This is a genomic window from Streptomyces wedmorensis (genome assembly GCF_000716445.1).
GTDB lineage: Bacteria > Actinomycetota > Actinomycetes > Streptomycetales > Streptomycetaceae > Streptomyces > Streptomyces wedmorensis.
Map to the genome: position 1 here is coordinate 1 of NZ_JNWK01000063.1, position 42,531 is coordinate 42,531.

Consider the following 42,531-nt stretch of genomic DNA (forward strand, 5'->3'; position numbering starts at 1 on the left):
CGTACAGTGCTGTCGCGAGGGTTTCGAGGTCTGTCGTCACAAACGGACCAACGAGACCCTCGCTTCATGCGCCCGAAGACTTCGGACTTACTCGTCTAGTTCCGGCTCAGCGGCGGCTCCGCCGGCGTCCCGTGGACCGGGCCGAACAGCACCGCCCGCGCCACCGACGGGGCGAAGAGGGCCGTGAGCGGGGCGGTCAGGGTGAGCGCCGCGCGGAACGGCGCACCCACGACCGGGTCACCCGCGGCCCGCTCCTGCACCCGGCGCAGGTACCAGCCGACCGCCTTGTCGGCGGGGCCGGGGCGCGCCGCGTCGCCCGTGGCGCCGGGCATCTTCTTGTCCGCGCCCGCCGAGATGTCCCAGGCCTGCTTCGAGGCGTCGAGCAGCGCGCGCTGCACCTGCCGGGTCGTCGGGGTGCGCTTCGGGTCGGTGAGCGCCCGGCGCAGCGCCACCGCGGTGAGCGCGGCGACGGCCATGCCCTGGCCGTAGATCGGGTTGAAGGCGCACAGCGCGTCACCGGTGGCCAGGAAGCCGGCCGGCCGGCGGCCCGGACGGTCGTACCGGCGCCGGATGTTGGAGGTCTTGCGGAAGCCGTACACCGGGGAGTCCGGCTCGGCCCGCGCCAGCCAGTCGCTGACCACCGGGTGCGGCAGCCGCTTCGCGTACTCCTCGAACGCGCCCTCGTCGGTGGGCGGTTCGTCGCCCCGCAGTCCGGACAGGGTGACCAGGTGCCGGCCGTCGCCGAGCGGCAGCACGACACCGCCGTACACCTGGTCGGGGCTGGGCACGACGTAGTAGCCGACCGCGTCCGTGCCCGGGACGTCGGCGGGCGAGCGGTAGACCCGGGTGGCGTAGGCGAGTCCGGTGTCGAGGGTCTCCTCGTGCGGCGCCTCCGCGCCGATCCCGGCCAGCCAGTCGGCGGCCTTCGTGGACCGCCCCGACGCGTCCACGACCAGATCGGCCTCCAGGGTACGGGTCTCCTTGTCCGCGCCCGCCCCGCGCTCGCGCAGCCGCACGCCCCGGACGCGCGAGGAGTCTCCGGTCAGGCCCACCGTCTCGGTGCCCTCGACCAGCTCGATCCGCGGGTCGGCCAGCACCCGCTGCCGCACCAGCCACTCCAGCTGGGGCCGCGGACCGGTGTAGAAGTGCGCGGTCGCCGGCGTCCGGCGGAACCACTGGCCGTTCTGCCACTGCACCATGTCCTCGGGGACGCCCACCTTCGGCGCCCCGAGCTCGCCGAGCTCCGCCATGAACCCCGGAAGCAGCTCGTCCAGCGCCTGCTGTCCCCCCGCGATCAGGACGTGCAGGTGCCGCCCCTGCGGAACCCCCGGCCGCGCCTCCTGCCCCTCCGGAAACCGGTCACGCTCGACGACCGTCACCCGCTCCGCGTGCTCGGCCAGCACCCGCGCCGCGAGCAGCCCCGCGAGACTTCCCCCGATCACCACCGCATGACGCGCCACACGGCCCCCCAACTCGTCGGCCATACCCGCCCTTTCCTCTCCATGAACCAGAACTCCCCAGTATCCACGCCCTTACGGACGCCGTCGCCCCGCCTCGCCCGACAGGACACCCTTAGGGTGGGGCCCATGGCATCCGAACGCGCGACGGGCCCCACCGGCTTCAGGTAGCCCGCCAGGAGATCCCTGGCGGTCGTCACCCACGGAGTCGTATGGCACGCACCGCACATCACATCCCGCGCTCCCGCCGCCCGTGGCCCGACGGACGGCTCAAGGGCGAACCCTGGTGTTCCGTCGTCGTCCGGGACCTCAGGTACAGCGCCGACCGCCTCGACGAGGCGGCGCGCGAGCGGACCAGACCCCGGCCCCAGGCGGTCCGCCGGACCGTCGAGTTGCGCACCTGGCCCCGCTTCCAGCGGGACAAGTCCGTCGCGCGCTGGTCCGCGCAGGACGAGCGCAGGGCCCGGCAGCTGCTGCGCGTCCGCATGCGGACGCTGACGCGTCTGGTGAACGGCACCGGCGGGACGATCGCCCGCACGGCCCCGTACACCGTGGACGTGCCGCCGTACCGCCATCGGCGCCTCGCGCTCTGGCTCGCGTAGGACAGGGGCCGCCGATGACGACGGGGGGTCCGGCCGGACGGCGGCCGGGCCCCCCGTCCGTCGTGTCACTCCCCGCCGAGCTCCGCCAGCGCGTGGGTGAGCCATTCGACCCAGAAACGCTCCAGGTCGATGCCGCCGCGGAGGACGAGGTGGCGGAGGCGGTCGGGTTCGGGGCGCGGCTGGGTGGCGGGGAAGTCGCGGGCCTCGATGACGAGGTACTCGTCCAACTGGGCCTGGTGGAGGGCGAGGTGGCGTTCCAGTTCGGCGCGGAGGCCGGTGGAGCCGACCATGGCGGCGGCGCGCATGCGGAGGAGGAGGGAGGAGCGGAGGGGCTTGGGGTCTTCGGAGCGGGCGACCCAGGTGGTGAGTTCGACGAGGCCGGCGGGGAGTACCTCGTACTCCTTCTTCTGTCCCCGGGCGGGGACCGGAGCGGGCAGGGCACGGATGTGCCCCGCCTGCTCCAGCTTGCCCAGTTCGCGGTAGATCTGCTGGTGCGTGGCCGACCAGAAGTAGCCGATCGACTTGTCGAAGCGGCGCGTGAGTTCGAGGCCGGAGGACGGCTTCTCGAGCAGGGCGGTCAGGATCGCGTGCGGGAGGGACATGCTCGCATCCTAGGTTCGGCCGGCCACGGTGATCACAGGGTGGCGGCGAGCCGGGTGCCCTGGTCGATGGCGCGCTTGGCGTCCAGCTCGGCGGCCACGTCGGCGCCGCCGATGAGGTGCGCCGCGCGGCCCGCCGCGACCAGCTCCTCGTACAGGTCCCGCTTCGGCTCCTGGCCGGAGCAGAGGACGACCGTGTCCACCGGCAGCAGCTGCGGCTCCCCGTCGACGGTCAGGTGCAGGCCCTCGTCGTCGATCCGCTCGTAGGACACGCCCGCGACCATGGTGACGCCCCGGTGCTTGAGCTCGGTCCGGTGGATCCAGCCCGTCGTCTTGCCGAGGCCGGCGCCGACCTTGGAGCTCTTGCGCTGGAGCAGGTGCACCTGGCGCGGCGGCGCGTTCCGCTCGGGCGTGCGGAGCCCGCCCCGGTTCTCGTACGAGGTGTCGACGCCCCACTGGCGGAAGTACGTCTCGGGGTCTCGGCTCGCGCCCTCGCCGCCGTCCGTGAGGAACTCCGCGACGTCGAAGCCGATGCCGCCCGCGCCGATGATCGCGACCCGGTCGCCGACGGGTGCGCCGTCGCGCAGCACGTCGAGGTAGCTCACGACGCTCGGGTGGTCGACGCCCGCGATGCCGGGGGTGCGGGGGGAGACGCCGGTGGCGACGACGACCTCGTCGTAGCCGTCCAGGTCGCCGGCCGCGACGGTGGTGTTCAGGCGGACCTCGACCCCGCGCTCGGCGAGCTGGACGCGGAAGTAGCGCAGCGTCTCGTCGAACTCCTCCTTGCCGGGGACCCGCTTGGCGACGTTCAGCTGGCCGCCGATCTCGGCGGCGGCGTCGAAGAGGGTGACGGCGTGGCCGCGCTCGGCAGCCGACACGGCGCAGGCCAGACCGGCCGGGCCCGCGCCGACGACCGCGACGCGCTTGGCGAGGCGGGTGGGGGAGAGGACCAGTTCGGTCTCGTGGCACGCGCGCGGGTTGACCAGGCAGGACGTGATCTTCAGGTTGAAGGTGTGGTCGAGGCAGGCCTGGTTGCAGCCGATGCAGGTGTTGATGGTGTCGGCGCGGTCGGCCGCGGCCTTGGCGACGAAGGCGGGGTCGGCGAGGAACGGCCGGGCCAGCGAGACGAGGTCGGCGCGGCCGTCGGCGAGGATCTCCTCGGCGACCTCGGGCGTGTTGATGCGGTTGCTGGTGACGAGCGGCACGGAGACCGCGCCCATGAGCTTCTTCGTCACCCAGGTGTACGCGCCGCGCGGCACGGAGGTGGCGATGGTCGGGATGCGCGCCTCGTGCCAGCCGATGCCGGTGTTGATGATGGTCGCGCCGGCGGCCTCGATCTCCTTGGCGAGCTGGACGACCTCCTCCAGGGTGGAGCCGCCGGGGACGAGGTCCAGCATGGACAGGCGGTAGACGAGGATGAAGTCCTCGCCGACCCGCTCGCGGATCCGGCGGACGATCTCCAGCGGGAACCGCACGCGGTTCTCGTACGAGCCGCCCCACCGGTCGGTCCGCTGGTTGGTGGCGGCCGCGATGAACTCGTTGATCAGGTAGCCCTCGGACCCCATCACCTCGACGCCGTCGTACCCGGCCTCCCTGGCCAGCTCGGCGCAGCGGGCGTAGTCCTCGACGGTCTGCTCGACCTCGGCGTCGGTCAGCTCGTTCGGTACGAAGGGGCTGATCGGCGCCTTGATCGCGCTGGGGCCGACCAGGCCGGGGTGGTACGCGTACCGGCCGAAGTGCAGGATCTGCATCGCGATCCTGCCGCCTTCGGCGTGCACGGCGTCGGTGATCAGCCGGTGCTCGGCGACCTCGTCGGCGGTGGTCAGCTTGGCCCCGCCGTCCCAGGGGCGCCCGGCCTCGTTCGGGGAGATGCCGCCGGTGACGATCAGCGCGGCGCCGCCCCGTGCCCGCTCCGCGTAGAAGGCGGCCATGCGCTCGAAGCCGTGCTCGGTCTCTTCGAGGCCGACGTGCATCGACCCCATGATCACCCGGTTGGGGAGGGTCGTGAACCCCAGGTCGAGCGGGCTCAGCAGGTGCGGGTACGGGGTCATGGGGGCGCCTCCTCGCGCAGGGTCGTCGCCCTCAGTTCTAGGGGACCCCCGGCCCTTCTGCAACTAGTTGCAGAAGATTGGAGACGTGACATGTACTACTCGGTAACGAAGGCTCCCGTGAAGGCGTCCAGCTCCTCCGGCGTCCGGGGCTCCGCGGCGCCCGCGCCGAGCAGGCCGTGGGCCCGCAGGAGACGGGCCACGGCAGTGCCCCAGGGACGGCGGAGCCGGGCGGCCGCGAGCAGGCCGTCGTCCGCGAGGAGGTCGGCGACCGGACCGGTGTGGAGGCCGGAGGGAGCCAGGACGGCCGCCTCGTCGGCCCAGCGCAGCGCCAGGTCGACGTCGTGTGTCGCCATCACCACGGTCGTGCCGCCCTCCCGGAGCCGCCGAAGGGCGTCGAGGAGCCGCTCCTGACCGTGCGGGTCGAGGCCGGCCGTCGGCTCGTCCATGATCAGGACACGGGGCCGCATCGCCACGGCCCCGGCGATCGCGGCCCGCTTGCGCTGCCCGTACGAGAGCAGGTGCGTCGGCCGGTCCGCGAGCGCCACGATGTCCAGCGCCTCCAGCGCCTCGCTCACCCGCAGCCGTACCTCCTCCTCCGGAAGTCCCAGGTTCATCGGCCCGAACGACACGTCCTGGGCGACCGAGGCGGCGAACAGCTGGTCGTCCGGATCCTGCACCACCAGCTGCACGGTGGTCCGCAGCCGCGTCAGCCCCCGGCGGTCGTACGCCACCTCCGCACCGTCCAGGCGTAGCGACCCGCTCCCGCACCGCAGCCCCCCGCTCAGCAGCCGGAGCAGCGTCGTCTTGCCACTGCCGTTGCGGCCGAGGAGCGCGATCGCCCGCCCCTCCGCCACCGCGAAGTCCACGCCCGACAGGACGGCGGGACCGTCCTCGTAGGCGAAGCCCGCCCCCACCAGCTCCACGACGGGCGTCGAGCCCCGGGCCGTCGTCGGGTCCTGAGACGTCACGGAAGGAACCTTTCCAGTACGAGAGTGAGGGCGACGATCCCGCCGAGCAGCACGCCCGTCGCCACGAGGAAGCGACGCGAGATCCCGCACGCGGGCACCAGCACCCGCAGCGTCCCGTCGTAACCACGCCCCGCGAGACCCGACTGCAGCCGCTGCGCCCGGTCGAAGGCGCGCACGAACGTGGTCGCGCCGAGCCCGGCGAGCGAACGCCAGGTCGCGGCCCGGGAGGTGTGCCCCAGGCGGGCCGCCTGGGCCTGCCGGATCTTGGACAGCGAGTCCAGCAGCAGGAAGATGATCCGGTACATCACGAGCGCCACGTCCACGACCGGCGCCGGCACCCCCGCCCGGACCAGCCGGGGCAGCACGTCCGACACCGGCGTCGTGAACGCGAACAGCAGCACCCCGAGCGAGGCCGCCGCCGTCCGCGACAGCAGCTCGCCCGCGTGCGCCGGGCCGGCGGGCGCGAGCGCCACGAGTCCGCGCGCCCCGCCCACCTCGAACAGCAACGGCACCGCACCGGTGACGCAGAAACCGAGCGGGACCCGGAACGCCCGCCACAACTGACGGCCCGGCACACCGGCCGGCCCCAGCAGCACCACGAGCGTCACCGCCGCCACCAGCACCGCGCCCGGCCACGGCGGCAGACACACCGCGCACAACGTCAGACCGAAGCCGAGCAGCGCCTTCTCGGCGGGATGGCGGGAGCGCCAGCGACTGCTGTGCGCCGCCGCGTCGATGGGCAGCATCGGCGGCTACGCGTCCCGGTCCCGGACGTCACCGGCCGGCCCGCCCGGACCGGCGGCCGACAGGCCGGAGCCCTGGGCGTCGGACCGAGTCGCGCCGGATCCCGGGGCCTCGGGGCTGCCCGGCGAACCGGAGTCCGTACCGCCGGCACGGTCCGTGCGCCCGGCACCATCCGTGAGTCCGGCACCGCCCTCGTCGGCCGCCGCCAGTGCCGCGCCCTGCCGACGGCCGCGTCGCAGACCGAAGTAGTACGCCAGGACGCCCGCGCCCAGGGCCGCCTGGAGGGCGAAGAGCGCGGACTCGATCTCGCCGGACGGCGGCTCGTACAGCGGGCTGAACCAGGGCTCGTAGTCCGGCTGGAGCTCGGTGATGGCGGTCTCCGCCTCCGCGTCCGCCCCGGTGAACGGCTCCTCCTTGTGGTCGCCCAGCCCCAGGACGAGAGGCAGCACCGCGAGCGCGACGACGACGAGCAGCAGCAGGCCGTTGATCTTCGTGTTCCGGCTGATCCTGGTGCTCATCGCGCGACCGCCTCCTCGTGCAGGTCCTTCCCGGCCCGGGGGAGGACGCCCAGCCTGGTCAGATCGCCCTTGCTCGACTGGGTGAGCAGCCGCATCACGAGCACGGTGAGCAGACCCTCGCTCACCGCCAGCGGAATCTGCGTCACCGCGAAGATCCCGCCGAACTTGGCCAGCGCGCCCGGCACACCGCTGCCCGGGTCGGGGAACGCGAGCGCCAACTGCACGCTGGTGACGCAGTACGTGGAAAGGTCGGCGACGAACGCGCCGAAGAAGACGGCGACCATCAGCGGCGTACCGAACCGGCGCAGCAGGCGGTACGTCCCGTACCCCGCCCAGGGCCCGACGATCGCCATCGAGAAGGCGTTCGCGCCGAGCGTGGTCAGTCCGCCGTGGGCGAGCAGCAGGGCCTGGAAGAGCAGGGTGATCGTGCCCAGGACCGCCATGATCGGCGGCCGGAACAGGATCGCGCCCAGACCCGTACCCGTCGGATGGGAACAACTTCCCGTCACCGAAGGCAGCTTGAGCGCCGACAGGACGAACGTGAAGGCGCCGGAGGCGCCGAGCAGCAGGGTGGACTCGGGGTTGGACCGGACCTCGCGGGTGAGCGCGCGGACCCCGTGGACGACGAACGGGGCGGCCGCGACACCCCAGGCGACGGCGTGCGCAGGGGGCAGATACCCCTCGGCTATATGCATGGTCGGGAGACCTCTCCAGCACCTCGTGGATGGACAACGCACCCTGGCCGGTCTCCTGGCTGACGGTCATGCCGTCCGACTCCGCCTTCCCACACCGCGACGGTCTCCCGTCGCGGTCCAGTGGCTTCCCCGAGGGCGTTTCCCGCGGGGATGGAGCCGGACCTCCCGATCACAGTGGCGAGGGCCGCACCGGTATCCCACCGGTTTCCCGTACACCAAGGCCCTGCGACATTAGTGCGTTGACCAGGTACATCACAACACGGTCGCCACCCGGCGCGGCCCCTCCGTCACTCCGCGCACGCGCCCCGAAGGGTCATTCCTTGCGGTAGGCGTACGCCTCCGAGGCCGCCGCCGCCACCGCGTCGAGGTCCCCGCCCGCGCTCGCCGTCACCAGCGCGGCGACCGCGCCCTCGACGAACGGCGCGTCCACCAGTCGGGAGCCCCCCGGTAGTTCGTCACCTTCGGCCAGCAGCGCCTTCACGGTGAGCACGGCACTCCCGAGGTCGACGAGGAGCGCCACCCCGGCGCCCCGGTCCGCCTCCTTCGCCGCCTCGGCGATCAGCTCGGAACTCGTTCCCAGCCCCCCGTCCGGAGTCCCGCCCGCCGGTACGACCGGAGCAAGCTCCCCGCCCCCCGCGAGCCCTCGTGCCAGCTCGGCCACCGCCACCGCCACCGCCGCACTGTGCGACACGAGCACGATGCCGACGAACGCCGCACCACCGGAGGCCGTGTCGGCGTCCACCGCACCACCGGAGGCCGTGTCGGCGTCCACCGCACCGCCGGTGGGCCCGGGCACGTCCACCGCACCGCCGGTGGGCCCGGGCACGTCCACCGCACCGCCGGTGGGCCCGGGCACGTCCACCGCACCGCCGGCCGCCCCGCTCACGACACCCCCTCCGCGCCCGCCGTCTCGGCGAGCGTCGAGAACAGCAGGGCCGACGACGTCGCCCCCGGGTCCTGGTGCCCGACCGACCGTTCACCCAGATAGCTCGCCCTGCCCTTGCGGGCCCGCAAGGGTACGGTCCCGACGGCGCCCTCGTCGGCGGCCGCGCGCGCCGCGCCGAACGACGTCCGCAGGCCCTCCACACCAGGGACCAGCGAGTCCAGCATCGTCTTGTCGCCCACCTGCGCACCGCCGAGCTGGGCCACGGCGGCGACGCCCGCCTCCAGGGCCTCGGCCAGCCGCACCCGGCCGATCGTCTCCTCCTCGCCCAGGGCCTTGCCGGCGCGGCGAAGCAGCGTGCCGTACAACGGTCCCGACGCGCCGCCGACCGTGGAGATGAGGTGACGTCCGGCGGTCGTGAGCACGGCGCCGGGCGTCACCGGCGGCTCCTTCGCCAGCGTCTCCGTCACGGCGGCGAAGCCGCGCTTCAGATTGGCGCCGTGGTCGGCGTCGCCGATCGCGGAGTCCAGCTCGGTCAACCGGTCCGCCTCCCGGTCGACGGTCTCGGCGACCGCTGCCAGCCAGCGCACGAGGAACTCCGCCCCGAACGTCTCCGTCATGCCGCCTCCCTCATCCCCTCGCGTCCCCATCCCCGCCTCACCGGCCCCAGCGCAGGGCGGGCGTCTGCACCGGCGCGTCCCACAGCCGCAGCAGCTCCTCGTCCACCTCGCACAGGGTCACCGAGCAGCCGGCCATGTCGAGCGAGGTCACGTAGTTCCCGACCAGTGTCCGCGCCACCGGCACGCCCCGCTCGCCGAGCACCCGCTGCACCTCCGCGTTGAACCCGTACAACTCCAGGAGAGGTGTGCCGCCCATGCCGTTGACCAGCGCGATCACCGGCCCCGTAGGGTCCAGGTCCTCGACGACCGCGTTCACGGCGTAGTCCGCGATCTCCCGCGAGGTCATCATCGCCCGCCGTTCGCGGCCCGGCTCCCCGTGGATGCCGACGCCCAACTCCAGTTCCCCCGGCGGGAGGTCGAACGTCGGACTGCCCTTGGCGGGCGTCGTGCACGCGCTCAGCGCCACCCCGAACGACCGTGACCGTTCGTTCACCCGCCGGGCGATCGCCTCCACCCGCTCCAGCGGAGCCCCCTCCTCCGCGGCGGCGCCCGCGATCTTCTCCACGAACAGCGTCCCCCCGGTCCCGCGTCGCCCGGCCGTGTACAGGCTGTCCGTCACCGCCACGTCGTCGTCGACCAGCACCTTCGCGACCTGGATGCCCTCGTCCTCCGCCAGCTCCGCCGCCATCTCGAAGTTCAGCACGTCACCGGTGTAGTTCTTCACCACGAACAGCACCCCGGCCCCACTGTCCACGGCCGCCGCCGCCCGCACCATCTGATCCGGCACCGGCGACGTGAACACCTCCCCGGGGCACGCCGCCGTCAGCATCCCCGGCCCCACGAACCCCCCGTGCAACGGCTCGTGCCCCGAACCGCCCCCGGACACCAACGCCACCTTCCCCGCCACGGGCGCGTCCCGTCTCACCACCACCCGCCGCTCCACATCCACCGTCAACTCGGGATGCGCCGCCGCCATCCCCCGCAGCGCATCCGCGACGACGGTCTCCGGAACGTTGATCAGCATCCTCACGGGTACCTCCTGGTGAGACTAGCAAGCATGTGACTGAACAGGATTTTTGCAGGTCAGACTGGGTGAGGCGGGTTATTGATCTCGGCGATTCATGGCGCCTGGCGGCGGTTTCGTGCGGTACTGATGCTGACCAGTTGCTGACTTCCCTGACTGCCCGTCAGGTTCGGTTGGCGCTGCGCGCTCTTTGCACTTGTGCATGATGGAGCAATTATCGGCGCGGGGGGCGCGCTCGCGCACCGGTGCGTCGCGGGTGGAAGCGGCTGATTCCGTGCCGACAGGCTTCGTGCTATGCCTCGATGCATGTTCGTCACGCAGGCCACAAGTGAGCGGCAGGCCATACTGTTTGTAGCTGTGGGCTCCTGGTGAGGAGTCCGTTGCGGCGTCCTGGGGAAGTGATGCGCGATGGGGCTGTCGGGCGGGGCGGCGGATAAAGCGGGTAACCGGTACGAGAACTGGTGGACCGCGCTGAAAGTGGCGGACCTCCTGCGCGGAGCGGCCTCACGGATTCGTCTCGAGCCTCCGGGGCAGGCAGGCGAGGGCATCGAATTCCAGCTCGTGGCCAAAGGGGAGACCTGGTGCGATCAAGTGAAGGACGTGGCTTCGAGAGGGCCCTGGACGCTGAAGGCTGCGTCAGCTCTTCTCGCATCCGTCTCCGGCCACCTGGTGGCCGGTAGGAACGTGCGGTTCGTTCTCTCGACCGGAGCGCCTAGACTGCACGACCTCACCGTCCGTGCGAGGGCCACTGTCACCCTCGCCGAGTTCGAAGAGATTCTTACCGTCGCCCAAGGGGGCGACTTCACGGTCCTATGTGATGCTTGGACCGACGTTGGCCGCCCCGTATCCCAGGAGACCGCCTGGCGCTACCTCCGGTCCGTGTATGTGGAGCACCACCCGCCGGAGAACCTACGCCAGTTGGTCCACCTCACTTACGAGCAACTGTTCGTAGGGAATCCTGAGGAGATCGTCAGGCAGCTGAGCGGATACCTGGACGACAACCTGCACAAGTGGCTCACCGGATCGGAGATCCGTAACCACTTGCTCTCTCTTGACGGAGTTCGTCCCCGGCTGTTGGCCGGGGACAGCAATACGCTCAATGCCCTGGCGGAGACCAAGGACGGGTTCCTGCGGCGCGTGCGTGGTACGGCGCCCGTCCTCGGGCTGGCCGCCCGTCCTCACGTCGACGAGCTGTACGGCCGGTTGGTGGCGGAGGAGGGTCCGCAGATCGTGCTGTGCGAGGGACGGGCGGGCTCGGGTAAGTCGACGGTTGCTGTGGAGGTAATGGAACGGCTCGCAGGCCACGGGTGGCCGATCGCCGCTGTCCGTATGGATCAAGCCGATCTGTCGGTGCGAACGGCAAGAGACCTCGGCGCCATGATGAATCTGCCGGATTCGCCCGGGATCCTCCTTCCCGGAGTTGCCGATGGAAGGCCAGGGCTCTTCGTCATCGACCAACTGGACGCTGTGAGTCTGTACAGCGGTCGCATGGCGGATGTTTTCGAGGCTGTCGAAGGTGTTCTCGCTCAACTCTCGGTTGCGCCGAACATCAAGGTGCTCTTGGTGGCCCGCACCGTCGACATCGAACAGGACGGCAGGCTCAGCAGACTGTTCACGACGGATGCACGAGTGGTGAGATTCCCGGTGGGGGAGCTGACCGAAGAGTCGGTGCGCGCGGTACTCACCGCGAGTGGGAACGATCCCGACAGCCTGAGCCCGGTGACCCTGGAGCTGCTGCGCACCCCTCTGCACCTGGCGGTCTTCAGCACGCTCCCCCCTGCCTCCCGCGCAGTGTCCTACCGAACCTTGCAGCAGCTCTACGGCAGTTACACCAAGGAGGTGCGCAGATGTGTCGGAGTCCGTAGGGAACGCTTCGACTGGCAGGGCATCACCGGCGCTCTGTGTGCCTTCATGAGCGAACGGGAGATTCTGCAGGCGCCTCTCGCTCTCCTCGACAGCTATGCGCTGGAGGACGTCGAGGCCTTGAAGTCGCAGGGGGTCCTGGTGGGCGACGAGGAACACATCGGCTTCTTCCACGAGACCTACTTCGACTACCTCTTCGCCCGGTCTTTCCTCACCACAGGAAGGGACGTCCACGACTTCCTGGCCGGCTCCGGACAGCATCTCTTCAGACGGGCGCAGACCCGCCAGGTCCTTGAGCACCTCGCCGGCACGGACCGCGACCGGTTCCGTGAGACCACGGCACGGCTGCTCGGCTCCACCCGGATCCGTTCTCACCTGCACGATGTGATCACCACTGTCCTCGGACAGCGTGACGCGACCTCGCCGGACTGGCTGGCCATCGAGCCGTTCGCCTGGGCCGCGGGCCCGGCGGCGCGTAAGGTGCGCCGGTTGCTTGCTCTGCCGGCCTGGTTCGATGCCGCTGATCACGATGGAAGGTGGGAACGCTGGCTGGGCGCCGCCGAGACAGTCGATGCCGCGTTCGCCGAACTGCTCATCGCGGCGCGGCACAGGCCGGAGCGGGCGACGGAGCTGGTGCGCCCCCATATCGGCACCACACCTGAGTGGCGACAACGTCTCCTCGCGCTCATGGAATGGTCCCTCACCCCAGGCCTTGTCAACTTGGCCGTCGACCTGATCCAGAGCGGGCAGGCTGACGAGGCACGCGGTCCCCTCGCGAACAACAGCGACTTCTGGTCCCTGCTCTACAGCCTCTCCGAGACCGCCCCCGTTCGGGCAGCCAGGCTCGTCGGCGCCTACCTCGATCGGGCATGGACCCAGGAGCTTCCGGCCGGCCCCAACAAGCTATTCGGGGGTGAGTACCTTTCTGCCCACTCGCAGACCGCCTCCGCCGTCCTGTCCCGGATCGCCGAGGCCGCGCCCAAGCCCTATGTGGACAACATCCTGTCCTTTGTGCTCCGCACCGCCGAATCCGACGAAGCCTCCGATGAGGGGTCAGGCAATCGGTGGTTGTATCAACAATGGGGCGGCAGCAGTGTCAGTGCCGAGCTGCTCTCGGCCCTCGACACCGCCTTGCGTGCCCTGCCCGCTGCCGACCCGGCCGCCGCGGGCGACGCCCTGACGAGACTGAGCGGATCGACAACGGAGATCGCACGCTTCCTGGCCTGCCGCCTGTACACCGTCCTGGGGGCGGCTGACGAGGCGCTCGACTGGCTCTGCAGCGACCAGCGAAACCTCCATCTGGGCTGGGTGGACAGTTCCCGCTGGGCGTCCCGTGAACTCATCGCGGCCGCCACGGTCGACTGCGCCGCCGACACCCTTGTCCGCCTGGCTGACGTGCTCTTCGGGTACTACCCGTCGACGGAGCAGCGCCGAAGAGTGAAGGGCGGCCCCAGTCGTTGCGGCTGGGGCCAGTACGAACTGCTGTCGGCGATCGACCCTGCTCGTCGCAGCGACAGGGTTCGACGGAGGCTCGACGAGCTGGAACGGAGGTTCCCCGAAGTCACCCCCTCCCCGCCCTCGGGGGTCGTCACCGCGTGGGTCACTTCTCCGATCAGCGACCGTGCAGCGGCTCACATGACCGACGCACAATGGCGCCGGGCTCTGGAGAAGTACGCCAAGCCCCAGGCCGAGCGGTCGTGGCCGCCTCAGGGCGGCGCGCGCGAACTCGCCGACACGCTGCGCACCCGAGCAGGACAGGAGCCCTCGCGCTTCGCCGCCTTCGCCCTGACCCTCGGACCTGACATGCCCGGGGCGTATCTGTGCGCGATCGTCGAAGCAGCCGCACCCCATCTGGACACCGAGACATGGGAAGAGCTGGTCCTCCACACCCACCGGACTCTCGGTGAAGAGGCAGCCTTCACGGTGTGCCGTGCGCTCCAGGCCACGCCCGGACACTTCACCTCCATCCAGCTCCCCATCCTCGCAAGCTACGCGGCGGCCTCCAGCCCGGAGCGGGACACCCGAGGCCTGGACGAAGAAGGCACCCGCACCGATCTGCTGACCGCAGGTCTGAACGCCACCCGGGGCCAGGCAGCCATCACGTGCGCGACCCTCCTCTTCCACGACGCCCGCCACCTGTCCGGACTCAGACCCCTCACCTTCCGACTCGCCGCCGACCCCGTACTCGCCGTCCGCGTGTGCGCCGCCGAAGCCGTCCGCGCCTTGATGAACCACGATTCACAAACCGCACTCGACGCGGCGGACCAGCTGATGACGCACCAGGACCTCAACATCCACAACGCGCACACGACCCAGCGCCTACTCACCGGAGCTCTGGCCCGGGACCCCTCGCGATTCGCCCCCCACCTTGAAGCGGCCCTCCATGGTCCACGGCAGACGATGGAGCTCGCCGGACAGACCTGGGCCGTGGTGACGCTCCAAGGAAATGCCACACCGGACTTGCCCACCACGGTGCTGCAGCTGGGCACCATGGCCCGCCGTGGCGCAGCCACGATCTTCGCCAGCAACCCTGACCACTACACACGTCTCCTGCCTCTGCTCGATGATGAGGACGAAGAGGTTCGCAACAATGCATCGGCCGTGATGAGGCACGCCTTCGATCTGCTTCCCTCCCAGGCCGACGAGCTTGTCCAGACGTTCATCGCCAGCAAGGCTTCCGCCGGCAACCTGGGGGAACTCGCCTTCGCACTCCACGACCCGGCAGGCCCCCTCCCGCCAGCGGCTTTGGACGCCTGCGAGCACATCGTGGGCCGGGCGGCCGCCGATCTGGCCGACATCCGAACCCGCCATGCGGCTGACGGGCGCTACGTGGTGACGGCGGTCTTGCGGCTGTACCGCCAAAGCCCGCCCTCCATGCGCAGCCGCTGCCTGGACATCATCGACGCCCTCTCCCGGGCCGACGTCCCAGGTCTTCACGCGGCGCTGGAAGGCGAACGCTGACCTCACGGCCACGTGCTTGATTGTCTGATGCCCGGAAGGGGCGATGGCCACCGAGGCCGGGCTCGAAACCACGACCGACCACCGCTCGCTTATTCTGTCCCGCTGCCGCCGAGCAGCTCGGGGACCTTGCACCCTCCACAGACTTCCCTCTTCGGCATAGGCTGCGCACTCTGTTCAAGTCCAAGATCTGACTATTCGGCGTTGCCGCAGGTCAGGGGCATCATGTGCCCTCCTCAGGTCAGCAAACGGTCAGCATGCGCCCCAGATGTGTCCCCGCTTGCTGACCTGCGACCGACAGTGCGGCGCCTGAGCAGGTTCTTGGGCTGGAACGGATGTTGCGTACATGGCCCGACAGCTTGCCCGCGGCATGGGTTCCTTCTTCAAGGACTGCGGCTGTGCCAAGCCCACCCGCTGCCCTCACCCGTACTCGATCCGGTTCCGTGATGCGTTGGGCAAGCAGCGCGAGGAGTCCGGTTACGGCACGCAGGACTGGCACGTCGACAGCTCGATCAACGTGCACATCGTCCCGCGCCTGGGATCGCGGAAACTGAACTCGGTCACACCGATCGTGGTCGAGCGGTTCCTGGACGAGACGGAGAGCGACGGGGTCGGCCGCGGGAACCAGGTGAACATCTTCCGGGTCCTCAAGACCATCCTGCGCGACGCCTATGACAAGGGCGCCATGGCGGACGACCCGGTGAAGGGCGTCCAGGAACCGGAATACGTTCGAGGAATGGTCGTCATACCCTCCCTCGACTACGTGACGAAAGCGCTGGCCGTTGCCGATGAGGACCTCGCACTGGAGATCGTCATGATGGCGGGATGCGGCCTGCGAAGCGGCGAGGCGCGGGCGGTGAACGTCAACAACGTCGTAGCGCAGGACGTCTACCTGCTGCGCGGTCCGGGCGGCTACTTCACCGAAGGTATGGAGCGACGGCGGGTGAAGAAGCTCTTCGCGGACCTCCCGCCGGAAGAAGGGGTCGGGATGTACGGCTTCCGGCACTACTTCGCCTCGAACGTCCTCGGCAGCGGCATCCCCATCACCGACGTGGCGGAATGGATGGGACACAAGTCCATCGAGGAGACGTACCGCACGTACCGGCACCTGATGCCGGGCAGCATCACCAAGGCCGCCCGGATCCTGGACGCCGGCCTCTGGGAAGCGGCCTGATTCGTCCCGGCGCGTATCGGATCCTCAGTATCGGACGAAGGCGACCTCTCAGGCCTGGAGTCAGGCACACGGGTCCGCTTCGGTAGGGCGCGTGGGAGGTGATCACGCCGCCCCGGCGGCCGATTCCGTGCCGTGGAGCGATGGCCCCTCGCGCCGACTGCGAGGCTGTCCGGGACGTCACGGTCAGCCCATCTCGCCGTAGTCCTTCAGGGCTTTTCGGAGCGCACGCAGTGCGTAGTACGTACGGGATTTCACAGTTCCCGGCGGTATTTCAAGGACATCGGCAGCCTCTTGCACCGACAGCCCCCGGAAGTAGACCTCGATCAGCACGGCGCGGTGTTCGCGGCTGAGCTCTTTCAGGGCGTCACGGACGTCGAGGACTTCGATCGAGGGTTCGATCGGGTCTTCCACGTGTATGGCCGAGCTCTCCAACACGACGTCCGTCACCTCCTTGGCCCGGGAAAGTCGCGCCCGGCGCGCGTCGATGGCCAGCCGACGAGCCACGGTGAACAGCCAAGGACGCATGGACGCGTGGTCGGTGTCCATGGCCTCGGGATGGCGCCACGCACGGATCATCGTTTCCTGCATCAGGTCCTCGGCGCGCTGCCTGTCGCCGTAGGTCAGGCCCAGAAGAAACCCGAAGAGGGCACGGCCGTGCTCCTCATGGAGTTGCGCCAGGGCTTCCTCGCTGGCGCGTGCTGCGCGAGTGGTGGCCTGTCCGGGTGCGACTGTGGTCACGGGCTGACGCTCCTTCACTGAGGTGCCGGGAGTGCTCGTACGCCTGCTGTGTGTGACCAGGTTGGCGCCGGTGCGCGCAGGTGGACATCCGCCATGTGGCGGAGTTGGCGCAGGCCGTCGACCAGCGGTTCAGCGGCGTTCGGGGACCGTTCGGCGCAAAGTCGAGGAATCCTGTGACGGCCATGAACCAGAGCGCCCGGCCGCACGTGCTCACAGGAGGCCGTCCCGCCCCTGACGCGATGGAACCGCGCACGCGATGGAGAGCCGACCGGTCAGGGGTATGGGTGCCGGCTCTCACGCACGCCACAGGGTGCGGGTCCTGTTCCCCCTGAACACGGCTGAGCGGCTGTTCCGTTCGCCCTAGGGAAAATCCCCCGTAGGGCGAACGGAACAGCCGCTCAGCCGTGTTCGCAGGACGCTCGGGACACACTGCGCCGTCGAGGCCGGCACCGCAGCGTCATCCGCCGGCACGGCCTGCTCCGAGAGTGGTTCATCGGTCCGCAGAAGAAGACGAAGGTCTTCCCCGCCCGAGCGCAGGCGCTCGAAGCCGCGCTCGACCACTTGTCGGAGGGGCGTCGACGGCAGGAGTGGGCGGGTGGGTGGCGGCGATCGCGGGCACGTAGTGAACGCGATCTACGCGCCGCTCCCGCCGCTCGACGGTTCCCCAGGTGATGCCACGAAGTACTGTTGGCGGACCGGGACCCTCAGGTGCTCAGGGCCTTGACCCGCAGTTCTTCCAGGACGGCGAGCCGGTTCTCGTCGTGAATCCTTCGGGTGGTGACACGTTCTGGGTAGCACCGCATGAACATGTTCGTGAAGTGCGTTCCGTAGTGGAGGTGCTCGTCGCGGTCCGATTCCCCCAGCGGCCGGGCGACGGCCTGGAAGTTCGGCTCGTGGAAGTACGCCACGGCGAACCGCTCACGTTGCGCCAGCCGTACTTTGTGGGGCGTCGCCAGCAGGCCTCCACCGGTCATGAACTGCATGATGTCGCCGGGGAAGACGGTCAGGACGTTCGGGACCGGCTCGACGTACCTCCACGCCTCGTCCGTCTCGTTCACGCCCGCGGCGCTCTCCTCCCGCAGCCAGTTGCGGTTGCGCTGCTCGCCGACCACCGGCGGGCGGATGTAGAGACCACCGACATCGTCCTGGGTGGCGATGACCAGCAGCCCGTAGTCGGTGTGCGCGCCGATGCCCCGCGCCGCGTTGCTCGCGGTCTCGGCCGGAAAGCGCAGGACCCGCATGTGGTGCCAGCCGTCATCGGTCAGCTTGTCGAAGGCGTCGATGTCCTCCAGACCCAGCCCGAGCGCGGTGAGCCGTAGCAGCTTGTGGCCGACAGCGCCCAACCCGTCCATGTACGCCCGCATGGCCCGCCGGTACTCCTGGTCCGGCCACGGCACCGGGCCGTGGCAGGGCCAGCTCTCCGTGCAGCGGACGTCGTCGGGCTGGATGTCCTTGCACACGGTGAACGTCTCGGAGTAGTCGGCCTCGCCTGCGGTGACCTCCTCTCCCGAGGAGATGTAGCCGCTGTAGGTCACGTCGCTGACGTGCCGGGACTTCCACTCCCGCGGCCGGCTGAAGAACCGCTTACTGGCCGTGTAGGCGCCACGGATCGCGCTGCGCATCTCAGGGGTGGTGGCGACCTGGAAGATCCCGCCCGTCTGCCAGGCACTGATCATTTCCCTGCCCAGTGAGGAGTCGGCATCCGTACCGGTGACGGCGTCGGGTACCTGGAAGGTCCGCAGATCGGTCATGCGTTGTCCTCCTTGTCGGAGGACCGCGTCGGCTGAGGTCCCCCTCGTAGCGTGAGTCCGTGACAGCACGGGGGTGTCGGTCGTCACGGCGGAGAAGCGTCACACGTTCACGTCGGAGTGGCGTGAGGGGGCGGTGCGCATCGTGACGGAGACCGGGAAGCCGGTTCCCCGAGGGGCGGAGGACCCAGGGATCGACGATGCGGGCAGGATTCCGCCGTGACGGAATCCTGCCCGCTACACTCCTGCCGCTCGACGTTTCCCCGGGTCACGCCACGACGTACTGCTGGAGCATTGGTCGTGTCCGCTACTGGGGAGCACCGACCAGTTTTCCCTCGGGTGACACGGCGTACCAGACGCCGCCGACACCCTGCCCCGTGGTGTCGCCGGGCTTGGTGTCGGCCGCGAAGGTGTAGATCGGCCAGCAGTCGATGGTCTGCTGGGGGATGCCGTCCGGCCGGTCGAGGACCAGGAAGTTCTTGAGCGTGATGCCCTTCAGACCGGTCTTGTTCACGGGGCCCACCACGGGCCAGTTCGTCAGGCAGTCACCGGTGCAATTCGATTTCATGGGCCACCGGACGTCCTTGGTGAAGCGGTAGACCGTCATCCCCTGGGCGTTGACCACGATGGGCCCCAGCTTGGGGTCCTGACGGACGGCGAGGCCGGCGGTGGACTGCTCGGGGGCGGGTGTCGACGGGGCCGGGGCGGCCGGGGCCGGCGGGGCCGATCCGGTGTCGGGCGGTCCGCTCGGGGCAGCGGTCCGGGCGGCGGCGCCCTGCGCCTTACCGCCCTCCGGAGTGACGGCGAACCAGACGCCGCCGACTCCCTGGCCCTTGATGTCCTTGGGCTTGGTGTCCTGGGCGAAGCGGTACACCGGCCAGCCCGCCACGGTGAGTTGCTTGGTTCCGTCGCTGCGGGTCACCTGGCCGATCAGCTTCGCGTCGACGCCGGTGGAGACTGTGGCATCGCCGGCCGGCACGGGCGGCCAGGCTGTGGCGCACTGGTTGTCGCAGCGGGACTTCGACGGGAGCGCGGTGTCCTTGTCGAACCGGTAGAGGGTGAATCCGGCTCCATCCGTCAGCACCTTGCCGAATTGCTCGTGGGGCCAGACGCTCAGCTGACCAGCGGGCCGGGTGTTCGGCTTGGCCGCGGGAGCCGCCGCGCCGGACTGCGTGACAGTGTCCGGCCCGTCCTTCTCGCCCCCGCTGCCGCAGCCGGCCGTCACCAGAAGCGCTGATGCGGCCATCATGACCGAGGCGACGCGTGCCATTCTCATATCCGCCTACTCCAATATTCGAGGGGCCGTCAGAAGCTGTTTCAGCAAGGCACGGTCTTGGAGTGCCGCTCGTTCATCCGGCGGGGTAGCGACCTGCGATCGGGCCCGGGTCGGCGTGACCCGACGCCGGCACGTGGTGACCGAGGCTTCCGGATCTGGAGGTGAGCCCACGGTCTTCCAGCCGTGCCGGGACGGCTGGGTGCGGGGCGCGCCATGGGCAGGGAAGTCGTTCGTGGCGCCGCGTGGCAGGGCCCGAGCGAGCATGCGTGCGGGACGGCGGGGGCTCAGGCGTCCGTATCTCCCGCCGACACGTTCAGCGTCCATGCGGCGCCTTCGAGGCCGCCGAGGACCACGAGCACGGTCTGACCGGGACCGTTCAGCAGGTCGTCGACGGCCGTCCGGTCGGCGTCGGTCTCCGGGGCGCAGAACACGAACTCGAAGGGCGGGTCGACCTCTTCGGCCCGCCGCTCGACCAGCTCGGCCATCGTGCCGAGGGTCTCGATGCCCGTGAGGCCCTCGGCCAGCCCGCGCAGCGGACCGAGCGCGGTCGCGCAGGAATGTTCGAGCACGGAGCTCGCGCTGAGCTGGAGAACGATGGACTCCATCAGCCGTCGGGCGGCTGCCCGGTCACCCCGCACGACCACGGGGCCGGGGGCCTGCGCCAGGTCGAGGAAGAGGCAGCCCGACCCTTCGGCCGCGCCGAGGCAGACGAACGCGGCGCCGCCATCGGGTACGTCGTACGGGACGGGCATCCAGGCGATGGCTGTTTCCTGCTGGGTCGGATGCCCGGTGGACAGACTGATGTCGACGAGGTCGTCGCCGAAAGAGACCTGGAAGGTGTGCGGCGACGCGACGCTCCGGGCGGGAGGGCGGTGACGATCCGCCTCCCGGTCATCGGCGGGGCGGGACCGGGAGAGTCTGGTGGCGGGGCCAGGTGCCGGCCGAGCGGGAGAGCCTGCCACGGTCACCGCCGAGCGGCGGAGGGGCGCGGCGGGCGCGGTGGCGGGTGCCGCTCCGGACGCTGTGCCGGCCACCTCGGTCTCCGGTGTCCGGTCCACCTTCGGCCGTGGCGTCGGGGAGGCGGTGCGCGGCGCGACGGAGCGCGGAGCGCGGACCGGGGTGACGGGAGGAACTGCGGTCGTGGTCGGCCAGGTGCGGCCTTCGAGCGTCGACTCGGCGGGGACCGGCGTGGCCGTCGCCGAGGTCAGGGGCGCGACGCCGGCGGGCATGGGGGCGCGGCGGGAACCCGCGCGGCGGCGCATGACGAGGGTGCCGACGCCGGCGCCGGCGACGAGGGCGCCTCCCGCGCCGATCGCGAGCGTCAGAGCGCTCGAGTCCTGGCCTGTGGGTGTGGCGGTGGCGCCCGTCGCCGCCGGTACCTGGGTCGCGGGGGCCTGGACGGGCGGTGGCGTGGCGGGTGCCACGGTGACGACGCCTGGCTTGGGCAGTGGCCCTTCCTGTACGCCCGGCCCCTTGGCGTCCGGGGGCAGCTGGAGGATCCAGCCCGGGGCGATGCTGGTGGCGTTCCGCATGATCGCACCGCCCGGCTGAGCATGGCCCTTGTTCAGGAGGAAGATCTCGTTGTACCGATTTCCGTCGCCGAGGACCTTCTCCGCGATCGAGAAGAGGAACTCCGGCTCGCCGTTGGCCTGAGTCGTCACCACGTAGTACTTGACCTTCTCGCCCTCGGCTGCCGGCGCGAGGGCCACGGAGAGTGGGACGGAGGCGGCCGCGGCGGGAGGTGCGCCGCCTGCCGCGAGCGCGAATACCACGACCGCTGCGGCGACCGTGCCCGCCGCGGGGAGTGCCGCGGCCCGTGCCGTATGCCGGAAGGAAGTCATCTTCGTGTCCACCTCGTGACCGTCATGTGCCCTCGTGACGTCGCCCTGGTTGGGCTTCTGCTTCTCGCACGCACGGGGCGAGGACGGGGTTCGACGTCCGGCCGGGGAAACCGGCCGGACGTCCGCGGATCACGGTTCTCAGTCCCGGCGAGTCGCGTGGCGGGCGGCGAGAACCCCGATGCCGAAGAGGACGATGACGACGCTGGTCCCGATGATGAACCACAGCGTCGCGTCGGCGTCCGCCGACTCGGACCGCGCGGCGGCGGCGCCCGGAGGACGCTCCCCTGGGGACGCGTTCCCGACGCCGGTGGGGGATGGCTGCGGGACCGCTGCCGGCCCGGCCCGACCACCTCCGTCTCCAGCGGCCCCTTCCTCCGGTATGACGGCGGTGACCGCCTTGAAGGGGTTGATGACGCCCCAGCCGACCGCCGGGTCCGGCACCTTGGTGCCGGCGGGGCGGTCAGCGGTCATCTGCATGCGGTGAACGAGCTGATCGACGGTCAGGCCGGGATGGTACGCGCGAATGAGCGCGGCCACGCCCGAGACGAACGGGGCGGCGAAACTCGTTCCCTGATCGATCGCGTAACCGGGACCGCCGATGCCCAGACTGATGACGTCGACGCCTGGTGCGGCGACATCCACGAAGTCACCCGTCACGGAGAACGACGCGGGACGGTCGTCGCGCCCTACGGCTCCCACCCCGAGTACGCCGGGGTACGAGGCGGGGAAGCTGGCCGGCGGATCCTTCTGGTCGTCTCGTGAACGGTTGCCCGCCGACGCGACGATGAGGACGTTCTTGGTTACGGCGTAGGCGACGGCTCCCTTCAAAGCGACGCTCGGACCAGTGGCGTTCGCCGAGATGTTGATGACGTCGGCTCCGCCGTCCACGGCGCTGCGTATCGCGGCGGCCATGCTGTTCGCCGAGCCGTCCTTGCCGTCGGTGGTCTGCCGCACCGGCAGGACGACGCTCCGCGGCGCGATGCCGGAGAACCGCAGCCTGTCGGCCGGCCTGGCGGCCACGATCCCGGCGACGAAGGTTCCGTGTCCCACACAGTCGGTGTCGCCGCGGCCGCTGCCGCCGATGACATCGGCGCCGCGCAGCACCGCGCCTTTCAACTGCGGCACGGACGCGTCGACGCCGGAGTCGACGATGGCGACTACCTGACCCTCACCCTGGCTGATGCGATGAACCCGCTCGACTTCGAGCCGCGCCTGCGCCCAGGGCAGGTCGGGCATTGTCTCCGTCGCCTTCTCCGCGCAGCGCGCCGGGGCGGGCGCTGCGGCCGCCTCCCGGGGCGTCGCCGTCACCACGACGGGCAGACACAGCAGGGCGAGGGCGTAGGCGGCGGTGAGCGCCTTGCGATTGCCGCGCCGCTCAGCCACGAACGTACTCCCCGTCTCCGAAGAGCTGAGCCTCGATCCGCGTGGCCGCGAAGTCGATGATCTCGGTGCTGCCGTGGTGGACCAGGGCGGCTGCCCCCTGGGGCATCAGCGGCAGGGTGCGCAGGGCGATGTCGGGCAGCTCGTAGGCGTCCCGCAGCGCGCGTGCGGTGCCGGCCGGCACGCGTGGCACGAGCACGGCGTCGTACCGTCGCATCTCTTCCGCCCCGGCCGCCGGAACCTTCGTCTGCACGGTGATGCCGATCTGCCACGTACCGAGATCCGCCCGGGGAGCACCCCGGCCGCCAACGATGTCGTCGACGACGGCCACGGGGGCCAGCGGACTGCCGACGGGCGGCGTGGCGCCTCCCGGCAGGCTGATGACCATCCGGTGAGGAGCCACACCGGCGTCACGGATCAGCGAGGCCCACAGCTGCGGCTGAGGGGAGCGGACATGGACGGTCACGCCCGCGCTGAGCAGCCGGAAGACCAGGAGTTCGGCAGCCGATCGGTCCAGGAAGACCCCCAGTCGCACCGACTCCCGGCGCAGCAGCCTGACCGCGGCCATCCGGCCGTCCCTGAAGAACCCGAGCGCCAGTCCCTCCCGGTGCAGCGCGATCTCGGCCGGCCGGTCGGCGGGCGCGGGTGCGACGTGCGGGCCTGCGCTCCGACCCAGCGGCAGGGTCGCGAGTAGCCCCGGAGCCTGTGCGCCGTCGAGTGCCATCAGGGTGATACCACGCTCCGCGGCGGCCTTGGGAAGTGCCTTCGTCGCCGTGGCGGTGGCGCCGACGGTCCGGATGAGGACGGTGTTCCGGGCGTCGCCGGCAGCGCGGTCGGTGCAGGTGAGCGAGAGCAGGGTGCAGCGGGCCGGGAACACGGAGAGCAGGGCCTGCAGCTCGATGAGCCCACCCTGGGCCGGGTTCCAGTCCCGTACCCAGTACGAGACATGCTCGGCGCCGGCCCGCCAGGTGTTCCATTCCTCCATGGCTCCGGGCGGGTTCTCGCCCGGAGCCGCGGTGCCCACTCCCGCCGTCGACGCCAGGGCTTCGGCTGCCTCGGTCTCGTCCAGGATTCGGGCCCGCCACCCTTCTTCCTCGAGCATGCGCACGGCTGAGTTCACTCCGCGGCGCAGGATGCGCCGGATGCCCGCCGCGCCGCCGCCGCGTGCGGCGATGGCCTCGGGGCAGGCGGCGGCGTCGAGACGGAGGGCGATCCATGCCGACTGGGTCAGCGCGACGCGTTCCTTGTTCAGTTCCTGATACGAGGCGGGGCAGATGTCGGCCGCCGCGTCGGTGCCGGACGGCGCGGTGACGTTCTGCACCAGCGCCTGGACGGACTCGAAGACGATGTCGTCGAAGCGCAGGAGTTCCTTCAGCCGCCCGACGGGCAGCAGGCCGCCGTCATCGGCGGTGGTGAGGAGGTCCGCGCGTTCGACGGCGACCATGGAGACCCATGCGCGGCCGTCGTGGACGACGCCCAGTCGGACCCGGCTGCGGCCTTCGGCGCGGCTGACGGTCAGCTCGGGCAGCAGCGTACGAGGCCCGGCGAGAGCGGAGGCGCCCTGGTCGTGGCGCGCCCGGCCGCGGGCCCAGAAGCGCAGCCGGGTGAGCAGCCATTGGTACAGCCATCGGCGCTGGAACCGGATCGCGGTGAGGGCGACGAGCAGTCCGCCGGCCGCGAGCGCGGGGAGCTTGGCGGGTCCCGCGCTCTGGATGCCGAACACGATCAGCGTGGCGGCGAGTTCCCATGCCACGAGCTGTGAGGTCCGGACACCGAGTATCGGTTTCATCGGACGCTCTGCCAACACAGTCATTCCTGTTTCCCGTCCTTCCGCAGTTCTCAGGGGTTCGGCCACATCCCCGTTCCTCGTCGAAGGGCACGGACGGCACGGGTTCCCGGCTCATCCCGGAGCTGACCGGATCGAACCCGGTCCCTGTGGCTGTCGTGGGTGGCTTGTGCGCGGTCGCGCGGGAGCGAACCGCGTTGCGTCCGCCGACGCAGCTCCCTGGACGGCTCGCCGCCCAGGTCGAGGAACGGGACCTTCAGAAAGGCCGATCATGTCCAAGAGTCCGTCGCCCCCGCCGTTCCTGGCCGAACTGGACACGTCCGTGCCCTGTAGCACCCGGCCGGCGCTCTTCCACGCCCCGGACGACGGCTATACCGACCACGGGGTCCGCGGCTTGGCGCGCGTGCGGGACGCGTTCATCCTGTGTGGGGGCTGCCCCGTGATGTCGGCGTGTCGCCAATGGGCCCGGGAGAACCGGGAGGTCGGCATCTGGGGTGGCGAGACCGAAGCCCAGCGGCACGCCGCGAGGCGCGGGTCCGAGGAGCGCAAGAAGGGCCGTCGGCGCGTGTCCGCCGCGGCACGCGAAGCCGGGGACACGGCCGTGGCGCGTCCTCGGCTGACGGCACGTGAGGAAGAGGTGCTGTTCGCGCTCTACGGGGGTCTCCGGCGGGAGGACATGCCCGCCTCTCTGGGGCGCAGCCCGAAGTCCGTGTCACGGTCGATCTACGGGCTGCGGAAGAAGCTGGGCACCGACGAGCTGGGGGTCCTCGGCGAGGCACGGCGAAGGGGCTTGACGCGTACCCCCTATCGGTCGGCCGGCTGAGCGGCAGGGGGAGTAGTCGTCGGGTTCGTTCTCACCAGGTCACCGGCAAGGTGAGGAGGGCGCCCATCAGTTGGCCCATACGGCAGGGCAGCGACTCCGGGGGCTGGGCCGGACGAAGGCCCGGGAACCGACGGAGCAGCGTGCCGAGTGCCACCTCCAGTTCGGTCCTGGCGAGCACCGCCCCGAAGCAGGCGTGTGGGCCGTGACCGAAGGCGATGTGCCGGTTGCCCGTACGCCGGATGTCGAAGCGGTCCGGGTCGGTGAAGCGGCGTGGGTCCCGATTGGCGATGAACGGCAGCGGCATCACCCCTTCGCCGGCGCGGATCACCACGTCCTCACGCGCGACCAACATCCGGAAGGTGGCCCCCTGCGGCTGGAACCGCAGCAGCTCGTCCACGGCTCCGGGCAGCAGATCCGGATCGGCCCGCAAGGCGGCGAGCGCCTCCGGCTCCTGGAACAGGCGCCACACCCCCGAACCGATCGCGTTCACGGTCGTCTCGTGCCCGGCGACCAGTACAGCCAGGCTCAGGTGGACTATCTCGGTGTCGGTGAGCCGCTCGGAATCGTTCCGCGCACCGAGCCAGCGGCTGATCAGATCACCACCCGGTCGTTTCCGCTTGACCGCGAGGCTCTCGAGTAGATAGGTGCCCACCTCCGCGTAGACGTCCGCGACCGCCTCCCGCGAGTGGCTGGTGACCGAGGTGATCGCCGCCGACCAGGCGCTGAGCTTCGGCTGGTCCGTCTTTGGTACGCCGAGGAGTTCGCAGACGATCCCCGTGGCCAGTGGATGGGCGAGCGCGGTGACCAGGTCGCCCGGACGGCCGCCGCGTTCCAGCCGGTCGAGAACTCGTTCGTCAACTCCTGGACGCGCGTGTAGTTCCAAGATCCGCCGTGGGCTGAGCGCGGTGGTGGCCCGCCTGCGCAGTTCGGCGTGTGGTATTCCGTCCAGGTCCAGGGTCCGGTCACGTGGACCGTCACCGCCGAGCCGTCCCCCGGTGCTCACCTATGGATCGGTGGCCCGGGTGGCACACGGGATGCCCGGCGAACTCCCCACCGGGATGGGTGATCAGCAGGTCGTCCGCATCGACCGGATCGGTCGCACGAGTGGCGTCAGTGGTCTGCCTGGGTTCGGTCACGTCGGTGCTCCGTCCATCGGCGTACAGGGGCGAGGGGGACCGCCCGGCTGCACGGAGCCCCCGACCCTCTGGCTCACCGCGCGACGCACGGGAGGCTGAACCAGAGGGTCGGGGCAGCCCGCACCCACCCGTCGGTCAGATGCTCAGTCGCTGCGCGGTCGCAGCATCGTCCTCCTCCACGCCGTTGACGAGAGTGCTGATGTTCTGGGTCACTTCGATCAGCCATTGCCCAACGGCCTTGAGATGCTCGGTGGTCTCCAGGTGGACACGCTCGAACTCCGCTTTGCTGGCTCCCGCCCATCCCTCGAAGTTGAGCTCGACGTTCGTCCTGAGCTGATCGACGGCCGTCTCCACTTCTTGAGTGCCCGCGCCGAGCAGCTTAAGACCCTCGTAGATCGCTTGGGTGTTGTACGTGTAGTTGTCCGGTGTGCTCATGGGTCTCTGCTCGCCTTCGTCAATTCATACTGTAGGTAGGTCAGTTCGTTCAGGCGCAGTCGAATCCGACGCTGCGGGGTCGCGTGCGGGGCGGGTGGCCGACGCCAGCGCGGCCCGGTCAGTCCCTGTCCACCGCGGCGGTCTGGATCAGTACCGGCGCGCTGCGGCGCGTGATCAGCTGGGCCCGGCCCGTCGGGAGCTTCTTCGGCGGGGTGTTGTGCAGGAACGCGCCTTCCTCGCGGCCGCAGGAGAACAGGAGCGCGGGCGTCCCGACCTCCATCATCCGCTTGATGAGCGCGTCGTTCATGCTGCGCATGGCGCCGGTCGTGTTGCGCACGACGACCACATGCAGACCGATCTCCGTGCCCATGGACATCAGGTCGAGGATCGGCGCCATGGGGTGGCGCATCGGGCTGCCGGAGATCAGCAGGTCGTAGTCGTCGATGAGGACGAACAGCTTGGGTCCCTTCCACCAGTCCCGCAGGGGCAGACGCTCTGGGGAGATGTCGGGACCGGGTATCCGCTTGGTCAGCGACTCCGCGACCTCCTTGATCGTCGTCTCCATGGTGTTGACCGCGACCGCGTAGCTGAGTTGATGCTCCTTGGGTACCGCGTCGAAGAGATTGCGTCGAGGGTCGGCGATGATGAACCTCGCCTCGTCGGGGGTGTATCGCTGGATGAGGGACTGGGCGATCACCTTGAGCAGATTCGTCTTGCCCGTCTCGGTCTCGCCGAAGGCGACCAGATGCGGATGCTGCTCGAAGTCGTGCCAGGCCGGTTCGAGAGCCTTCTCCTCCAGGCCCAGGGAGACGCGCACATCCCGCTCCGGCGCGGCGATCTCGGAGAACGGCAGCAACTCCGGCAGGAGTTTGACCTGGGGGGCCTTCGGCCCCTGCCAGGCCGAGGAGATCGCGCCGACGAGCGTCCGGTGCGCGTCCGCCAGCTCCTCCGCGCTCTCCACGCCGTCCGTGCGTGGTACCGCCGCCATGAAGTGCAGGCGCTCACGGGTGAGGCCACGGCCGGCGACCTTCGGTACGCCCGCAGCCGCCTTGGAGTTGATGTCGGACTCCATCGGCTCACCCATCCGGAGCTCGAAACGGGTCCCCATGGCGTCGCGCAGCCAGGCGCGGTAGTCCGCCCAGCGGTTGGACGCGATGATCAGGTGCACGCCGTAGGCGAGGCCGCGAGAGGCGATCTCCTGAATGGCCGACTCCAGCTTGTCGAAGTCCTGACGCAGCGTGAACCAGCCGTCGATGACCAGGAACACGTCACCGTAGGGGTCGTCGCTGAAGCGACCATCACGGCGTGCCTTGCGGTACTCCGCCATGGACTCCACGCCGCCCGCGGGGAAGGCGTTCTCGCGCCGGTCGATCAGCGCCTTGATCTCGTTGACGCTGCGGATCACCCGGTCCACGTCCAGCCGGCCCGCCACGCTGCCGACATGGGGCAACCCGCGCAGCGAGGCCAGCGAGCCGCCGCCGAAGTCCAGGCAGTAGAACTGGACTTCGCGGGGGGTGTGGGTGAGCGCGAGCGCGGTCACCAGCGAGCGTACGAGGGTGGACTTGCCGCTCTGGGTACCTCCGGCGATGCCGACGTGACCGCCCGCACCCGAGAGGTCCGCCCACAGGTTGTCGCGGAGCTGCTCCAACGGCTTGTCGACCAGACCCACCGGTACCTGCAGCAGCCCGCGCCCCTGCCCGTCGGCCGGGCAGAGCCCGAACTCCGGGTGGGGGGCCAGGGGCGGCAGCAGCATGTCCAGCGTGGGCGGGGCACTCAGCGGAGGCAGCCACACCCGGTGGGCGGGAGCCCCCTGTCCCTCCAGCCGGTCCAGGATGATGTCCATCATCGTCTCGGCGCTCTCACCGACGGGCGCGTCGACCGCCTCGGTCTCGGCGCTCTCCAGCACGCGCGGAGCGATGTACTGCGTGGTGAAGGGCACCACCTGCTGCTCGATGACCGCCTGCCGGCGGGTCCGGGTGGTGGCCGAACGGTAGGTGCCCGACACATAGGCCGCGCGGAATCGCTCCAGGGTGGAGGTGTCCGTCTTCAGGTAGCCGTGGCCGGGTGCCGACGGCAGCGTGTAGGCGTCGGGCACGCCCAGCACCGCACGGGATTCGTTGGCGGAGAACGTGCGCAGGCCGATCCGGTAGGAAAGGTGTGACTGGAGCGCGTGGATACGCCCCTCCTCCAGCCGCTGCGACGCCAGCAGCAGATGCACCGCGAGGGACCGGCCGAGCCGGCCGATCATCACGAATGTCTCGATGAACTCCCGCTTCTGCGAGAGCAGTTCGGAGAACTCGTCGACGACGACGAACAGCGAGGGCAGCGGGTCGAGAGCGGCACCCGCTGCGCGGGCCTTCTCGTAGTCGTGCACCGAGCTGAAGTTGCCCGCCGCCCGCAGCAGCTCCTGACGGCGCGTCATCTCGCTCTGCAGCGCCTCCTGCATGCGGTCCACCAGCGGCAGCTCGTCCGCGAGGTTGGTGATGACTGCCGAGGTGTGCGGCAGCCGCTCCATCCCGAGGAAGGTGGCGCCGCCCTTGAAGTCGACCAGGACGAAGTTCAGCGCCTCGGAGGAGTGGGTGACGGCGAGGCCCAGGACCAGCGTGCGCAGCAGCTCGGACTTGCCGGAACCGGTGGCGCCGATCAGGATGCCGTGCGGCCCCATTCCGCCACGCGCCGCCTCCTTGATGTCCAGGTCGACGGGGACGCCGCTCTCCGAGATGCCGATCGGAATGCGCAGCTGGTCCCAGGTGGAGCGGGGCCGCCAGGTGATCTGCGGGTCCAGCTTCTTGACGTCACCGACGCCGAGCATGGTGGGCAGTTCGAAGTCGGACAGCGTCGGCTCCGACTTCTCGGTGGACTCCCCCGCCCGATACGGGGCGATCAGCCGTGCGAGCTTGCCCGACACGGCGGCGCTGAGGTGGTCCGGGCGGCACACCAGTGTGTAGTCGTCGGCCCCCGACTCCGTCCGGGTGATCTGCTCCACCTTGTCCTCGGACACCTGCAGGCGCAGCACGAACTTGTTGTTCCGCCGGGGGAGCGAGCCGGAGAGATCGAGCACGACCGCGTTGCGGTAACCGCTGGTCGCCGCCTGGGCGTTCACCGGCACCTTGGCGTCGTCCACCACGATCACGAGATACGGCTCGTTGGCGGAGACCTCCGAGTCGGCCTCGTACCGTCCACGCTCACCCAGCTCCTCGCCGCCGAGCAGCTCCTCCAGCTTCTCCCACTCCTGAGCGACCATCCGCACCGGACCGGCGGCGTCGGTCTGCTTGGGATGCTGGCAGTGCGGCAGCCACTTCACCCACTCCCACTCCTCGGTCGCGGCCCCTGGGCCGGCGAGGACCGCGATCCGTACGTCCTCGGGGGAGTGGAAGGTCGCCAGTGACGCCAGTACCGCGCGTGCCAGTCCGCGGATCGCGTCCCGGTCGCCGTCCATCAGGATGTGGGCGAAGCCCGGCAGATAGAGGGAGATCGGCGTCGCGGGAACGGTCGAGTACGCCTCGATGAACCGGCGCAGCGCGTGCGTCGCCACCGGTTCCAGGTCCTCCACCGGAGCGGTCTCCGGAGCCTTGATCGACACGGCGAGCCCCTGCCGACCGGTGCCGATGCGCACCTCGCCGAAGTCCGGATGCGAGGAACGACGCTCCCAGAGCCGCTTGCTGAGGGCCGCCGACCACAGTCCGGCCGGTTCGGGATGCTGCCACTGCAGATGCTGGCGCTGCTGGTCGGCGGCCTTGCGGACCTTTCGGCGCTCCTGGGCGAGATACCGCAGATAGCCGCGGCGTTCACCGCGGAGCTTGCGCTTGCGCTCGACCCCGGGCCGCAGCAGGTTCATGACCAGCATCAGAACCATGGACACGGCCATCGCGCCCATCATCACGTACCTGATCACGGCACCGATGCCGGGGACGATGAACATCATCGACATGGCCGCGCTCTGGGTGAGCATCGGCATGATGCCGAGCACTCCCATGAAGCCCTGACTCTCCAGAGCCGGCAGCGGCGGTGGAGCCTGCATACTCAGCTCACCGCTCGGCAGCTCCGGAGCAGAGCGCCGCGCGGGGCGGCGGAACAGCACGGTCGACACCCTTGCCTCCCATCGGGTTCGTGCTTGTGGGCAGGACGGAGCCGCGAGGTACCCGCCGTTCCTCCGGGTGCGTCCTGGTGGTTCCTCAGCTGACGAAGGGCCCAGGCCGCGATGGCGGAGGCGCGGTGACCCCGGAGTCCTTCGCAGGAGGGCACGGGCGTTGTGCCGAGAAGTTCAGCCCGAACTCGCCGAACCAGGAGTGAACCCGCCGTGGGAGCGGGTCGTGCATTGCGACGTGAACAGCCATGTGACCAACGAACTGTGCCGATTGATGCTGGTGACGCCCGCGTCGTCACTCGAGGTCGCGGTGCCCTCGGACGTCCCGCTGTACGACCTCCTCCCGGCGCTGCTCATCTACGCCGGCCCGGACCTCGCGGACGCGGGTGGGGAACACGACGGCTGGGTGCTCCAACGGTTCGGCGAGCCCCCCTTCGACGAAGAGCGGACGCTCGCCGCACTCTCCCTGCGTGACGGGGAGACCGTGTACCTCAGGCCAAGGGCGGCAGAGCTGCCCGCACTCGACTTCGACGACCTGATCACCGGTGTGGCCGCCGGGACGGGCAAGCGCCCCGACCGCTGGCGGGACGCCATGACCGGCAGGCTCTTTCTGGGTCTGGCCGCCGGCGCACTGCTGACCGGATTCCTCGCCCTGCTCCAGGACGGCCACCCCCTCGCCCGAGCGGCGGGGGCCGGCACGGTGGCCTTCCTCCTGATGGCCACCGGCGCCGTCCTCGCCCGAGCGGCCAAGGACCAGGCGGCCGGCGCCCTGCTTGGGCTCGCCGCCGTTCCGTACGCCGGTCTCACCGGTTACCTGCTCACCGCCCGCCCCGGCGTGGAGAAGATCTTGCCGGAGCAGGTGCTCGCGGCAGGCGGTGCGTCGCTGGTGGCCGTCGTGCTGGCCCTGGTCGCCATCTCGGTGACCATGCCGGCCTTCGCCGCCGCCCTGGTGGGCACGGGAGCACTGGCCCTGGGCGGGCTCCTGTCCGCGCTCGCCGACGCCAAGTGGTTCGAGGCCGCGGCAGTCGTGCTGGTCGCCGCCCTCGTCTTCAACGTCACGGTGCCGATGACGTCCTTCCGCATGGCGGACCTGCGCATGCAACCCCTGCCGTCCGACGCGGAGGAACTGCAGGAGGACGTCGAGCCCCTGCGCGCGCAGGGGCTGATGGACCGGGCGGTCGTCGCCGACCACTGCATGACCGCCCTCTTCACGGCGGTCGGACTGGTGTGCACGGTGTCGCTGCTGGTACTGGCCCCCGTCGTCGGCTGGGCCACGACAGGCCTGTCCGTCGCCGCGTGCGCCGCGCTTCTGCTGCGCAGCCGGGTCGTCATCAGCGCGCGGCAGCGCATGGCGCTGCTCGTCCCCGGAACGGTCGGCCTGGTGATCGTGGTCCTGCGACTGTCCGGCGAGATGCCGGTGGCCATGAGGCTGCCCGTGGTGGTCGCCTCCGTGATCGTCGCCGCCGGGCTGTGCGTCATCGGAGCCCGGATGCTGCCCGGCCGCCGGCTGCTCCCCTACTGGGGGCGGGCGGCCGAGATCTCCGAACTGCTGGTGGGCGTCTCGATGCTGCCCCTCGTCCTGGGCGTCCTCGACGCGTACTCCTGGGCGCGCAATCTGATGGCCTGACCAGAAGCCCTCATCTCCTCACGACCCCAAGCGAGGTAGCTTCAGATGCATACGCGGCGGGACCAGGTCCAGGCGCATCTCTTCACCCTGAGCAGGGTCACCGGCGGACTGATCCGGGCGGAGCCGGACGCCGCCGAGATCCCGATGCGCCGCTTCACCCTCGGCGCGGTCGCGGGCACCGCGATCGGCCTCGTCAGCCTGGGCGGCCTGGTGGCCTTCGGGCTCATCTCTCCTGGCATCAACAACTCCTTCAAGAAGCAGGGCACCATCGTGGTGGAGAAGGAGACGGGAACCCGGTACATCTTTCTGGACGGTGCCCTGCATCCCGTGCTCAACCACACCTCGGCCCTTCTTGTCAGCGGTAAGCCCGCCACGCAGAAGAAGGGCGGCCTGTTCGGCGGTGCCTCGGGCATTCAGACGATCTCCGTCAAGTCCCTCAAGGGGGTACCCAAAGGCCCGCCGATCGGCATCGTCGGCGCGCCCGACAACCTGCCCGACGCCAAGGCGTTGGACCGCGGCTCCTGGACGGTCTGCTCCGCCGCCACCCCCTCCCCGGACGGCACCGTGCAGAAGTCGGTCACCGCCTATCTCGGCGGCGCCGGCAAAGGCGTCACCGAACTCGACGACCAGCAGTCCTTGCTCGTCACATCGGATGACCGGACGTTCCACCTCGCCTGGACGGACCGCCGGCTCAAGATCCCCTCGGCCCCGGCACTGACCGCGCTCGGCTACGCCGGCGCCACCTCCTTCGACGTCAAGGCGTCCTGGCTGAACTCGCTTCCGGCGGGCGCCGACCTCAAGGGCCCTGAGGTACCGGGCCGTGGCGCGGCGGGACCAGCGGTCGGCGGCGCGGCGACCAGGGTCGGACAGGTCTTCCGGGACCCGAGCGGATCGTCCTTCCTCCTACTGAAGGACGGTCTCTCACCGCTCAGTGAGACGGAGGCCGCGCTGGTGCTCGCCGACCCCCGGACGGCTCTGGCCTATCCGAGGGCGCAGGTGCTCCCTATCGAGGTCGGTACGTCGGCGGTCGCCGGTGCCCCCCGGTCGGCCCGGGAGCCGACCGGAGCACAGCACCCCGGCAAGCCCCCCACGGCGGTGGCCACCGGGGGCGCCGCGACGCGCGTCCCCTGTTTCCGGGTCACGCCGGGCACAGCGGGGGAGGGCGCCAAGCTCCGGATCGCCTTCCGCGACAGCGCGCCGGCCAAGGTGGCAGCCCCGGCCGTCGCCCCGCCGAGCCCCGCCGTTCCCGGGAGCTCCCAGGTCGCGGACCGCGTGGTCGTGACCCCTGGCAGCGGAATGCTGGTCAGGCAGGAGGCTCCGGCGGGTGAGGCGGAGCCGCGGATCTATCTCATCACCGACCTGGGCGTGAAGTACGCGCTCACCGCCGACGTGGCGAAGAAGCTTGGCTACGACGCCGCCGGCGCCGTGGCCATGCCGTCCACGGTGCTCGACCTGGTCCCCACAGGTCCGGCACTCGACCCCGAAGCGGCCAGGCAGCCGCTCGCGGCGAACCCCTGAGAACCCGAGGAAACCCCCGGACGAACCGCACGGTCGGCGCATCGCGGGACCGCGGCGGAACAACAGTGAGGAGAACCCATGTCAACACCGATTGCCCAGAACTTCGAGGGAATGCGCGCGGGAATCGGCGCGGTCATCAACTGCTGGGAAGGAGTCGAAACCATCCTCGCGAAGGCGACCGCCGACGCCAACACCATGCTCGCGTCCTGGGAGGGTTCCTCGGCAAGTGCCTTCAGGAACCTCATGGCGGAGTGGCTGCGAGTGATGTACCTCGCCAACGAGCGCCTCAAGGACCTGGACGAGGTCCTCAAGGACGTCCTCAACGAGCAGGTCGCGAAGGAAGGCGACCGGGCTCAGCGGATGAAGCAGCTCGAGTTCAACAAGCAGTTGGGCTGACCGTCCGGTACGCCCGAAAGACCACGACCTCCTGAGGAGAGATCCGTATGACCACACCCAACAATCCCGTCGACGCGGCATTCGATTCGCTGTTCGGGCCGCTCTTCGAGATGGGACAGGCCTACGCCTACGCCATCGAGCCGATCCTCGACGGACTGGACGAACTCGGCAAGGTGACCGACGTGGTGGAGAACTCCGTCGCCACCATGAAGGCCAACGTCGAGCTGAACTTCGATGGCTGGGCGGGGGCGAGCAAGGCGGAGTTCACGCGTGTCCACCAGGAGACGGCCGCGCATCTCGTGGCCATCTCGGACTGGCTGCTGGAGATGAAGCAGAAGGTCGGTGTGCTCGTCCAGGGCGTGTCGGACGACGACAACGCGACGGCACAGCGTCTGAGCCAGTGATCGCCGGCGCACGAACGGGCCCATCGCCGGCCTGAACCAGAGGCCGGCGCCGTTCGTGCCATCCAGCGCCGAGGTACCGAAGGGACCCTCTGGCAGACGGTGTCTCGGCAGCCTGAGCCATGCTACGGGTCCCTTCGCCCGGAACGCAGACCACTACCCCGAGGGGGATCGAAGTGTCCACGCCATCAGGTCGGATCAGTCAGGACATCGCCAACACCACCTTCGCGATCAAGAAGATCGAGAACGCGGTGACGAACCTCAACAAGATCGTCACCGACATCGGCACACAGACCGACAACGCCGGTTTCCAGGGCGATGCCAAGCTCGCCCTCGACGACGCCGCCGCCACGCTCCAGACCGATCTGCGCAACGAGATCGCCGACCTCGAGGCGTACGGCCAGTTGGCACAGGCGGAACTGGACGCCCAGGAACAGGCTGAGGATGCCCGCCGCGCCCAGCTGGAGAGTATGGGAAGCACGATGCAGACCCCCACGTACCCCACGCGCTGACCCGGTTCCCTGCCGCGGGACAGAAGCCGGCCCAGGGCTCGGACCACGCCCTGACATCGACCGAAGCAATCGCACACACCGCTGAGCCAAGGAGCTCACATGCCAACGTCAGGTTACTCGTACTCGACGGACGACGTCCGTAACGGCGCCTCGATCCTCCTCAGTAACCACGCAGCGTTCCTGGACGAGATCAACAGTCTGGAGAACCAGGTTCTCCAGTCCACGTCGGGCTGGCAGGGAGCGTCAGGTGACGCCTTCCGCCTCACCATACAGAACATAAGGAAGCACCTCGACGAGACGGCCAGGGGGATCGAGATGACGTCGCAGCACCTCAGCGCGCTGGCCGACGACGTCGAGGAGGAGGACAGCGCGACCGCGGGGCGCTTCCAGCAGCTGGGGTAGATCCCGCCCCGCCGTGGCGGGAGCACTGCCGCTCCAGGCTGTGGGCCCCGCGACGGCGCGGGGCCCACGCCGTTGTGATCGCCGATGCCACCCCCAGGAAGGGTCTTGATGGCAGGAAAACGCACCGCAGCCGATCCGGCGGAGGTCATCGCCTATGGAGAGTTCCTGCGGCACATCGCGGAACCGGAAGGAAAGGACGCCACCGGACTCGGCGGCGCCATCGAACTCCTCCGGCCGTTGTCCGTGCCCGTACCGGACTCCGTGTACCTGCCCAGCGGAGCGGCGTTCGCCAGGGAGCTCAACGGCAACCTGGAACGGCTGCGCGTCGCTCTGGGAGAGACGGGGACCGATTGCCGCCTCCTGGGGGAGGCGCTGGTGCAGGCCGGCCGGTCCTTCCGTGACGCGGAGGAAGCGAGAAGCGCCATGGTGGCGAGCCTGGGACCGAAGGTTCCCGCGCTCCGGCCGACGGACGCGTCACCCCTCGGGGGCCCGACGGAACAGGCAGGCGCCGACCCTCAGCCCGTTGTGGACGATCCGGCACAGAACTGAGAACCAGGTGAAGAGAGAGGGGACGCGGTCATGACGGTGGACCCGGGCGTGAACGCTGCTCAGAGCAGTGGCGTAGCGCAACTGCAGGCCCTGCTGGCAGCGCTGGGCGAGGTGGACGCGGAGGCGTACTTCTCCGCGGCGGACACCTTGGAACGCGTCGCCACGCTGCTCTCGGCGACCGCGGACCAGATCGAGGAGCGCAGCGAGCGCATCTTCCGCGGCGCCGGCGGAGCCGAACGCTGGGAAGGCCAGGCCGCGCGGGCCGCCGAGGAACTCGCCGCCTCGCTCGTGGCGCGCCTGCGGAAACTCGTCCGGATCGTCGAATCCTGGGCGACCGGCACGAGTTCCGCCGGTGAAGGAATCAACAGCGCCGCCCACGAGGTGAACGACGTGATCAGGAACGCCTCAAGTGTGTGACGGACGAGGAGGTGGGAGATGGCCGACAGGCATCTGGATGTCGTGTTGACGCCCGACCAGGCGCTGAGGATCACGCCGATCGTGGACGGGATCGTCGCGGGGCTGAACAGACGGCTCGATGACCACCGCTGTCAGCTCAGCGGAAACGGGGAGGGCGCGGAAATCACGAGGGCCCGTGAGGAGGGCGGACGGGATCCCAGACGCTCCCTGCTCGACGAGGAGCGGCCCGTCGGGTCCGTGACCGCGGAGTCCGACGGGGTCCTGGGCCGTGACCACGGCCCGGCCACCGTTCTGAGCGGTGTGGGCTTTGGAGGAGGGCCGGCCACCGCGGCGGAGCTCCAGCAGGGAGCGCTGCCGCCGTCCGGACAGCAGCCGTCCACAGCGCCCTTCGGACTGCCGGGAGGTCCCACCGTCGGGGTCGCCGGTGTGACCGCCGGTGCCGGTCTCGGAGGCATGGGCATGGGGATGGGCATGGGGGGCGGCGCCTCGGGCGGATCCCGTGGTGGCCGATCCGCATCCGGCACTCTCGGCAAGGCCGACCCCGACGTATGGGGAGCCGGCGCTCGGGACACCTGGGAGCACGGCCGGGACAGGGGTGAGGGCACGACTCTGGCGAGCGGCGAGACACGCGGCAGGGCCCGCGGCGGGAGCACGGGCTCGGGTGGCTCCGGGGGCGGTGGCCCGCCCGGGGCGGTGCTCGGCCGGCGTTGACGAACGGACGCGTCTCTTCCACCAGAAGGCGTGAACCCTACCCGCCGAAGTCCCGTGATCCGATGCAGAACCCCTCAGAACACCGACAAGGAGACACCGTGTCAGCCGATGTGACCGCCGCAAATGTGGCGCAGATGCAGCAGGGCCTCGAGCTGGTCAACCAGACGCTCGCAGTGTGCACGTCGACCCAGACCAACACCGAGGACAACGTCGAACAGCTCATGCAGCACTGGGACGCCGGATCGCGGGAGACGTTCACGCGGGTCATGGCCAAGTTCTCGGAGCGCGTGATCGCCATCCGGAACGAACTGGGCACGGTCCAGGACCAGCTGCAGGACACCCTCAAGCTCCAGATCCAGACCGAGGAGTCGGCGCAGGACAGCATGAGCGGGCTCCAGCAGCTGCTGAACGGCTAGTTGTCAGGCATCGGGCCGCCCCGGCGGTAGCGGGACCCCAGTGTCCGATCGAGGGCACCCCTGAGAACTCCGAGCACCCTGAGAACTCTGAGATCGCTGAGAACAAGGAGAGGCAAGACATGTCCGTGGACGGTTTCCGGGGAAATCCGGAGCAGATGAAGCAGATGGTCGAACTGATGGTCTCGTGTGGCAACACCTTCGGTCAGGCGCTCGATCGCCTGGAGCAGGAGATCCAGCCCACTCTGTCCGAGTGGGAGGGTGAGTCGAAGAACGTCTACATCGAGTGCCAGAAGAGCTGGGACGCCCTGGCCAAGGAGCTTCAGCAGTTCCTCCTCAAGGCGGCCGAGGGCGTGGAGGGTGTCGCGAACATCTACCGCCAGCAGGACGTCCAGGCCGCAGCAGGCTTCGGCGGCTGACGACAGCGCCGTCCGTTCCCACACGACGCCACGCTTCGCGACCCGCTGGAATCGGGTCGCGGAGCGTGGCGCGACCAAAAGGGGTGATGCATCGTGTCGGAAGACGGCGCGAGCACGATCAGCGTACAGCCCGCCGATGTCGCCGCGTTCGGGCAGTTCCTTCAGGCCTGCGCGGGTGAAGGCAGCGATGCGGTTCCGGGAATCACACAGATCATCGGTCTGATGGAGACGCTCGGGATCAACCCGGGAGACTCCGCGGTGATCCCGAACGCCGACGCTTTGACCAACACCTTCGTGGAGGTCTGCCGCACACTCATGGAAGCGCTGACGCTGTTCGCCAAGGGTATCGGTGAGGTCGGCGGCCAACTCGTGACCGCAGCGGGCGCATACGCGTCGGCGGAAGAGCTGGCACAGGCCGACGTAGGGGATCTCGGAGCCCTGCTGGCGGCCACTGACGAGTTCATGAAGGAGTCGGGTGGCAAGACGGCGACGCTGGGCGAGCTGACCCGGAAGCTCGCCGAGGAAGGCGCCGCCGCCGAACAGGGCCAGACGGAGCCGGCCGCGCAAACCGTGGCCACTCCCGCGGCCAACCCCGTGAACCAGGCGTAAGGACGGCATACATCGTGGCGACAGAGACAAAGGAGTCGGCCCTCACGGCCGAAGCGGCGGCGGACGCCATCCTGGCCCTACAGAAGGTCATCGCCGCCATCAGCGCTTCCGATCCGGACAGCTTCTTCAGATCGGCGGACACGCTGCAGCAAGTGGGCGACAAGCTGAACGAGTTGTCCACCGGGATCGGGGACAGGGCGAAGATCCTGTTCATGGGCGGCGCGGACGGTGGACGCTGGGAAGGTGAAGGCGCCGCGGCCTGCGCCCGGATCGTGGGCCAGTTCAACGCCTTCCTCATGGAGGTCCTCGCGGCCGTACGCCAGTGGCCCGAGCCGGTCCGCGGCTGTGGCGAAGCCCTCCAGCGGACGTGGTACGAGGTCGACGCCGTCCTCGCCAAGCACTCGGGAACCGCCGCGACTCCAGAAGCGAGCGACCCCGGTGGCGAGACGACCTCCTGAGCACAGTCACAACCTTCGACGAGATGAGGAGGTGGCCACGACATGGCCGCTCTACCACAGCGGAGTCTGACTCCCGAGCAGGCCGTCGCGGCCGCCGGTGAGATGGTCGGAGTCATCGAGCAGCTGGGCACCGACTACGGCTATCACCGGGGCTATCTGGGAGACGCCAACCCGCAGATCTACGAACTTCCCGTGCTGGGGGACCTGAAAACCGTCGGCGCGATGCCGTCCACTCCGCCGACGGTGCCCGCGGCGCCTCCCGGATACGCGTATGACGAGAACGGGCAGCTCGTGCGGTCCAGTTCGGCCGCGGGCGCTCAGCCGGCCCCGGCGCCTCCCGGATACGCGTATGACGAGAACGGGCAGCTCGTGCGGTCCAGTTCGGCCGCCGGCGCTCTGCCGACCGCGGAGCCTCCCCCTGGTTTCGCGTACGACGAGAGCGGGCAGCTCGTGCGGACGGCTTCGGACGCCGGCACGCTGCCGGTCACGTTGCCTCCTGGTTCGACGAACGCGGAGAGGCTCGACAAGCTGAGCCTGCCGACCACGCGCATCGACGGCATCGACAGCGTCGCCGTCAACCCCACGACGCAGCTCAGCGGCTTCCGGGCGCCTACCTCTCAGACGGGGACTGACGTCCCCTTCGGGTTTCCCGGTTCCTCCCCCTCAGGGGCGACCAGCACGCTGTCGCCCCTGTCCACGCCCGGCCAGCCGGCGACCTTGGGCCTGCCGGGGTTCCCCCGCTACAGCATCGGGGGAGTAGACCCGGCCACGTCCCTGAGCGGCAAGTCCGCGACTCCCCTCACGTTCGGCGGCGGAGCTGGCGGCGGCGGTGTGGGAGGCGGTGTGGGAGGCGGCGGTTATGGCGCCCTGCCCACCGGAGGCCTCTCCGCCAAGAGTTCCGGAGGTGGTGCGTCCGGCGGCGGCACCCCCGGGGCGGGGTCGGACCCCACGAACCTGTCCGGGGGCGCCGCTCGCGGAGCGGGGCGGCTCGCCGCACCGAACGGTGGAGGCGCGGCCGGTCAGGTCGGAGGAGCCCCCATGGCGCCCATGATGCCCATGGGAGGCGGCGGTGGGGGAGCGCCCTCACCGCAGCAGGGCCAGGAGGAGCAGAGCTCAAGCAAGGACTGGCTGCAGGAGGAGCAGTCGGTGTGGGGCGGTGAAGGGGACGGCGCGTCACCGAAGACGCTCGGCCGTCACTGACACGGCACTGACGGCGACGCGTCGACCGTGCGCCGTCGAGAGATCCGTACGACTCGGAGGGCCGACCCCACAGTGCTGGGGTCGGCCCTCCGGGCATGGGTGAACCGTTTCCTCCACAGGTCCGTGCCATCGCTCGGAGTTCAGATTCAGCCATGGAGGCGGACATGATCGATCCGGCGAACGAAGCCCGCATGCAGGAGATCCTCAGCAGTTTCGAGAAGAAGCGCGACGCGATCCTCGCAGCCCAGGAGGGGTTGAAGAACGCGGCGGAGACGGTTCGGTCGGAGAGCAAGCTCGTCAGCGCGACCGTGAGCGTGCAGGGCGAGCTCACGTCGCTCACCTTCCACAACACCAAGTACAAGCAGATGTCGATGAACGAGCTGGGCACGGTCGTCATGGCGACCGTGCGCGAGGCGCACGAGCGCGCGCGGGCCCAGGCCATGACCGCCATCGCGCCCGCCCTGGCGGTGGACACCGACGCACCCGGCGGCTTCAGTCCCTGGGACGTGCTGCCCGGCGGTCTGAGTGGGGCCAACGGCGAGCTGATGCGGATGATCAAGGGCAGTTTCGAGCAGGCCCTGACGGGCCTCGCCGCCGGCGGCGTCGACGACGTGCCGGCCGGCCCCGCCGCCCCGAGTGGTCACCGCGGTGCGGCGGCGAAGAACACTCCCGCGAGCAAGAGGCGTCCCGCGCGCTCGCTGGCCGACGAGGACTGACCCCCGTCGGCCTGAACCGGCCACCCGCCTACCTGGAAGGACTGACAGCGCATGAGCACCCCACCCCCGGCGTCCGACCCCAAGGGGCCCAACGACCCCGTGGTTCTCAACGGCGACAACGGCGAGATCGTCGTCGTTCCCTCGCAGATCAAGCCCTACGGCATGCAGCTCTCCGAGCTCGGCAGGGAGGGAATGGCCCAGGCCTACAGTATTGAGACCGAAACCGGCGGGCGGCTGGGAGACGGCGGCGACGAGATGAGCGAGGCTCTCGACTCCTGGTACGTCAAGGGCCGTGTGGACCTGGTGGCCGGACTGAAGAGCCTGGTCGAGGGAGTCACGGCCTACGGGGACGGCATCGACATGATGGCCCAGTCCGCCACCGACGCCGAAGACAACGCCCAGGACACCATCGACGCGCTGAAGAAGGCCATCGAGTAACGCGCCGGGTCCGCCGGGCGTTCTACCCGGCCCGGGGCCGCCGCTCGCCAGGCCTTCACCCTTCTCCGTCCCCCCCAGCTCCTTTCACCTCACCCCTTCTCGTCATTCGCCCTTGCGCGCGATGGAGGTCCCTTCATGCCTTCCGCATTCCTCGACAACAGCCCTCTCTCGTCGCGGTGGGGGTGCTGAACATGGGTGACATCGAGGTTCCGGAGTGGGCTGAGGGTCCGCTGGGTGCGCTGGGTGGTCAGGCGTGGCCGCAGTTGAGTGAGTCGGCGCTGATCGAGGAGTCGTTGCGGTGGGAGGCCGTGGCGGAGTTCGTGCGGGAGCTGGAGTCGC

At 70.0% G+C, this 42,531-nt stretch carries 39 protein-coding genes and 1 riboswitch; of the genes, 20 read left to right on the forward strand and 19 right to left on the reverse strand.

Annotation, left to right across the window (positions count from 1 at the left end):
* Positions 1-95: 95 nt before the first annotated feature.
* Positions 96-1,484 (reverse strand): NAD(P)/FAD-dependent oxidoreductase, encoded by a 1,389-nt coding sequence (locus tag OO54_RS34355; protein WP_033210415.1) that lies wholly within the window; start codon positions 1,482-1,484, stop codon positions 96-98.
* Positions 1,485-1,669: 185 nt separating this feature from the next.
* Here OO54_RS34355 and OO54_RS34360 point away from each other — a divergent pair, with 185 nt between their 5' ends.
* Positions 1,670-2,059, forward strand: coding sequence for a hypothetical protein (locus tag OO54_RS34360; protein ID WP_033210418.1), 390 nt, complete (start codon positions 1,670-1,672; stop codon positions 2,057-2,059).
* A 65-nt stretch (positions 2,060-2,124) separates the two neighbouring features.
* On the opposite strand, the gene OO54_RS34365 is transcribed toward OO54_RS34360, so the two are convergent.
* From OO54_RS34365 to dhaK, 9 genes are all read right to left on the reverse strand, one after another.
* Positions 2,125-2,661 (reverse strand): PadR family transcriptional regulator, encoded by a 537-nt coding sequence (locus tag OO54_RS34365; RefSeq protein WP_033210421.1) that lies wholly within the window; start codon positions 2,659-2,661, stop codon positions 2,125-2,127.
* Between the two features lie 32 nt (positions 2,662-2,693).
* The gene (locus OO54_RS34370; protein ID WP_033210423.1) at positions 2,694-4,709 is read right to left on the reverse strand and encodes an NADPH-dependent 2,4-dienoyl-CoA reductase; all 2,016 of its coding nucleotides are present in this window, start codon (positions 4,707-4,709) and stop codon (positions 2,694-2,696) included.
* A gap of 95 nt (positions 4,710-4,804) precedes the next feature.
* Complete coding sequence (locus tag OO54_RS34375; RefSeq protein ID WP_033210424.1) at positions 4,805-5,677, reverse strand: ATP-binding cassette domain-containing protein; 873 nt, start codon at positions 5,675-5,677, stop codon at positions 4,805-4,807.
* Positions 5,674-6,423, reverse strand: a complete 750-nt coding sequence (gene cbiQ, locus OO54_RS34380) for a cobalt ECF transporter T component CbiQ (protein ID WP_033210426.1) — start codon at positions 6,421-6,423, stop codon at positions 5,674-5,676. Before cbiQ ends, OO54_RS34375 begins: the two co-directional genes overlap by 4 nt.
* A 6-nt stretch (positions 6,424-6,429) precedes the next feature.
* The gene (locus tag OO54_RS34385) at positions 6,430-6,927 is read right to left on the reverse strand and encodes an energy-coupling factor ABC transporter substrate-binding protein (protein WP_033210486.1); all 498 of its coding nucleotides are present in this window, start codon (positions 6,925-6,927) and stop codon (positions 6,430-6,432) included.
* 8 nt (positions 6,928-6,935) lie between these two features.
* Complete coding sequence (locus tag OO54_RS34390) at positions 6,936-7,634, reverse strand: energy-coupling factor ABC transporter permease (RefSeq protein ID WP_017242316.1); 699 nt, start codon at positions 7,632-7,634, stop codon at positions 6,936-6,938.
* Positions 7,635-7,662: 28 nt separating this feature from the next.
* Positions 7,663-7,896: riboswitch (cobalamin riboswitch) on the reverse strand.
* 51 nt (positions 7,897-7,947) lie between these two features.
* Positions 7,948-8,376: a PTS-dependent dihydroxyacetone kinase phosphotransferase subunit DhaM gene (locus tag OO54_RS34395; protein ID WP_033210488.1), complete on the reverse strand. Its 429-nt coding sequence runs from the start codon at positions 8,374-8,376 to the stop codon at positions 7,948-7,950.
* 140 nt (positions 8,377-8,516) lie between these two features.
* Positions 8,517-9,137: a dihydroxyacetone kinase subunit DhaL gene (dhaL, locus tag OO54_RS34400; protein ID WP_017242318.1), complete on the reverse strand. Its 621-nt coding sequence runs from the start codon at positions 9,135-9,137 to the stop codon at positions 8,517-8,519.
* A 37-nt stretch (positions 9,138-9,174) separates the two neighbouring features.
* Positions 9,175-10,167 (reverse strand): dihydroxyacetone kinase subunit DhaK, encoded by a 993-nt coding sequence (gene dhaK / locus OO54_RS34405; protein ID WP_033210430.1) that lies wholly within the window; start codon positions 10,165-10,167, stop codon positions 9,175-9,177.
* A gap of 402 nt (positions 10,168-10,569) precedes the next feature.
* Between dhaK and OO54_RS47760 the strand changes: the two genes are divergently transcribed.
* Both OO54_RS47760 and OO54_RS34415 read left to right on the forward strand, forming a co-directional pair.
* The gene (locus tag OO54_RS47760; protein ID WP_234439569.1) at positions 10,570-14,985 is read left to right on the forward strand and encodes an ATP-binding protein; all 4,416 of its coding nucleotides are present in this window, start codon (positions 10,570-10,572) and stop codon (positions 14,983-14,985) included.
* A gap of 367 nt (positions 14,986-15,352) precedes the next feature.
* Positions 15,353-16,156: a tyrosine-type recombinase/integrase gene (locus OO54_RS34415; protein ID WP_106970152.1), complete on the forward strand. Its 804-nt coding sequence runs from the start codon at positions 15,353-15,355 to the stop codon at positions 16,154-16,156.
* A 183-nt stretch (positions 16,157-16,339) separates the two neighbouring features.
* Here OO54_RS34415 and OO54_RS34420 read toward each other — a convergent pair whose 3' ends face one another.
* From OO54_RS34420 to eccE, 6 genes are all read right to left on the reverse strand, one after another.
* Entirely contained in the window at positions 16,340-16,894 is a 555-nt protein-coding gene (locus OO54_RS34420) for a sigma-70 family RNA polymerase sigma factor (protein ID WP_033210433.1), read from the reverse strand.
* A gap of 704 nt (positions 16,895-17,598) precedes the next feature.
* Positions 17,599-18,645 (reverse strand): 2-oxoglutarate and iron-dependent oxygenase domain-containing protein, encoded by a 1,047-nt coding sequence (locus OO54_RS34425; protein ID WP_033210435.1) that lies wholly within the window; start codon positions 18,643-18,645, stop codon positions 17,599-17,601.
* Positions 18,646-18,949: 304 nt separating this feature from the next.
* Complete coding sequence (locus OO54_RS34430) at positions 18,950-19,918, reverse strand: SCO0930 family lipoprotein (RefSeq protein ID WP_033210437.1); 969 nt, start codon at positions 19,916-19,918, stop codon at positions 18,950-18,952.
* 284 nt (positions 19,919-20,202) lie between these two features.
* On the reverse strand, positions 20,203-21,759 hold the full coding sequence (locus tag OO54_RS42650) for a hypothetical protein (protein ID WP_157856550.1): 1,557 nt from the start codon (positions 21,757-21,759) through the stop codon (positions 20,203-20,205).
* Between the two features lie 138 nt (positions 21,760-21,897).
* Positions 21,898-23,142: a type VII secretion-associated serine protease mycosin gene (gene mycP, locus OO54_RS34440; protein ID WP_051787514.1), complete on the reverse strand. Its 1,245-nt coding sequence runs from the start codon at positions 23,140-23,142 to the stop codon at positions 21,898-21,900.
* A complete protein-coding gene (eccE, locus tag OO54_RS34445; protein ID WP_051787516.1) occupies positions 23,135-24,928 on the reverse strand; it encodes a type VII secretion protein EccE in 1,794 nt (597 codons plus the stop codon). Before eccE ends, mycP begins: the two co-directional genes overlap by 8 nt.
* Positions 24,929-25,196: 268 nt before the next feature.
* On the opposite strand from eccE, the gene OO54_RS46075 reads away from it, so the two are divergent.
* A complete protein-coding gene (locus OO54_RS46075) occupies positions 25,197-25,748 on the forward strand; it encodes a WhiB family transcriptional regulator (RefSeq protein ID WP_051787518.1) in 552 nt (183 codons plus the stop codon).
* 31 nt (positions 25,749-25,779) lie between these two features.
* Here the strand turns inward: OO54_RS46075 and OO54_RS34455 are convergent, their stop codons facing one another.
* The 3 genes from OO54_RS34455 to eccCa all read right to left on the reverse strand — a co-directional run bounded on the left by OO54_RS34455 (position 25,780) and on the right by eccCa (position 31,409).
* The gene (locus tag OO54_RS34455; RefSeq protein ID WP_051787520.1) at positions 25,780-26,751 is read right to left on the reverse strand and encodes a cytochrome P450; all 972 of its coding nucleotides are present in this window, start codon (positions 26,749-26,751) and stop codon (positions 25,780-25,782) included.
* A gap of 268 nt (positions 26,752-27,019) precedes the next feature.
* Positions 27,020-27,319 carry a hypothetical protein gene (locus OO54_RS34460; protein ID WP_033210440.1) on the reverse strand — a complete coding sequence of 100 codons (300 nt, stop codon included), beginning with the start codon at positions 27,317-27,319 and terminating at the stop codon, positions 27,020-27,022.
* A gap of 118 nt (positions 27,320-27,437) precedes the next feature.
* Positions 27,438-31,409 (reverse strand): type VII secretion protein EccCa, encoded by a 3,972-nt coding sequence (gene eccCa, locus OO54_RS34465; protein ID WP_078905493.1) that lies wholly within the window; start codon positions 31,407-31,409, stop codon positions 27,438-27,440.
* A 235-nt stretch (positions 31,410-31,644) separates the two neighbouring features.
* Here eccCa and eccD point away from each other — a divergent pair, with 235 nt between their 5' ends.
* The 16 genes from eccD to OO54_RS34545 all read left to right on the forward strand — a co-directional run bounded on the left by eccD (position 31,645) and on the right by OO54_RS34545 (position 42,192).
* Entirely contained in the window at positions 31,645-33,033 is a 1,389-nt protein-coding gene (gene eccD / locus OO54_RS34470) for a type VII secretion integral membrane protein EccD (RefSeq protein ID WP_033210443.1), read from the forward strand.
* Between the two features lie 45 nt (positions 33,034-33,078).
* A complete protein-coding gene (eccB, locus tag OO54_RS34475) occupies positions 33,079-34,551 on the forward strand; it encodes a type VII secretion protein EccB (RefSeq protein WP_033210446.1) in 1,473 nt (490 codons plus the stop codon).
* 78 nt (positions 34,552-34,629) lie between these two features.
* Positions 34,630-34,947, forward strand: coding sequence for a WXG100 family type VII secretion target (locus OO54_RS34480; RefSeq protein WP_078905494.1), 318 nt, complete (start codon positions 34,630-34,632; stop codon positions 34,945-34,947).
* 47 nt (positions 34,948-34,994) lie between these two features.
* On the forward strand, positions 34,995-35,351 hold the full coding sequence (locus OO54_RS34485; RefSeq protein ID WP_033210451.1) for a hypothetical protein: 357 nt from the start codon (positions 34,995-34,997) through the stop codon (positions 35,349-35,351).
* 173 nt (positions 35,352-35,524) lie between these two features.
* Positions 35,525-35,860, forward strand: coding sequence for a hypothetical protein (locus tag OO54_RS34490; RefSeq protein WP_033210453.1), 336 nt, complete (start codon positions 35,525-35,527; stop codon positions 35,858-35,860).
* A 99-nt stretch (positions 35,861-35,959) separates the two neighbouring features.
* Positions 35,960-36,262 (forward strand): WXG100 family type VII secretion target, encoded by a 303-nt coding sequence (locus OO54_RS34495; RefSeq protein WP_033210455.1) that lies wholly within the window; start codon positions 35,960-35,962, stop codon positions 36,260-36,262.
* Between the two features lie 108 nt (positions 36,263-36,370).
* A complete protein-coding gene (locus OO54_RS34500) occupies positions 36,371-36,811 on the forward strand; it encodes a hypothetical protein (protein ID WP_033210459.1) in 441 nt (146 codons plus the stop codon).
* A gap of 30 nt (positions 36,812-36,841) precedes the next feature.
* A complete protein-coding gene (locus tag OO54_RS34505) occupies positions 36,842-37,228 on the forward strand; it encodes a hypothetical protein (protein ID WP_033210462.1) in 387 nt (128 codons plus the stop codon).
* An 18-nt stretch (positions 37,229-37,246) separates the two neighbouring features.
* Positions 37,247-37,939, forward strand: coding sequence for a hypothetical protein (locus tag OO54_RS34510; RefSeq protein WP_033210470.1), 693 nt, complete (start codon positions 37,247-37,249; stop codon positions 37,937-37,939).
* 98 nt (positions 37,940-38,037) lie between these two features.
* Complete coding sequence (locus OO54_RS34515; RefSeq protein WP_157856551.1) at positions 38,038-38,355, forward strand: hypothetical protein; 318 nt, start codon at positions 38,038-38,040, stop codon at positions 38,353-38,355.
* 119 nt (positions 38,356-38,474) lie between these two features.
* Positions 38,475-38,771 carry a WXG100 family type VII secretion target gene (locus OO54_RS34520; RefSeq protein WP_033210476.1) on the forward strand — a complete coding sequence of 99 codons (297 nt, stop codon included), beginning with the start codon at positions 38,475-38,477 and terminating at the stop codon, positions 38,769-38,771.
* Between the two features lie 93 nt (positions 38,772-38,864).
* A complete protein-coding gene (locus tag OO54_RS34525) occupies positions 38,865-39,380 on the forward strand; it encodes a hypothetical protein (RefSeq protein ID WP_033210479.1) in 516 nt (171 codons plus the stop codon).
* 14 nt (positions 39,381-39,394) lie between these two features.
* Positions 39,395-39,838 carry a hypothetical protein gene (locus OO54_RS34530; RefSeq protein ID WP_033210481.1) on the forward strand — a complete coding sequence of 148 codons (444 nt, stop codon included), beginning with the start codon at positions 39,395-39,397 and terminating at the stop codon, positions 39,836-39,838.
* Positions 39,839-39,880: 42 nt separating this feature from the next.
* On the forward strand, positions 39,881-41,038 hold the full coding sequence (locus OO54_RS42660; protein WP_051787523.1) for a hypothetical protein: 1,158 nt from the start codon (positions 39,881-39,883) through the stop codon (positions 41,036-41,038).
* Positions 41,039-41,202: 164 nt separating this feature from the next.
* Entirely contained in the window at positions 41,203-41,754 is a 552-nt protein-coding gene (locus OO54_RS34540) for a YbaB/EbfC family nucleoid-associated protein (protein ID WP_157856552.1), read from the forward strand.
* Between the two features lie 51 nt (positions 41,755-41,805).
* A complete protein-coding gene (locus OO54_RS34545) occupies positions 41,806-42,192 on the forward strand; it encodes a hypothetical protein (RefSeq protein WP_033210484.1) in 387 nt (128 codons plus the stop codon).
* Positions 42,193-42,531 lie beyond the last annotated feature (339 nt).

What these genes read in the sequence shown, in the direction of transcription:
- OO54_RS34505 (WP_033210462.1), top strand. Translation starts at nt 36,842, where the DNA reads ATGACGGTGGACCCGGGCGTGAACGCTGCTCAGAGCAGTGGCGTAGCG.
- OO54_RS42650 (WP_157856550.1), bottom strand. Translation starts at nt 21,759, where the DNA reads ATGACTTCCTTCCGGCATACGGCACGGGCCGCGGCACTCCCCGCGGCG.
- OO54_RS34510 (WP_033210470.1), top strand. Translation starts at nt 37,247, where the DNA reads ATGGCCGACAGGCATCTGGATGTCGTGTTGACGCCCGACCAGGCGCTG.
- OO54_RS34460 (WP_033210440.1), bottom strand. Translation starts at nt 27,319, where the DNA reads ATGAGCACACCGGACAACTACACGTACAACACCCAAGCGATCTACGAG.
- OO54_RS34480 (WP_078905494.1), top strand. Translation starts at nt 34,630, where the DNA reads ATGTCAACACCGATTGCCCAGAACTTCGAGGGAATGCGCGCGGGAATC.
- OO54_RS34495 (WP_033210455.1), top strand. Translation starts at nt 35,960, where the DNA reads ATGCCAACGTCAGGTTACTCGTACTCGACGGACGACGTCCGTAACGGC.
- dhaL (WP_017242318.1), bottom strand. Translation starts at nt 9,137, where the DNA reads ATGACGGAGACGTTCGGGGCGGAGTTCCTCGTGCGCTGGCTGGCAGCG.
- OO54_RS34545 (WP_033210484.1), top strand. Translation starts at nt 41,806, where the DNA reads ATGAGCACCCCACCCCCGGCGTCCGACCCCAAGGGGCCCAACGACCCC.
- OO54_RS34430 (WP_033210437.1), bottom strand. Translation starts at nt 19,918, where the DNA reads ATGAGAATGGCACGCGTCGCCTCGGTCATGATGGCCGCATCAGCGCTT.
- OO54_RS34540 (WP_157856552.1), top strand. Translation starts at nt 41,203, where the DNA reads ATGATCGATCCGGCGAACGAAGCCCGCATGCAGGAGATCCTCAGCAGT.
- OO54_RS34425 (WP_033210435.1), bottom strand. Translation starts at nt 18,645, where the DNA reads ATGACCGATCTGCGGACCTTCCAGGTACCCGACGCCGTCACCGGTACG.
- eccB (WP_033210446.1), top strand. Translation starts at nt 33,079, where the DNA reads ATGCATACGCGGCGGGACCAGGTCCAGGCGCATCTCTTCACCCTGAGC.
- OO54_RS34485 (WP_033210451.1), top strand. Translation starts at nt 34,995, where the DNA reads ATGACCACACCCAACAATCCCGTCGACGCGGCATTCGATTCGCTGTTC.
- OO54_RS34500 (WP_033210459.1), top strand. Translation starts at nt 36,371, where the DNA reads ATGGCAGGAAAACGCACCGCAGCCGATCCGGCGGAGGTCATCGCCTAT.
- OO54_RS47760 (WP_234439569.1), top strand. Translation starts at nt 10,570, where the DNA reads ATGGGGCTGTCGGGCGGGGCGGCGGATAAAGCGGGTAACCGGTACGAG.
- OO54_RS34390 (WP_017242316.1), bottom strand. Translation starts at nt 7,634, where the DNA reads ATGCATATAGCCGAGGGGTATCTGCCCCCTGCGCACGCCGTCGCCTGG.
- OO54_RS34355 (WP_033210415.1), bottom strand. Translation starts at nt 1,484, where the DNA reads ATGGCCGACGAGTTGGGGGGCCGTGTGGCGCGTCATGCGGTGGTGATC.
- OO54_RS34360 (WP_033210418.1), top strand. Translation starts at nt 1,670, where the DNA reads ATGGCACGCACCGCACATCACATCCCGCGCTCCCGCCGCCCGTGGCCC.
- eccE (WP_051787516.1), bottom strand. Translation starts at nt 24,928, where the DNA reads ATGAAACCGATACTCGGTGTCCGGACCTCACAGCTCGTGGCATGGGAA.
- OO54_RS34520 (WP_033210476.1), top strand. Translation starts at nt 38,475, where the DNA reads ATGTCCGTGGACGGTTTCCGGGGAAATCCGGAGCAGATGAAGCAGATG.
- OO54_RS34415 (WP_106970152.1), top strand. Translation starts at nt 15,353, where the DNA reads ATGGGTTCCTTCTTCAAGGACTGCGGCTGTGCCAAGCCCACCCGCTGC.
- OO54_RS46075 (WP_051787518.1), top strand. Translation starts at nt 25,197, where the DNA reads ATGTCCAAGAGTCCGTCGCCCCCGCCGTTCCTGGCCGAACTGGACACG.
- cbiQ (WP_033210426.1), bottom strand. Translation starts at nt 6,423, where the DNA reads ATGCTGCCCATCGACGCGGCGGCGCACAGCAGTCGCTGGCGCTCCCGC.
- OO54_RS34365 (WP_033210421.1), bottom strand. Translation starts at nt 2,661, where the DNA reads ATGTCCCTCCCGCACGCGATCCTGACCGCCCTGCTCGAGAAGCCGTCC.
- OO54_RS34370 (WP_033210423.1), bottom strand. Translation starts at nt 4,709, where the DNA reads ATGACCCCGTACCCGCACCTGCTGAGCCCGCTCGACCTGGGGTTCACG.
- OO54_RS42660 (WP_051787523.1), top strand. Translation starts at nt 39,881, where the DNA reads ATGGCCGCTCTACCACAGCGGAGTCTGACTCCCGAGCAGGCCGTCGCG.